Annotated in this window: 46 protein-coding genes and 3 tRNA genes (1 of these 49 only partly in view); 12 read left to right on the top strand and 37 right to left on the bottom strand. The window is 66.6% G+C overall.

What is annotated here, in order from left to right:
- Window positions 1-4,140: the 5' portion of an NAD-glutamate dehydrogenase gene (locus RTW82_RS11895; protein ID WP_316925185.1), read on the bottom strand. Its footprint begins 726 nt before the window's first position; only the first 4,140 of its 4,866 coding nucleotides appear in the window; its start codon is at window positions 4,138-4,140; its stop codon lies beyond the left edge, outside the window.
- Window positions 4,141-4,475: 335 nt separating this feature from the next.
- Here RTW82_RS11895 and RTW82_RS11890 point away from each other — a divergent pair, with 335 nt between their 5' ends.
- The 7 genes from RTW82_RS11890 to RTW82_RS11860 all read left to right on the top strand — a co-directional run bounded on the left by RTW82_RS11890 (window position 4,476) and on the right by RTW82_RS11860 (window position 12,157).
- The gene (locus tag RTW82_RS11890; RefSeq protein WP_265167968.1) at window positions 4,476-5,225 is read left to right on the top strand and encodes a carbonic anhydrase; all 750 of its coding nucleotides are present in this window, start codon (window positions 4,476-4,478) and stop codon (window positions 5,223-5,225) included.
- 151 nt (window positions 5,226-5,376) lie between these two features.
- Window positions 5,377-6,336: an AAA family ATPase gene (locus RTW82_RS11885; protein WP_021217378.1), complete on the top strand. Its 960-nt coding sequence runs from the start codon at window positions 5,377-5,379 to the stop codon at window positions 6,334-6,336.
- Between the two features lie 3 nt (window positions 6,337-6,339).
- Window positions 6,340-7,275, top strand: a complete 936-nt coding sequence (locus RTW82_RS11880; RefSeq protein ID WP_316925184.1) for a DUF58 domain-containing protein — start codon at window positions 6,340-6,342, stop codon at window positions 7,273-7,275.
- The gene (locus tag RTW82_RS11875; protein ID WP_021217380.1) at window positions 7,272-7,766 is read left to right on the top strand and encodes a DUF4381 domain-containing protein; all 495 of its coding nucleotides are present in this window, start codon (window positions 7,272-7,274) and stop codon (window positions 7,764-7,766) included. Before RTW82_RS11880 ends, RTW82_RS11875 begins: the two co-directional genes overlap by 4 nt.
- Entirely contained in the window at window positions 7,759-8,778 is a 1,020-nt protein-coding gene (locus RTW82_RS11870; protein ID WP_316925183.1) for a VWA domain-containing protein, read from the top strand. Before RTW82_RS11875 ends, RTW82_RS11870 begins: the two co-directional genes overlap by 8 nt.
- Window positions 8,775-10,520 carry a VWA domain-containing protein gene (locus RTW82_RS11865; RefSeq protein ID WP_316925182.1) on the top strand — a complete coding sequence of 582 codons (1,746 nt, stop codon included), beginning with the start codon at window positions 8,775-8,777 and terminating at the stop codon, window positions 10,518-10,520. Before RTW82_RS11870 ends, RTW82_RS11865 begins: the two co-directional genes overlap by 4 nt.
- A complete protein-coding gene (locus RTW82_RS11860; RefSeq protein ID WP_271660461.1) occupies window positions 10,517-12,157 on the top strand; it encodes a BatD family protein in 1,641 nt (546 codons plus the stop codon). The genes RTW82_RS11865 and RTW82_RS11860 overlap by 4 nt, the downstream gene beginning before the upstream one ends.
- A gap of 444 nt (window positions 12,158-12,601) precedes the next feature.
- Here the strand turns inward: RTW82_RS11860 and RTW82_RS11855 are convergent, their stop codons facing one another.
- The 12 genes from RTW82_RS11855 to RTW82_RS11800 all read right to left on the bottom strand — a co-directional run bounded on the left by RTW82_RS11855 (window position 12,602) and on the right by RTW82_RS11800 (window position 28,849).
- Window positions 12,602-14,977, bottom strand: coding sequence for an efflux RND transporter permease subunit (locus RTW82_RS11855; protein WP_316925181.1), 2,376 nt, complete (start codon window positions 14,975-14,977; stop codon window positions 12,602-12,604).
- A gap of 18 nt (window positions 14,978-14,995) precedes the next feature.
- Entirely contained in the window at window positions 14,996-16,081 is a 1,086-nt protein-coding gene (locus RTW82_RS11850) for a WD40/YVTN/BNR-like repeat-containing protein (RefSeq protein ID WP_021217385.1), read from the bottom strand.
- A gap of 200 nt (window positions 16,082-16,281) precedes the next feature.
- On the bottom strand, window positions 16,282-17,649 hold the full coding sequence (locus tag RTW82_RS11845) for a DUF1329 domain-containing protein (RefSeq protein ID WP_021217386.1): 1,368 nt from the start codon (window positions 17,647-17,649) through the stop codon (window positions 16,282-16,284).
- A gap of 58 nt (window positions 17,650-17,707) precedes the next feature.
- Window positions 17,708-19,711, bottom strand: a complete 2,004-nt coding sequence (locus RTW82_RS11840) for a DUF1302 domain-containing protein (RefSeq protein WP_043243341.1) — start codon at window positions 19,709-19,711, stop codon at window positions 17,708-17,710.
- A 525-nt stretch (window positions 19,712-20,236) separates the two neighbouring features.
- Window positions 20,237-22,897: an aminopeptidase N gene (gene pepN, locus RTW82_RS11835; RefSeq protein WP_316925180.1), complete on the bottom strand. Its 2,661-nt coding sequence runs from the start codon at window positions 22,895-22,897 to the stop codon at window positions 20,237-20,239.
- 76 nt (window positions 22,898-22,973) lie between these two features.
- Window positions 22,974-23,810 (bottom strand): DUF2797 domain-containing protein, encoded by an 837-nt coding sequence (locus RTW82_RS11830; protein WP_316925244.1) that lies wholly within the window; start codon window positions 23,808-23,810, stop codon window positions 22,974-22,976.
- A gap of 14 nt (window positions 23,811-23,824) precedes the next feature.
- On the bottom strand, window positions 23,825-24,085 hold the full coding sequence (locus RTW82_RS11825) for a YeaC family protein (RefSeq protein WP_021217390.1): 261 nt from the start codon (window positions 24,083-24,085) through the stop codon (window positions 23,825-23,827).
- Between the two features lie 105 nt (window positions 24,086-24,190).
- A complete protein-coding gene (locus RTW82_RS11820; RefSeq protein ID WP_021217391.1) occupies window positions 24,191-25,114 on the bottom strand; it encodes a tetratricopeptide repeat protein in 924 nt (307 codons plus the stop codon).
- The gene (locus RTW82_RS11815) at window positions 25,114-25,596 is read right to left on the bottom strand and encodes a hypothetical protein (RefSeq protein WP_316925179.1); all 483 of its coding nucleotides are present in this window, start codon (window positions 25,594-25,596) and stop codon (window positions 25,114-25,116) included. Before RTW82_RS11815 ends, RTW82_RS11820 begins: the two co-directional genes overlap by 1 nt.
- Window positions 25,596-26,945 carry an ATP-binding protein gene (locus RTW82_RS11810; protein WP_316925178.1) on the bottom strand — a complete coding sequence of 450 codons (1,350 nt, stop codon included), beginning with the start codon at window positions 26,943-26,945 and terminating at the stop codon, window positions 25,596-25,598. The genes RTW82_RS11815 and RTW82_RS11810 overlap by 1 nt, the downstream gene beginning before the upstream one ends.
- A 42-nt stretch (window positions 26,946-26,987) precedes the next feature.
- Window positions 26,988-27,962 (bottom strand): metallophosphoesterase, encoded by a 975-nt coding sequence (locus tag RTW82_RS11805; protein ID WP_316925177.1) that lies wholly within the window; start codon window positions 27,960-27,962, stop codon window positions 26,988-26,990.
- Window positions 27,962-28,849, bottom strand: coding sequence for an NAD(+) kinase (locus RTW82_RS11800; RefSeq protein ID WP_263403355.1), 888 nt, complete (start codon window positions 28,847-28,849; stop codon window positions 27,962-27,964). The genes RTW82_RS11805 and RTW82_RS11800 overlap by 1 nt, the downstream gene beginning before the upstream one ends.
- Before the next feature lie 94 nt (window positions 28,850-28,943).
- Between RTW82_RS11800 and RTW82_RS11795 the strand changes: the two genes are divergently transcribed.
- Window positions 28,944-29,888: a DUF1853 family protein gene (locus tag RTW82_RS11795; protein ID WP_316925176.1), complete on the top strand. Its 945-nt coding sequence runs from the start codon at window positions 28,944-28,946 to the stop codon at window positions 29,886-29,888.
- Between the two features lie 162 nt (window positions 29,889-30,050).
- On the opposite strand, the gene RTW82_RS11790 is transcribed toward RTW82_RS11795, so the two are convergent.
- The 5 genes from RTW82_RS11790 to RTW82_RS11770 all read right to left on the bottom strand — a co-directional run bounded on the left by RTW82_RS11790 (window position 30,051) and on the right by RTW82_RS11770 (window position 36,373).
- A complete protein-coding gene (locus tag RTW82_RS11790; RefSeq protein WP_316925175.1) occupies window positions 30,051-31,157 on the bottom strand; it encodes a cyclic nucleotide-binding domain-containing protein in 1,107 nt (368 codons plus the stop codon).
- A gap of 4 nt (window positions 31,158-31,161) precedes the next feature.
- Window positions 31,162-32,133: a 1-aminocyclopropane-1-carboxylate deaminase/D-cysteine desulfhydrase gene (locus RTW82_RS11785; protein WP_316925174.1), complete on the bottom strand. Its 972-nt coding sequence runs from the start codon at window positions 32,131-32,133 to the stop codon at window positions 31,162-31,164.
- A 65-nt stretch (window positions 32,134-32,198) separates the two neighbouring features.
- Window positions 32,199-33,569 (bottom strand): chromosome partitioning protein ParA, encoded by a 1,371-nt coding sequence (locus RTW82_RS11780; protein ID WP_316925173.1) that lies wholly within the window; start codon window positions 33,567-33,569, stop codon window positions 32,199-32,201.
- Window positions 33,570-33,780: 211 nt separating this feature from the next.
- The gene (locus RTW82_RS11775; RefSeq protein WP_021217400.1) at window positions 33,781-34,212 is read right to left on the bottom strand and encodes a nuclear transport factor 2 family protein; all 432 of its coding nucleotides are present in this window, start codon (window positions 34,210-34,212) and stop codon (window positions 33,781-33,783) included.
- A gap of 124 nt (window positions 34,213-34,336) precedes the next feature.
- Entirely contained in the window at window positions 34,337-36,373 is a 2,037-nt protein-coding gene (locus RTW82_RS11770) for an NADPH-dependent 2,4-dienoyl-CoA reductase (RefSeq protein ID WP_184490680.1), read from the bottom strand.
- Window positions 36,374-36,576: 203 nt separating this feature from the next.
- On the opposite strand from RTW82_RS11770, the gene RTW82_RS11765 reads away from it, so the two are divergent.
- Window positions 36,577-37,707, top strand: a complete 1,131-nt coding sequence (locus tag RTW82_RS11765) for a carbon-nitrogen hydrolase family protein (RefSeq protein WP_316925172.1) — start codon at window positions 36,577-36,579, stop codon at window positions 37,705-37,707.
- Complete coding sequence (locus RTW82_RS11760; RefSeq protein ID WP_184490678.1) at window positions 37,704-38,741, top strand: AraC family transcriptional regulator; 1,038 nt, start codon at window positions 37,704-37,706, stop codon at window positions 38,739-38,741. The genes RTW82_RS11765 and RTW82_RS11760 overlap by 4 nt, the downstream gene beginning before the upstream one ends.
- A 272-nt stretch (window positions 38,742-39,013) precedes the next feature.
- On the opposite strand, the gene RTW82_RS11755 is transcribed toward RTW82_RS11760, so the two are convergent.
- The 12 genes from RTW82_RS11755 to gspE form a co-directional block, all read right to left on the bottom strand.
- Window positions 39,014-39,090, bottom strand: a tRNA-Asp gene (locus RTW82_RS11755).
- 104 nt (window positions 39,091-39,194) lie between these two features.
- Window positions 39,195-39,271, bottom strand: a tRNA-Asp gene (locus RTW82_RS11750).
- A gap of 35 nt (window positions 39,272-39,306) precedes the next feature.
- A tRNA-Val gene (locus RTW82_RS11745) sits at window positions 39,307-39,382 on the bottom strand.
- 217 nt (window positions 39,383-39,599) lie between these two features.
- The gene (locus tag RTW82_RS11740) at window positions 39,600-40,112 is read right to left on the bottom strand and encodes a type II secretion system protein M (protein WP_410478790.1); all 513 of its coding nucleotides are present in this window, start codon (window positions 40,110-40,112) and stop codon (window positions 39,600-39,602) included.
- Window positions 40,113-40,120: 8 nt separating this feature from the next.
- Window positions 40,121-41,263: a type II secretion system protein GspL gene (gene gspL, locus RTW82_RS11735; RefSeq protein ID WP_316925170.1), complete on the bottom strand. Its 1,143-nt coding sequence runs from the start codon at window positions 41,261-41,263 to the stop codon at window positions 40,121-40,123.
- Window positions 41,260-42,234, bottom strand: a complete 975-nt coding sequence (gene gspK / locus RTW82_RS11730; RefSeq protein ID WP_021218557.1) for a type II secretion system minor pseudopilin GspK — start codon at window positions 42,232-42,234, stop codon at window positions 41,260-41,262. The genes gspL and gspK overlap by 4 nt, the downstream gene beginning before the upstream one ends.
- On the bottom strand, window positions 42,231-42,929 hold the full coding sequence (gspJ, locus tag RTW82_RS11725) for a type II secretion system minor pseudopilin GspJ (protein ID WP_184490675.1): 699 nt from the start codon (window positions 42,927-42,929) through the stop codon (window positions 42,231-42,233). The genes gspK and gspJ overlap by 4 nt, the downstream gene beginning before the upstream one ends.
- Window positions 42,926-43,315: a type II secretion system minor pseudopilin GspI gene (gene gspI, locus RTW82_RS11720; RefSeq protein ID WP_043243344.1), complete on the bottom strand. Its 390-nt coding sequence runs from the start codon at window positions 43,313-43,315 to the stop codon at window positions 42,926-42,928. Before gspI ends, gspJ begins: the two co-directional genes overlap by 4 nt.
- Complete coding sequence (gene gspH, locus RTW82_RS11715) at window positions 43,312-43,887, bottom strand: type II secretion system minor pseudopilin GspH (protein WP_316925169.1); 576 nt, start codon at window positions 43,885-43,887, stop codon at window positions 43,312-43,314. The genes gspI and gspH overlap by 4 nt, the downstream gene beginning before the upstream one ends.
- The gene (gspG, locus tag RTW82_RS11710; RefSeq protein WP_031287415.1) at window positions 43,887-44,318 is read right to left on the bottom strand and encodes a type II secretion system major pseudopilin GspG; all 432 of its coding nucleotides are present in this window, start codon (window positions 44,316-44,318) and stop codon (window positions 43,887-43,889) included. Before gspG ends, gspH begins: the two co-directional genes overlap by 1 nt.
- A gap of 4 nt (window positions 44,319-44,322) precedes the next feature.
- Window positions 44,323-45,540, bottom strand: coding sequence for a GspF family T2SS innner membrane protein variant XcpS (xcpS, locus tag RTW82_RS11705; RefSeq protein WP_184490672.1), 1,218 nt, complete (start codon window positions 45,538-45,540; stop codon window positions 44,323-44,325).
- The gene (gene gspE / locus RTW82_RS11700; protein WP_021218563.1) at window positions 45,540-47,024 is read right to left on the bottom strand and encodes a type II secretion system ATPase GspE; all 1,485 of its coding nucleotides are present in this window, start codon (window positions 47,022-47,024) and stop codon (window positions 45,540-45,542) included. The genes xcpS and gspE overlap by 1 nt, the downstream gene beginning before the upstream one ends.
- A 328-nt stretch (window positions 47,025-47,352) precedes the next feature.
- Here gspE and RTW82_RS11695 point away from each other — a divergent pair, with 328 nt between their 5' ends.
- Entirely contained in the window at window positions 47,353-47,919 is a 567-nt protein-coding gene (locus RTW82_RS11695) for a type II secretion system protein N (protein WP_316925168.1), read from the top strand.
- A 4-nt stretch (window positions 47,920-47,923) separates the two neighbouring features.
- The gene (gspD, locus tag RTW82_RS11690) at window positions 47,924-49,882 is read left to right on the top strand and encodes a type II secretion system secretin GspD (protein ID WP_316925167.1); all 1,959 of its coding nucleotides are present in this window, start codon (window positions 47,924-47,926) and stop codon (window positions 49,880-49,882) included.
- 226 nt (window positions 49,883-50,108) lie between these two features.
- Here the strand turns inward: gspD and RTW82_RS11685 are convergent, their stop codons facing one another.
- The 7 genes from RTW82_RS11685 to accD all read right to left on the bottom strand — a co-directional run bounded on the left by RTW82_RS11685 (window position 50,109) and on the right by accD (window position 57,176).
- The gene (locus tag RTW82_RS11685; protein WP_021218566.1) at window positions 50,109-50,873 is read right to left on the bottom strand and encodes an SDR family oxidoreductase; all 765 of its coding nucleotides are present in this window, start codon (window positions 50,871-50,873) and stop codon (window positions 50,109-50,111) included.
- An 11-nt stretch (window positions 50,874-50,884) separates the two neighbouring features.
- Window positions 50,885-52,096 carry an O-succinylhomoserine sulfhydrylase gene (locus RTW82_RS11680; protein ID WP_271660446.1) on the bottom strand — a complete coding sequence of 404 codons (1,212 nt, stop codon included), beginning with the start codon at window positions 52,094-52,096 and terminating at the stop codon, window positions 50,885-50,887.
- Between the two features lie 77 nt (window positions 52,097-52,173).
- Window positions 52,174-53,679 carry an amidophosphoribosyltransferase gene (gene purF / locus RTW82_RS11675; RefSeq protein WP_021218568.1) on the bottom strand — a complete coding sequence of 502 codons (1,506 nt, stop codon included), beginning with the start codon at window positions 53,677-53,679 and terminating at the stop codon, window positions 52,174-52,176.
- Window positions 53,680-53,770: 91 nt separating this feature from the next.
- On the bottom strand, window positions 53,771-54,283 hold the full coding sequence (locus tag RTW82_RS11670) for a CvpA family protein (protein WP_021218569.1): 513 nt from the start codon (window positions 54,281-54,283) through the stop codon (window positions 53,771-53,773).
- A gap of 95 nt (window positions 54,284-54,378) precedes the next feature.
- On the bottom strand, window positions 54,379-55,023 hold the full coding sequence (locus RTW82_RS11665; protein ID WP_316925166.1) for an SPOR domain-containing protein: 645 nt from the start codon (window positions 55,021-55,023) through the stop codon (window positions 54,379-54,381).
- A 6-nt stretch (window positions 55,024-55,029) separates the two neighbouring features.
- Window positions 55,030-56,307, bottom strand: coding sequence for a bifunctional tetrahydrofolate synthase/dihydrofolate synthase (folC, locus tag RTW82_RS11660; protein WP_316925165.1), 1,278 nt, complete (start codon window positions 56,305-56,307; stop codon window positions 55,030-55,032).
- Complete coding sequence (accD, locus tag RTW82_RS11655; protein ID WP_021218572.1) at window positions 56,304-57,176, bottom strand: acetyl-CoA carboxylase, carboxyltransferase subunit beta; 873 nt, start codon at window positions 57,174-57,176, stop codon at window positions 56,304-56,306. Before accD ends, folC begins: the two co-directional genes overlap by 4 nt.
- Window positions 57,177-57,325: the final 149 nt, after the last annotated feature.

The raw sequence follows: 57,325 nt of genomic DNA, 5'->3' as shown, positions 1-57,325 counted from the left end.
GGCCAGGCGGAACACATCGCGCACCACCACGTAGGCACCGGCGACGTTGGCCGCGCTCATGCCGGTGGACTCCTTCAGGCGCTGCACGAAGGTGATGCCCATGTGGTTGACCAGGTCGTTGGCGATCTGGGTGCTGATGATTTCGCGCTTCAGGCGATGGCGGCCCATGGAGTCGCCGAACTTCTTCGCCAGCAGCGGCGGGAAGGCGGTTTCCATCTCGCGAGCCAGGTAGTCGTCGTCCGGCACCAGGGATTTGAGCAGCGATTCCTTGAGGTCGATCTTGCTGTAGGAAATCAGCACCGACAGCTCCGGCCGGGTCAGGCCCTGGCCGTTGGCGGTGCGCTCGTTGAGTTCCTCGTCGCTGGGCAGGAACTCCAGCGCGCGGTCGAGCTTGCCGGCAGCCTCCAGGGCGGCGATCAGGCGCTTGTACTCGCCGATGCGCTCACGGGCACGGCGTTGCGCCAGGGACAGCGCCTGGGTCTGCTTGTAGTTGTTGCCCAGCACCAGGCTGCCCACCGCGTCGGTCATCTCGGCCAGCAGCTTGTTGCGCTGCTTGCCGGTCATGTCGCCGGCCGCAACGATTTCGCCCAGGAGGATCTTGATGTTCACCTCGTGGTCGGAGCAGTCCACGCCACCGGCGTTGTCGATGAAGTCGGTGTTGCTGGCGCCGCCGTTGAGGCCGTACTCGACGCGGCCGAGCTGGGTCATGCCCAGGTTGCCGCCCTCGCCCACCACCTTGGCGCGCAGTTCGCGACCGTCGACGCGCAGCGCGTCGTTGGCCTTGTCGCCGACGTCGGCGTGAGACTCCTTGCTGGATTTCACGTAGGTGCCGATGCCGCCGTTCCACAGCAGATCAACCGGCGCCTTGAGCAGCGCGTTGAGCAGCTCGGTGGGGGTCAGCTTGTCGGCGCGGATGTCGAAGCGTTCCTTCATCTCCGGGCTGATGGCAATGCTTTTCGCCGCCCGCAGGAAGATGCCGCCGCCGGCGGAAATCAGCTTGGCGTCGTAATCGGCCCAGGACGAGCGCGGCAGGTCGAACAGGCGCTTGCGCTCGACGAAGCTGCTGGCCGCATCCGGGTTCGGGTCGATGAAGATGTGCATGTGGTTGAAGGCCGCCACCAGCTGCAGCGTGTCCGACAGCAGCAGGCCGTTGCCGAACACGTCGCCGGCCATGTCGCCGATGCCGATCACGGTGACATTGTCCTTCTGCACGTCGATGCCGCGTTCGCGGAAGTGACGCTGCACCGAGACCCAACCGCCCTTGGCGGTGATGCCCATGCCCTTGTGGTCATAGCCGGCGGAGCCGCCGGAGGCGAAGGCGTCGCCCAGCCAGAAGCCGTAGTCCAGGGCGATGCCGTTGGCGATGTCGGAGAAGGTCGCGGTGCCCTTGTCGGCCGCCACCACCAGGTAGGGGTCGTCGGCGTCGTGACGGACCACGTTGGCCGGCGGTACCACCTGGCCTTCCTTGAGGTTGTCGGTGACGTCCAGCAGGCCGCTGATGAAGATGCGGTAGCAGGCGATGGCCTCGGCCTGGATGTCGTCACGGCTGCCACCCACCGGCAGGCGACGGGGGATGAAGCCGCCCTTGGCGCCCATGGGCACGATCACCGCGTTCTTCACCTGCTGCGCCTTGACCAGGCCCAGCACCTCGGTGCGGAAGTCTTCCTCGCGGTCGGACCAGCGCAGGCCGCCACGGGCCACGTCGCCGAAGCGCAGGTGCACGCCCTCGACGCGCGGGCAGTAGACGAAGATTTCGAACTTGGGCACCGGCCGCGGGATGTCCGGAATCAGGCGCGGGCTGAACTTGAAGCTGAAGTAACCCTTGTTCTGGCCGGCCGCGTCGGGCTGGTAGAAATTGGTGCGCAGGGTCGCCTTGATCAGGTCGAGGTAGCGCCGCAGGATGCGGTCCTCGTTGAGCACGGCGACGTTGTCCAGCTCGCCGAGGATGGCCTGCTCGAGCTTCTGCTGCTTGTCTTCCAGGTCCTCGGCGGTGAGCTTGCGGGCCAGGTAGAAGCGGGTCTTGAACAGGCGCACCAGTTCCTTGGCGATGTCCACATGGTTGAGCAGGGTGCTGGCGATGTAGGACAGGTCGAAGCCCAGGCGGATCTGCTTCAGGTAGCGGGCATAGGCACGCAGCAGCGCCACGTCGCGCCAGGGCATGGAGGCGGTCAGTACCAGGCGGTTGAAGGCGTCGTTCTCGGCGTCGCCGTTGACGATGTGGATGAAGGCGTCCTGCAGGGTGTCGTTGAGCTGCTGGATGTCGACTTCCTGGCCCGAGGCGCTGGTGAAGGCGAAGTCGTGGATCCAGAACTCGCGGCCATCCTGGCGGTGCAGGCGGTAGGGGAACTCGCCGAGCACGCGCAGGCCCAGGTTCTCCAGGATCGGCAACACGTCGGACAGCGGCAGCGGCGTGTCGGCGTGGTACAGCTTGCAATGCAGCAGCTGCTCACCCTGGGTCAGCGGCTGGTAGAAGCTCATCACCAGCTGGCGCTCGTCGGAGAGGCTGTTCAGGTGCTGCATGTCGACCACGGCCGAGTGCGGGGCGAAGCGCTCGCGGTAGCCGGCGGGGAAGCCTTTCGGGAAGTCGGCCAGCACACGGGTGCCCTGGGCCTCGCCGAAGCTTTCATTGACCAGGCTGGCGTAGTCGTCCTTCCAGGAGCGGCAGGCCTGGATCACTTCCTTCTCCAGGCGTACCGGGTCGACCACGGCCTTGTTCTTCGGGTCCAGGCGCAGGATGAACTGCACGCGCGCCAGCACGGACTCGGAGAAGAAGGTCCAGAACTCGCAATCGCTGGCCTGCAGGCGGTCCATGAGGATCTGCTGGATCTTCAGGCGCGTTTCGGTGGAGTAGACGTCGCGCGGCACATAGGCCAGCGCGTAGGCGAAGCGGCCATAGGGATCACGGCGCAGGAACAGGCGGATCTTGTTGCGCTCCTGCATCTGCACGATGGCCATGGCGGTGGAGAACAGATCATCCACCGGGGTCTGGAACAGGTCGTCGCGGGGCAGCACCTCGAGCACCTGGGCCAGTTCCTTGCCCAGGTGGGCGCGGGCGTCGAAGCCGGAGCGGCGCTGGATCTCGGCGACCTTGCCACGGATGAAGGGGATCTCCGACACGCTCTCGCCGTATACGGCGGAGGTGTACAGACCCATGAAGCGGCATTCCTTGACCACGCGGCCCTTGGCGTCCAGCTCGCGGATGGAGACGAAGTCCGGGTAGGCCGGGCGGTGCACGCGGCTCGGCTCGGCGGCCTTGGCGAAGGACAGCAGCACCGGGCCGCGCAGGTAGTCGACGGCGTCCTTCTCGATGTGCAGGTCGGCGGCGCTGAGGCCGATGCGGCGCAGGCGCGAGACACCGAGCAGGGATTTCTCGTCATAGACCAGGTGGCCGCCGGCCTCGCCCTCGTCTACCACGGTGAACTCCTCGTAGCCGAGGAAGGTGAAGTGGTTGTCCAGCAACCAGTTCATGAAGACCTTGATCTCGGCCAGCTCGGCCGGCTCGACCTTGAGCTTGGCCTTGTCCAGCCAGGCCAGCAGCTCGCGGGCCTTGGTGGTCATCGGCTGGAAGTCGGCGACGGTCACCCGCACTTCGCCGAGCATGTCCTCGATGGCCTTTTCCAGGGCCTTGAGAGCGGTCGGCGCGGCGATGCGGTCGATCTCCAGGAACATCAGCGATTCCTGCTGCACATCCTTGCCCTGGGCACCCTTGGGCAGCACCTCGACCAGCTCGCCCTTCTTGTTGCGGCGCACGCTGAGCACGCTGTTCTGCAGCGTGTGGATGTTGTAGCCGCGGCGGTTCAGCTCCATGCGCACCGAATCCACCAGGAAGGGGATGTCGGGGTGCAGCACTTCCACCGCGGTGTGGGTGGATTGCCAGCCGTGCTTCTCGTAATCGGGGTTGAAGGCGCGTACCTGCGGCTTGGCCGGGTCGAAGCGTTCCAGCAGGCGCCACGACGACAGGGTGCAGCCCACCAGGTCGGAGAGCCGGCGCTGGGTGAGTTCGTCGAGGGCGATGATGCCGAAGAATTGTTCGGCGAACAGGGCTACTTGTGGCAAGGCCTGCTCGCTGACGTGCTGCGCCAGGGCCGCTTGCAGTTGATGCTGGAAGTCGGCTTTGCTGGCCGCGGTGAAGAACGCCATGGTTGTGCTCCGCTTGGCTCTGTTGTTGGGGGTTAAGCGTAGAACGCTTATCGCGCGGTGATGGATCAGGAGGAGATTCAAGGCAGTGTGACGAGTCGGAGCCGCCTGGGACCGACCAGTCATCCTCGTGGACAGATTAAGGGCGGCACCCGGTGCGACGCTTTTAGCCCTGCGACATATTCGGTCAATCTCGGACAGCCGCCTTCAGCAAGCCGACATGGATCACGGAAAAAAGACGACACGAGCACTTCGGTAGCGCCTACAGCGCGCCCACAGCGGCAGACCCGGTGCGGCCCCTAGACTCGCCACTCCCCTTTCCCATCGGAGCACCCACCATGTGCACCTGCCACGAACCGCATACCCCTGACCGCCCGGAGCGCCGGCGTTTCCTGCGCCTGGCCGGAATGACCGCCGCAGCAGTGGCCGCTGCGCCCCTGCTGAGCAACACAGCCCTGGCCGCCACCCCGGCTGCGGCCCCCACGCCCAAGCCACAGAACCAGTTGGCCCCGGACGCTGCCCTGGAACGCCTGATGCAGGGCAACCAACGCTATGTGGATGGGCTGACCCGCCGCCACGACTTCCTCACCGAACGCGAGGCCCTGGTCTCCGCACAGAACCCCTATGCCGCCGTGCTGGGCTGCGCCGACTCGCGCATCGCCCCGGAATACGCTTTCGACACCGCCCGGGGCGACCTCTTCGCCGTCCGCGTGGCCGGCAACCTGGTGACCGACGACGGCCTGGCCAGCCTGGAATACGGCGTGGCCGTGCTCGGCATCCCGCTGCTGATGGTGCTTGGCCACGAGGGCTGCGGCGCGGTGGAGGCCGGCCTCAAGATGGCTCGCGACGGCGCCAGCTACCCCGGCCATATCCAGGGCCTGGCAGCAGCCATCGCGCCGTCGGCGCAGGCGGTGCTCGAACATAAGGGCGACGTTCTGGAAAACGCCATCGCACAGAACGTGCGGGACAACCTCAAGCAGCTCACCGAGCGCTCCAGCCTGCTGCGCGACGCCATTGCCGAAGGGCGCCTGAAGGTGGTGGGCGGCATCTACCGGCTGGCCAGCGGCAAGGTCGAGCTGATCGCCTGAGCCTTCGCGGGCCGGGCGAATAGCGCTCGGCCCGTCACGATTTCGCTGCGCGTCCACGCGCTCGCCTAGGCCGCAGGCCTCTGCTTGGATTAAAGTACTTCGCCTTCTCCGGGGGCCTGGCTGCCCCCGTCCAACCCGAGCGAGCCCAACGATGGAACACCGCGAAGCACTGATCGCCCTGCGCCAGTACCTGTCCACCCAGATCCTCGGTCAGGAAAAGCTCATCGACCGCCTGCTCATCGCCCTGCTCGCCGACGGCCACCTGCTGGTGGAAGGCGCGCCCGGGCTGGCCAAGACCAAGGCGATCAAGGACCTGGCCGAAGGGGTCGAAGCCGAGTTCCATCGCATCCAGTTCACCCCCGACCTGTTGCCGGCGGACATCACCGGCACCGAGATCTATCGCCCGGAAACCGGCAGCTTCGTGTTCCAGCAGGGGCCGATCTTCCACAACCTGGTGCTGGCCGACGAAATCAACCGCGCACCGGCCAAGGTGCAATCGGCGCTGCTGGAAGCCATGGCCGAGCGCCAGGTGTCCATCGGCCGCTCCACCTATGAACTGCCGCCGCTGTTCCTGGTGATGGCGACGCAGAACCCCATCGAGCAGGAAGGCACCTACCCGCTGCCCGAAGCCCAGCTCGACCGCTTCCTCATGCACGTGAAGATCGGTTTCCCCGAAGCCTCGGTGGAACGCAAGATCCTCCAGCAGGCCCGTGGCGTCGCCCTCAACGGCGAAACCCGTCCCGAGCACCAAGTCAGCCAGCAGGCGATCTTCGCCGCGCGCAAGGAAATCCTCGGCCTGTACATGGCCGACGCCGTGGAGGAGTACCTGGTGCAACTGGTGATGGCCACGCGCACCCCGGCCAAGTTCGACAGCGAGTTGGCCGAATGGCTGGCCTACGGCTCCAGCCCGCGCGGCTCCATCGCCCTGGACCGCTGCGCCCGCGCCCACGCGTGGATGGCCGGCCGCGACTTCGTCAGCCCCGAGGACATCCAGGCGGTGCTCTTCGACGCCCTGCGCCACCGCCTGATCCTATCCTTCGAGGCGGAAGCCGCCGGCATCGACCAGGACCGGGTGATCCAGCGCATCCTCGACGTGGTCGCCGTCGCCTGACCCATGGACAGCCCAGCCGCCCAGACCGGCATCAAGGTCAGCCTCGCCGAGCTGATCGACATGCGCCATCGCGTCCGCGAGGTGCAGCTGTTCTCCACGCCTTCGCGACGCAGCCCGCTGATCGGCCTGCACCACTCCAAGCTGCGTGGTCGCGGCGTCGACTTCGACCAGGTGCGGGTCTACCAGCCGGGCGATGACGTGCGCACCATCGACTGGCGCGTCACCGCACGCACCCAGGAGCCGCACACCAAGCTGTTCCACGAGGAGCGTGAGCGCCCGGTGTTCATCATGGTCGAGCAGAGCCAGCGGCTGTTCTTCGGCTCCGGGCAGATGTTCAAGTCGGTGCTCGCCGCCCACGCCGCCAGCCTCATCGGCTGGGCCGCCCTGGGCCACAACGACCGCATCGGCGGCCTGGTCTTCAGCGACAACGAGCACCACGAGATCAAGCCCCGGCGCAGCAAGCAGAGCCTGCTGCAACTGCTCAACCGCCTGGTGCGCACCAACCAGGCCCTGGGCACCCAGCAGACGACCACCCGCGAAGGCTTCAGCCTGGCCCTGCGCCGCGCCCGCGAGGTGCTGCGCCCCGGCAGCCTGGTGGTGATCCTCTGCGACGAGCGCACCCTGTCCGATACCTCGGAGCAGCAGCTCGCCCTGCTCGCCCGCCACACCGACCTGATCCTGCTGCCGCTGTCCGATCCGCTCGACCATGCCCTGCCCGCCGCCGGGCTGCTGCGCTTCACCGAGCTGGGCGCCAAGCTGGAACTGGACACCCACAACCCCGAGCTGCGCCAGGCCTACCGTGACCTGGGCGATGCGCGCAAGGCGCGCTGGCAACGCCTGGCCCAGCGCCTGGGGGTGCTGCTGCTGCCCCTGAGTACCCAGGCCGGCATGGTCGACCAGTTGCGTGACCACCTGCACCACCGGGGTGGCAAGCGATGAACCCGCTCGACCAGCTGGAGCCGCTGATCGCCCCCGACGCCGTGCCCTGGTGGCCGCCCGCGCCGGGCTGGTGGGTGCTTGCCGCCCTGCTGCCGCTGCTGCTCTGGGGCCTCTGGCGCCTGCGCCACCGCCTGCCCCGCCGGCAACGCGGCGAGCGCGCCGAACAACCCCTGGAGCCGATGCGCGAGGCGGCGCTCAAGGAGCTCGCGCAACTGCGCAAGCCCTATGACGGCGTACCTGCGGGCCTCTGGCTGCAGCAGCTCAACGGCCTGCTCAAGCGCCTGTGCCGCCTGCACTACCCCAACGACCAAAGCCTCACCCTCAGCGGCCGCGCCTGGCTGGCCTACCTGGACAACCGCTGCCCCGCCGCCGGCCTGACCCGCTGGATGGTGCTGGTGGAGGGCGCCTACCGCCCCGAGTGCAAGCTCGACGACAAGGCCATCGAAGGCCTGACCCAGGCGGTCGACACCTGGATTCGCAAGCATGTTTGAACTCGCCTGGCCGTGGATCTTCCTGTTCGCGCCGCTGCCCTGGCTGTTGCGCGTGCTGCTGCCCCCCGCCGACAGCGGCGAGGCTGCGCTCAAGGTGAGCTTCCTCGGCGAGCTGGAAGCCCTCGCCGGCCGCCGCGCCCGCGCCAACCTGCCGGCCTGGCGCCAGCAGGCCCCCTTCGCCCTGCTCTGGCTGCTGCTGCTGTGCGCCGCCGCGCGCCCGGAATGGGTGGGCGAGCCGCAACCCCTGCCGGCCAGCGGCCGCGACCTGCTGGTAGCGGTGGATGTCTCCGGCTCCATGGACTACGCGGACATGGAGCTGGACGGCAAGCAAGTCAGCCGCCTGACCCTGGTCCAGCACCTGATGGGCGAATTCATCGACGGCCGCATCGGCGACCGCATTGGCCTGATCCTCTTCGGCAGTCAGGCCTACCTGCAGGCGCCGCTGACCTTCGACCGCCAGACCGTGCACATCTGGCTCGACGAGGCGCTGATCGGCATCGCCGGCAAGAACACCGCCATCGGCGATGCCATCGGCCTGGCGGTCAAGCGCCTGCGCCAGCGCCCCGCCGATAGCCGCGTGCTGGTACTGGTCACCGATGGCGCCAACACCGGCGGCGAGATCGAACCGCTCACCGCCGCACGCCTCGCCGCCGAGGAGCAGGTGAAGATCTACACCATCGGCATCGGTGCCGACCCGGAACAGGGCGGCGTGCTCGGCATGTTCGGCCTCAACCCCGGCCTGGACCTGGACGAACCCACCCTGCGCAGCATCGCCGAGCAGACCGGCGGCCGTTATTTCTGCGCCCGCTCCAGCAAGGAGCTGGAAGAAATCGAACACGCCCTGGACCAGCTCGAGCCCGTTTCGCAACTGCCCAGCCAGGCCCGCCCGGCCCTGGCGCTGTATTCCTGGCCGCTGGCCGGCGCCATGCTGCTGAGCCTGCTGCTGATCAGCCGTGAGCTCTGGCCCCACGCCCTGCAGCAACGCCCGCAGTGGCTGCGGAGGCGCCCATGAGCGAACTCTGGCCGCACTGGCTGCGCCCCTTCTGGCTGCTCCTGTTGCCGCTGCTGGCCTGGCTGATCTGGCAGCTCTGGCACCGCGAGCGCCGCAGCGGTCGCTGGCAGCAACTGCTGCCCATCGCCTTCCAGCCCTGGTTGCTGGGCGGTGGCCGGGAACGCAGCAGCCGCCTGCCATGGATCGCTTTAGGCCTGGCCTGGAGCCTGGGCCTGCTGGCACTGATCGGCCCCAGCTGGCAACGGGTGGAGCAAAGCACGCAGAAGCGCGCCGACCCGCTGGTGGTCATCCTCGAGCTGACGCCTTCGATGCTCGCGTCCGATCTGCCGCCTACGCGCCTGGAGCAGGCCAAGCGCAAGCTGCGCGACCTGCTGGATGCCCGCCGCGATGCGCAGACCGCCATCGTCGTCTACGCCGGCAGCGCCCACAGCCTGGTACCCCTCTCCGACGACCTGATGACCACCGGCAACCTGCTGGAGGCGCTCAAGCCGTCGATCATGCCGGAGGCTGGCCAGCGCGCCGATCTCGCCGTGGAGAAAGCCCTGGCCCTGCTCAAGCAGGGTGCCCAGGGCCAGGGCCGCCTGCTGCTGATCACCAGCAGCCTGAGCGAGGCGGAGCGTGACGGCATCCGCCATGCCCTGGGTTCGAAGAGCGAGCGCCTGAGCATCCTCGGCATCGGCACCGCCGAAGGCGCGCCCATCGCCCAGGAAAACGGCGGCTTCATCAAGGACGCCCAGGGCGCCATCCTCCTGCCGCGCCTGGACGCCGCGAGCCTCAAGCGCTTCGCCAACCAGCTGGGCGGCAAGTACGCCAGCGCCCGTGTCGACGAACGCGACCTGCGTACCCTCGGCCTGCTGGGGGGCGCCCGTACCCTGCGCGAAAGCCGCGAAACCACGCGCCTGGAAGCCTGGGCCGACCAGGGCCACTGGCTGCTGCTGCCGCTGCTGCTGATCGCCGCCTGCGCCGGGCGCCGTGGCTGGATCTTCTGCCTGCCGCTGTTCTTCGTGCTACCCCGCCCGGCCTTGGCCTTCGAAATGGAAGACCTGTGGCTGCGCCCCGACCAACAGGGCCAGCGCCTGCTGGAGGCCCAGCAACCGGCAGAGGCCGCGCAGCATTTCCAGGACCCGCGCTGGCAGGGCTATGCGCTCTACCAGGCCGGCAAGCACGCCGAAGCCGCCGAACGCTTCGCTGGCGGTGACAGCGCCGCCGACCACTACAACCGCGGCAATGCCCTGGCCAAGGCCGGCCAGCTGGAAGCCGCGCTGGATGCCTACGAATCCGCCCTGGAGCGCGAGCCCGACCTGCAGCCGGCGCTGAACAACAAGGCCCTGGTGGAGCAGTTGCTGCAACAGCAAAAACAGCAACAGGCGCAACAGCAGCAGGACGATCAGCAGGGCCAGCAGCAACCCCAGGAACAGCCTTCTGCCGCCCAGGGTGGCGACCCGGAAAAAGGCGAGGACAAGGAGCAGCAGCAGCCTGCCGAAGGCGCCTCCACCACCCCGCCCGAAGAGAACAAGCAGCCGGGCCAACAGGCCGGCGCCGACGGCCAACCCGCCGAGCCCGGGCAGAAACCCGCCGGTGAGCAACAGCCCAGCGACGCGCCGGGCCAGGCCGAGCCCCTGGGCGACGAGCGCCGGCAGTCCCTGGAACAATGGCTGCGGCAGATTCCCGACGACCCCGCCGAACTGCTGCGCCGCAAGTTTTGGTACGAACAGCAACGCCGCCAGGAAAACCAAGAATGATGCGCCTTCTCTGCGCCCTCCTCCTCAGCCTGCTGGCCTGCACCGCCAGCGCGGCGGGCTTCACCGCCAGCGTCGACCGCGCACGCCTCAGCGAGGGCGAAACCGTGGAGCTGATCCTGGAGTCCTCCGACCCGACGCTGTTCGGCAAGCCCGACCTCAAGCCGCTGGAATCGCAGTTCGAGGTGCTGGGCACGCGCCAGATCAACCGCATCAGCACCCTGAACGGCCAGGACGATCGCGCCACGCGCTGGATCGTCACCCTGCAGCCGAAGCAGAACGGCTTCGTGGTCATCCCTCCGCTGCGCCTGGGCGAAGCCGAGACCAAGCCGATCACCCTGCACATCCAGAAAAGCGACAACGCCGCCGGCAACAGCAAGCTGGCGCCGGTGTTCATCGACGCCAGCCTGGACGAGGAAAGCGTCTACGTGCAGGCGCAGACCATCCTCACCCTGCGCATCTATCACTCGGTCTCGCTGTATGACGACAGCAGCCTGACGCCGCTGCAGATGGCCGACGCGCGGGTCGAGCAACTGGGCGAGCCGCGCACCTACGAGAAAGAAATCAATGGCGTGCGCCACGGTGTGATCGAGCTGCGCTACGCGATCTTCCCGCAGAAGAGCGGCCAGTTGAGCATCCCCGCCCAGGTGTTCAGCGCCACCCTGGTGGAGCGCTCGGGGCAGGACGACTACCAGCCCTTCGGCCCGCGTCCCGGGCGCCTGACCCGGGTCAGCTCGCCGCAGATCCCGCTGGTGGTGAAAGCCAAGCCCGCCGACTACCCAGCCAACGCGCCCTGGCTGCCAGCGCGCAACCTGACCCTGGCCGAAGCCTGGAGCCCGGAGCCGGATAAGGCCCAGGTGGGTGATTCGCTGACCCGCAGCCTGATGGTCAAGGTCGAAGGCCTGGCCAGCGCCCAGTTGCCCGCCCTGCCCGCCACCAACGTGACCAACCTGCGTCGCTACCCCGACCAGCCGCAACTGGCCAACCAGTCCAGCGAGCGCGGCCTGCTCGGCAGCCGCGAAGAGCGCGAGGCGCTGGTGCCGACCGCCGCCGGCCGCATCGAGCTGCCACCGGTGGAAGTGGTGTGGTGGAACACCCGCGAGGATCACCTGGAGCGCAGCCAGCTACCGGGCCGCACCCTGGAAGTCGCCGCCAATCCCACGCTGGAGCCGGAAGCGCCCGTGGAAAGCAGCAATGGCAACCCGCATGCCGTGGAAGGCCCGCCGCTCTGGCCGTGGAAGCTCGCCACCCTGCTGCTGGCGCTGACCACTCTGCTGGGCTTCGGCCTCTGGTGGCACGCCCGCCGCCAGCCGGCGATCCTGCCCACCGCGCAGACCGGCCCGAGCCCGCGCACCCTGCTGGACGACCTCAAGCGCGCCTGCCAGGCCAACGATCCCCACGCCACGCGCCAGGCCCTGGATGCCTGGGCCCGCCAGCAGCCGGAGACCCTGGCCGACATGGCCGCGCGCTTCGTGCCGCTGTCCGACGCCATGGACGGGCTCAACGGCGCCCTCTACAGCGAAAGCGGTCAGCACTGGCAGGGTGAGGAGCTGTGGAAAGCCATCCGCGCCCTGCCCACGCCGCAGGTGCAGCAACAGGCCGCTGGCGAGAGCGGGTTGCCGCCGCTCTATCCGCGCTGATCCGCTCCCAACCCAAACCCGGAGTGCCACTTCGTAGCCCGTGCTTCAGCGCGGGGAAGGCGTAGCCGGCACTCCCGGACTGAAGTCCGGGCTACAGATGTAGGCGGTGCTCGCTGTAGGGCGGGTGAAACCCGCCGGAGCCTCGTGCCGGGCCTGTCGGGTTGCACCCGACCTACCTAGGAAGGTGTGGGCGGTGCTCCCGGGCTGAAGCCCGGGCTACAGGGTGAGGATGTGCTCGCTGTAGGGCGGGTGGAACCCGCGTGTTGGGACGACCCCTTTCGGATTTGACCCGCCCCCAATGGAGCGGCAACCCTTTGGGTTGCTGGGCGACTGAAGTCGCCCCTACAGGCTCGCCCCTACAGGGTTGTACGCGTGGTTTGCGGGTAGTCGATCGCCCATAAAAAAACCGCGGCCTGGGCCGCGGTTCTTTCATTGCCTTGAGGCTTAGTGGGCCAGCAGCGAACCACCGGTCTTGCCCGCCAGCTTCTCGGGGCGGATCAGGAAGCGTGCCAGGGCAGGCAGCAGCCAGAGCGCACCGAACATGTTGACGATGAACATGAAGGTCAGCATCAGGCCCATGTCGGCCTGGAACTTGATCGCCGAGAACATCCAGGTCGCCACGCCGATGGCCAGGCACAGGCCGGTGAAGAGCACGGCCTTGCCGGTGGACTTCAGCGTCTGGTAATAGGCCTCTTGCAGCGGCAGGCCGGCACGCAGGAAGCTTTCCAGGCGGCTGTAGATGTAGATGCCGTAGTCGACACCGATACCCACACCCAGCGCCACCACCGGCAGGGTCGCCACCTTCACGCCGATGCCGAGGAAGGCCATCAGCGCGTTACCCAGCACCGAGGTGAGGATCAGCGGCAGCACGATGCAGATGGTCGCGGCGACGGAGCGGAAGGTGATCAGACACATCACCGCCACGCAGATGTACACCAGGATGAGGATGGTCAGCTCGGACTGGGCGATCACCTCGTTGGTGGCCGCTTCGATGCCGGCGTTACCGGCGGCGAGCATGAATTCCAGCCCTTCCTTGTTGTGGTCCTTGGCAAAGCCTTCCACCGCCTTGACCGCGCGTTGCAGGGTCTCGGCCTTGTGGTCGTTGAGGAACACCAGCACCGGCGCCAGGGAGCAGTCGGTGTTGTACAGGCCATCGGCACGGCTGATGGAGTTGTTCAGCACGTCCTGGTTGCGCGACAGGGTTTCCCACTTCAGGTTGCCTTCGTTCATCCCTTTGATCACCTGCTTGGAAACGGTGACCATCGAAATGGCGGATTGCACGCCCTGGGTGTTCTCCATCGTCCACATCAGCTCGTCGATCGGCGCCAGCGCTTCGTGCGTGGAGCAGCCTTCCGGCTTGGTCTTGACCATCACCACGAGCACGTCGGAGCTGGTGGAGTAGTTGCTGATGATGAAGTTGTTGTCCTTGTTGTAGCGCGAGTCAGGACGCAGTTCCGGCGCGCCCTGGTCGAGGTCGCCGATCTTCAGGTTCTGGCCGTACCAGAGGCCGCCACCGAAGGCGACCAGGGCGATGACCACCGAGATCGGAGCCACCACCGGATGGGCGAAGTTGGACAGCAGGCGCCAGAAGGGGTGTTCGCGGGTCGCGTCCTTCTTGCTGCGCTCGATGGCCTTCTTGCTGATGCCGACATAGGAGATGGCGACCGGCAGCAGGATGAGGTTGGTGAACACGATCACCGCCACACCGATGGAGGCGCCGATGGCCAGCTCGCGGATCACGCCGATGTCGATGATCAGCAGGGTGATGAAGCCCACTGCGTCGGCCAGGATGGCGATCATGCCCGGCAGGAACAGCTGGCGGAAGGTACGCCGCGCAGCGGTCAGGGCGTTGTCCGCATCACTGGACTGCAGAGCGATACCGTTGATCTTCTGCACCCCGTGGGAGATGCCGATGGCGAAGATCAGGAACGGCACCAGCATCGAGTAGGGGTCGAGACCGAAGCCTACCGAGTGCATCAGGCCCAGCTGCCAGATCACCGCCACCAGGGTGGTGGAGAGCACGGCGATGGTGCTGCGGATACACCAGGTGAACCAGTACAGCAGCACCAGGGTGGTGAGGAAGGCGATACCGAAGAAGGCCACGACCATGATCAGGCCGTCGATCAGGTCACCGACCTTCTTGGCGAAACCGACGATGTGCACCTGCACATTGGGGTTCTGGGCCTGGTACTTGTCGCGGATCTTGGCTTCCAGCTCATGGGAGAACTGGCGGTAGTCGAGCTTCAGCAGCTTGCCCTGGTCGTTCGGGTCCGGGTAGGACTCGAGCAGCGGCACGTCGACGATGCTGGATTTGAAGTTGTTGGCCACCAGGCGACCGATCTGGCCGGACTTGAGCACGTTGTTGCGCAGTTCGTCGAGGCTGTCGTCGGAACCGTCGTAGGTCTGCGGGATCACCTCGCCACCGGCGAAGCCTTCCTCGGTGACCTCGGTCCAGCGCACGCTGGGGCTCCACAGGGACTTCAGGCCGGAACGGTCGACGCCGGGAATGTAGAACACCTCGTCGTGGATCTGACGCAGGGTGTCCATGTACTCCTTGCTGAAGATGTCCCCGTCCTTGGCTTCCACCGAGATACGCACAGTGTTGCCCAGGTTCGCCAGGTCGTTGCGGTGCTCCATCATCTTCTGGATGAAGGGGTGGTGCAGCGGGATCATCTTCTCGAAGCTGGTGGACGGGCGCACCTGGGTGGCCTGCCAGAAGAGGAAGATGCTGACCAGCAGGCAGATGACGATCACGGCCGGCCGGTTGTTGAAGATCAGGCGTTCCAGGAAGGTCGCCTTGTCCTGGTGATGGTTACTCATCGAAACTCCCCCGGCTTGTTATTGTTGGCCCAGCTCGGCGCCAGTCGGCGAGGCGACGCGCGCTCCGCCCTGTCCCACCAGGATCAGGTTGCCTTTGGTATCTGCGGTGGCGCTGGCCAGCGACAGGCGATCGGAACGGTTGACCACGCTGAAGGTGCGACCGGTATCGGTGCTCTTCAGGACGCTGCCACCATGGCCGACCACCAGCAGGGTGCCGTCATCGAGCAGGGTGCCGCCGGAAAGACCGAACTCCAGGGTGCCGCCACGGGCGTTCTTCAGTTCGATGGTTTCCCAGGTCTTGCCGAAGTCGGCGGAACGGAACAGGTGGCCGCGCAGGCCATAGGCGACGACCACGCCCGGCTCGTTGGTGCCGGTGGCACCGAACAGGGAACCCTCGTAGGGGCCTTCGAGGCGCTCCCAGGTCTGGCCCCAGTCGGGCGAGCGGAACATGCTGCCCATTTCGCCGACGATGAACAGACCGGAGTCCTTCACTGCGGTGATGGCGTTGATGTGGTACTGGTCTTCGTTGTCCAGGCGGTCGCTGACGTCTTCCCAGTTCTTGCCACCGTCTTCGGTGGCCAGCAGGGCGCCGTAGGAGCCGACGGCGAAGCCGGTGTTGGCGTCCTTGAACCAGACATCGAGAAGAGGAGCCTCACGCTCCAGGTCTTCGAACTGCTGGGTCCAGGTGGCACCACCGTCTTCACTGGCGAGGATCTGCGCGTCATGGCCGACGGCCCAGCCCTTCTTGTCGTCGACGAAATAGACGGCGGTCAGCATCTGCCGGGTCGGCACCTTGGCCTGGGTCCAGCTTTTGCCGTCGTCGTCTGAGTAAAGGATGTGGCCACGGTCACCGACGGCGACCAGGCGTTTGCCCGCATGGGCGATATCCAGCAGCAGGCTGCTCGCCGCCTTGGGCGATTCGATGGAGAACACGGGTGCTGATTCGGCGGCTTGCGCGAGAGGCGCGGCACCGAGAGTCAGGACGGAGAGCACACTGAACAGCGAGAGCGCTTTGGCCAGCGGCGAGTGGAAGCGGAACGCCGGTTGCGCCAGGGACTGCACGTCATGACCGGACTGGGTGCGCCGCAGGACGGGCTCACTCATACACCTTTCCCCCTTATTGTTATAGGTGGACCTTGCCTTTTGGCAGGCCGCCTATGCTATCCAGCTTTGGAAAGCCCTGACAATCGGCTGGACGTTATGTTTTGTTAAGGCAAACCCGCGTGATTGAGGCCTTATCAGAACCCCTGATAGCAAAAAGGCCGCTACCTGGGTAGCGGCCTTTCGATCACGCTGCGAATCCCTTATCGGGTACCGCGGCGACGCAGTGCCGAAGGCTTGAAGTAACCGTCGTCCGGGATGGCCTGGGTGAAGTCGATGGTGGTCGGTTCTTCGTTGTCCAGGTTCTGCACGTGGTAGCGACGGGCCTGAAGGTCATGGAACACGTCCAGCGCGGACCAGGTGGTCGGCAGGTCGTAGTAGTTCTTCAGGTAGGCCATCGATACGCGCCACAGCTCGCCACGACCGTCGTACTGGTCGACCACGGCAGCTTGCCAGCTGTCCTCGTCGAGGAACAGGGTGCGCTTGGAGTAGATGTGGCGGGCGCCGGACTTCAGCGTACCCTCGACGACCCACACGCGGTGCAGTTCGTTGCGGGTCACGGCCGGGTTCAGGTGGCCGGGCTGCAGCAGGTCCTTGTACTTAACTTCAGGGCTGGAGACCTTGTAGTTGTTGTACGGGATGTAGATTTCCTTCTTGCCCACCAGTTTCCAGTCGTAGCGATCCGGAGCACCGTTGAACATGTCGGTGTCGTCGGCGGTACGCAGGCCGTCGGCGGCAGCGATCGGGGTGTCGTAGGCCAGGTTAGGCGCACGGCGAACGCGGCGCTGGCCGGCGTTGTAGCCCCAGGCCTGACGCGGCTCCTTCACCTGGTCCAGGGTCTCGTGTACCAGTACCGCACCACCGGCCAGGCGTGCCGGGCTCTTGGTGAAGGACAGGTAGTAGAACAGGATGTTGTTCAAGTCGGCGTACGAACCTTTCGGGTTGTAGTACTTGAACAGGGCTTCCTGCTGCGAGGTGACCAGGGAGTAGTCGCCGTTACGCTGCACGGCCACTTCGGAGGCGCGACGCACGATGTAGGAACCGCGGTAGCGAACGATGTGGTTCCACAGCGCCTCGACACCGTTCTGCGGGATCGGGAACGGGATGCCGCCGTAGGCGTCGGCGAAACCGTTGCCGCCATCCAGCAGCTTGGCGGTGGTGGCGTTCTTGACGGTGTTGTCATACACCCACTGCGGCGCCGAACCGGAACGACGGGTCGGGTAGATCGGCATCTGGAAGGTGGTCGGGTAGGCGTTGAACAGGGCGATCTGACCGGGGGTCAGGTTGGCCTTGTACTGGTCCAGGTTGGCCTTGGTGATGGTGAAGAGCGGCTTGTCTTCCGGGAACGGATCGACATGGTGCTGGCCTGCCTTGTAACCGGCCGGGGCCTGGGTGATGCCACCGGTCCAGGCCGGAATGGTGCCGGCGGCGTTGCCGGCCTTCTCGGCACCGAAGGGGGTCAGGCTAGTGCCCAGCTTGGCGGCTTCCTGAGCCGACACCGCGGCCAGTGCGCTACCGGCGGACAGTGCGAACGCGACTGCCGCGCCAACCAGCGAAAGCTTTTTCAGCATGTTGGTTCTCCGTGAGGGTTCAGCGGCGGGCACCCGCAGGTGCCCGCATTCTTTCTAGTTAGAAGGAGTACTTGACGTTGACGCCGATGTTGTCGCGATCGCGGCTGGAGTTGTTCTGGCCAGCACCATAGAACTCGGTGTACTGGATCTCGCCTTCCAGACTGTTCAGGTAGCTCGCCTTGAGGCCGACGGTGTAGGCCTTGCGACCTTCGATGAAATTGCCGGTCTGGTGGGAGTTGCCTTGGAAGTCATCCTTGTAGACGACGAACGGGGATACGTTCACGCCGGCATACACGTCGTTCCAGGTACCGGACAGAACGAGGGTATAGCCGTAGGCGTCCTTGTTGACCTGATCGCCACGATCACCGCCGGACACGTAGGAGCTGTTGCCGCGACCGGAGTAGTAGCGATTGACGCCGTTGTAACCGGTGTATTGCAGGTCGCTGCCACGCAGATGCTCGGACGCCAGTTCGGCCACGCCGATCAGCGAGTCGAAGCTCAGGCTGGGTCCGAAGTTGTGAATGGCGCCCAAGGAGGTGTTGAAGACCTCGACGCGCTCGTAGTTGTGGATCGAGTCACCCAGGCGAACAGTGTTGCCCGCGATTTGTGCCGAGCCGTTCAGGCCACCGAGTGCGCTGGAAATCGGACCGGTATTGACCAGCTTGGCCGCTTGACCGATCAGGTCACCCAGCAGGTCGTTGGTGGTGGCGATGCCGATCGGCATGTTCGGGCGGTAGGCCAGCTCACCGAATACCGAGGTTTCCTGGATGGTGGTGTTGAAGCTCAGGCCGAACATGCGGATGTCTTCAGCATATTCACGACGGGCCTGGACGTTCGCCAGGGTGTCAAGCGTCGCCAGACCACCTGCCGCCTGGATGTTGGCCGGGGTCAGGCCGCCCGGCAGAAGACCGGCGACGGTATCCAGGTTGACGCCCTGGTAGTTGCCCAGGTCGGCGTAGATGCTCGGCTCTTTCGCGTGATAGTTCACGTAGTAGAAGCCGAACTCGGTCGAATTGAGTTCTTCGGCGATATAGCGGAATGCAACGCCGTACTGGCCGTCGTTCTTCGCATTCAGGTCAGTGCCGATATTGGCGACCTTGACGATCTGGTTACCTGGATAAACGAAGTTCTTCCCACCAGCGCACAGGCCACCCACCTGACCGGCACACAGGCCGCCAGCACCCGCGTTATAGAACTGCACGAGAGAGGCTCCGCCCAAGGCGGCCTGAGGAGCGGTCAGTGCACTACCAGCCAGGCTGGTGTAGGCGGTGTTGCCGCCATCCGCGAAGAGGTCGGTTTCGGAGAAGAAGGTGCCGCTCGGGTCAATGGCGCTTTCCTTCCAGTTGAACTGGTAGAAGGTTTCCATGGACAGGTTGTCAGTCAAGCCGACGTTGAAGCTCAGAGCCTCGACCGGAACCAGAACCTCCTTCAACTCAGAACCTGGCAAGCGGAACTTGGCAGCGTCCAGCGGGTTCGTGGTGTTGATGCCACCACGGTAGAAGATGCCCTCGCCCCAGTTGAACACCTGCTTGCCGATACGACCGGTGACTGGCATGTCGGCGATATCCCAGTTGCCATAGAGGTAGGCGTCGAGGATCTGCGCATCACGCCCCGCCTTGTGGCGGGTGTCGTGGGTGAAGCGGTCGTCCTTCGGATAACTCTGGCTGGGCTGACTCGGGCTGTTGTTGTCGTAGTAGTCGTTGCGCTTGTCCATGATCTGGGTGTCATAGAAAGCGGTGCCGCGGACGAACAGACCGTAGTTCTTGTAGGTCGCTTCCAGGTCGGAGGTGATCTTGTACACCTCGGAAACCAGGCCGGTGTCGAAGTTGCGGTTGCCGTCGTTGGTGTTGATGTCGTTGTTGGTCTTGTCCTGGCCCTGGACGCGCCACAGTTGGCCGTAGGAGACGGTGGTGTCGATGGAACCGCTGATCTCATCGTCGGCGAAGCTGAATTCGACCGCCTGGGCCTGGACGGCGCACATCAGGGGCAGGAGGCCGGCGAGGGCGAAACCGGCCTTGGCCGGCGCGAAGCGCAACAGGGGCTTGCGGGACTTGAGTTCCATCGAGACTTTACTCCGTGGACAGATCATTCATTTGTTATTACGGCCCCGTCTGGCAGGGACGCTGTTCAGCCGCTCGAGCGACCTTGTTAGTGGCGTGGGGCTGGCCCCAACGCGTCTGAACCGCGCCCTCCAGCGATTGCTCGCATTGAAAGGGCCTGGAACGGCGTCGAGACGTGCAACCATGGTGCCAAGTGCACATTTCCGGGGCGTTATATTTTTCTGAACGAAGGGCCAGATAATTTTCAAACGAGTGACTGATCATCCACTGATCAAATCCGACGAATCGGCCGATTTTGTCCTACAAGCTGGCTCGATTTGTCACTCAAAACCACACCTATAGCGCTTGCGCGCTCATACCTCGATCACCCCGTCAAGCAGGAAATGCCACGGAACAGGCCATTTACGCCTCAACGTTCGAGGGGATATTCCTTTGAGTAACAAAAAAGTGTTACCGGCAGATTGCCAGTAACACTTGTTGACGCCAGGGAAACGGCAGCGGAACCGCGAGCGCAGTTCCGGGAGGGGTCAGGCCAGGCTCTTGCTCAACACTTCGTAGACATCGCTGGACAGTTCGCCGGAGGCGAGGATGCGTTCCAGCTCGGCACGCATCAGCTTTTGCCGCGCCTCGTCGTACTTGCGCCAGCGGGTCAGCGGCGCCAGCTGGCGCGAGGCGATCTGGGGGTTCAGCGCGTTGAGGGTGATGACGTGGTCGGCGAGGAAGCGATAGCCGGCACCATCGGCCCGGTGGAAGTTCACCAGGTTCTGGTTGGCGAAGGCACCGATCAGCGCACGCACCTTGTTGGGGTTCTTCAGGGTGAAGGCCTTGTGGCCCATCAGCGCCTGCACCCGCTCCAGGCCACCTGGCAGGGTGCTGCCGGCCTGGACGCTGAACCACTGGTCCATCACCAGCGGGTTGTCCTTGAAGTGCTCGGCGAAGCTCGCCAGGGCCTTAGCCTTCTCCTCCTCGAAGCTGGAATTGACCAGTACCGAGAGCGCGGTGAGGCGTTCGGTCATGTTGTCGCAGGCTTCGAACTGCTCCAGGCAGGCATCGAGGATCTCGGCCTTGCCGCTGAGCATCAGGTAGGACAGCGCGATGTTCTGCAGGGTGCGCCGGGCGAAATGCTCGGCGGAGGCGACATAGGGCGTCTCCCGCGAGAGGGCGCGATTGGCTTGGTAACGCGCCAGCAGTTGCGGGAACAGCGCGTCACTGATCGAACGACGGGTGAACTCGCGGGCGGCGTGGATGGCATCGACATCGGCCACCTCGCTGATCTCGGTCAGGTACGCCTCGCTGGGCAGAGAGAGCATCTCGGCGACCATCGCCTGGTCCAGCGACTCGTCCTCCAGCAGGGTGCGGAAGGCATGCAGCAGGCGGGTGTCCAGCGCCAGGGCCTCGCCACGCTGGTGCTGGCCGATCAGCTCCTGCAACACCTGCACAGAGAGCTGCTGGCCCGCATCCCAGCGGTTGAACCCGTCGCTGTCGTGCTGCATGAGGAACATCAGTTGGTCGCGGCCATAGGGGAAGCTCATCTTCACCGGGGCGGACAGCCCGCGCAGCAGCGAGGGCAGCGGCTTCTCGGCGATATCGACGAAGGTGAAGGTCTGCTCGGCCTCGGTCACCGAGAGCACGCGGTTGCCGCCCTGGGCCTTGTCTTCGCCGGCGAGGCGCAGCGGCAGGTCGTTGCCCGTAGCGTCCAGCAGGCCCAGTTCCACGGGGATGACGAAAGGCAGCTTCTCGGCCTGGCCGGGGGTGGCCGGGCAGCTCTGGCGGAAGGTCAGGCTGTAGGTCTTGGCGGTGGCGTCGAAGGCTTCCTCGACGGCGAGGCGCGGGGTGCCGGCCTGGCTATACCAGCGCTTGAACTGGGTGAGGTCGACGCCGTTGGCGTCCTCCATGGCCTTGATGAAGTCATCGCAGGTCACGGCCTGGCCGTCGTGGCGCTCGAAGTACAGGTCGGAGCCCTTGCGGAAGCCTGCGGCGCCCAGCAGGGTGTGGATCATGCGTACCACTTCAGAACCCTTCTCGTAGACGGTCAGGGTGTAGAAGTTGGAAATCTCGATGAACGAGTCCGGGCGCACCGGGTGGGCCATGGGGCCGGCGTCCTCGGCGAACTGGTGGGTGCGAAGGAAAGCTACGTCCTCGACACGCTTGACCGTGCGCGAGTTCATGTCGGCGGAGAACTCCGCGTCGCGGAACACGGTGAAACCTTCCTTCAGCGACAGCTGGAACCAGTCGCGGCAGGTGACGCGGTTGCCCGACCAGTTGTGGAAGTACTCGTGGGCCACGACGGCCTCGACCCGCTGATGGGCGGCGTCGGTGGCGGTTTCCGCCCTGGCCAGCACGCAGCTGGAGTTGAAGATGTTGAGCCCCTTGTTCTCCATGGCGCCCATGTTGAAGTCGTTGACCGCGACGATCATGAAGATGTCCAGGTCGTACTCGCGGCCGTAGACCTCCTCGTCCCAGCGCATGGACTTCTTCAGGCTGTCCATGGCGTGCTGCACCTTGTCGACGTTCTCCGGCTCGACGTAGATGCGCAGGGTGACTTCACGCTGGCTCATGGTGGTGAAGACGTCTTCCACGCACCAGAGGTCGCCCGCCACCAGGGCGAACAGGTAGGCCGGCTTCTTGAACGGGTCTTCCCAGGTCGCCCAGTGGCGACCGCCCTCCTCCGCTCCGCTGGCCACCGGGTTGCCGTTGGACAGCAGCACCGGGTAGCGATGCTGTTCGGCGCTCAGGGTGGTGGTGAACGTGCTCATCACGTCCGGGCGGTCGAGGTAGTAGGTGATCTTGCGGAAGCCTTCGGCTTCGCACTGGGTGCAGAACATGCTGCCGGACTTGTACAGGCCTTCCAGCGCGGTATTGCTCTCGGGGTGGATGCGCACCGTGCTGTCGAGGGTGAAGGCGTCGGCGACGGGCTGCAGGGTCAGGTGGCTGTCGGTCAGCTGGTAGTCGGCGGCGCCGAGCTCGCGGTCGTCCATGGACAGCGCCAGCAGCTCCAGCTGCTGGCCGTCCAGCACCAGCGTGGGCAGGCTGCCGTTGGCGCGCTCCGGGTTGCGGCGCATCACCAACTGGGCGTGGACCAGGGTGTGGTCCTCGTGCAGCTCGAAGGTCAGGGTGGTCTCGTCGATCAGGTAGTCCGGCGCCTGATAGTCCTTGAGGTGAATGACTTTCGGTTGTTCGGTTCGCATGCTTGCCTCTCCGAGGCAGCCCGGGCGCCATGCCCCGGCTGCAGTGTGTGACCCTGCCGGGCGGGGCGGTGCAGCCTTACGGCTCGCTGCTCGCCACCACCTGATAGGCCGTGAACTTGCGGATGTTGATGACCCCGGTGTCGAGGATCAGGTACTGGCCCTTGATACCGCGCAGGGTACCCTCCACCACCGGCGTCTTGTCCAGATCGAGACTCACCACCTTGGTCGGGTAGGCCTCGACGGGGTAGCTGATCTCCAGCGGCTCGATGTCCTCGATCTTCTGCACCGCCTGCAGGCCGAAGCGCTGCTGCAGCGCCTGGATGCCGGCGTCGCAGGCCTCGAAGATGGCCTCGCGCACGGCGGGCAGGTCCAGCGCCTCGGCCTCGCCCTTGAGCAAGGCGCGCCAGTTGGTGCGATCGGCCACCTGGCTGCGCAGCAGGTCCTCCACCAGGCCGGACTGCTGGCGGGTGGCGACGCGCATGATCGGCAAGGCCTGGCGCGCGCCCTGGTCGATCCAGCGGGTCGGCACCTGGGTGGCACGGGTGATCCCCACCTTGATGCCCGACGAGTTGGCCAGGTAGACCACGTGGTCGGTCATGCAGAACGACTCGCCCCACGCCGGCTCGCGGCAGGTGCCGGCGTCGTAGTGGCAGCGCTCCGGGCTCATGATGCAGCTGTCGCACTGCGCCAGCTTGGTGAAGCAGGGGTAGCAATAGCCCTGGGCGAAGCTCTTCTTGGTCTTGCGCCCGCAATGGGAGCAATGGATGGCGCCGAGGAACTCCAGGCGGATGCGCCGGCCCAGCAGCGGGTTGACCGCCACCTGTTCATCGCCCAGGCGGAAGGCGTACTGCACGACCGGGGCCCCCAGTTGCGCCGACATCTTGCTCAGCGCACCGCGCCCCAGTTCCTGCATGGTGGACTCGCTCATCAGTGGATCGAGTCGGATTTGAACAGGATGTTCTCGATCTTCTCGGACTTGGAGCCGCACTCCTGCGGGCCCATGTAGCCGGTGCGCTCTTCCTCCGGCAGGTTCTTCAGCTCCCAGGCGATGACCGCCTGCAGGCTGAGCTCCTTCTGCTCTTGGGTCAGCTTGCGGCCGTCGGACCACTTGCCGATCTCCACGGCGAGCTTGAGGCTCTGGTAGACATCCTCGGTGATGTTGCTGATCAGCTTGGCGAAATCGGACACGGCGGTTTCCTGAAGGGCGGCGAAAACGAGCGCACATTCTAGCGACACCGCCGGTGTTGCGCATCGACGCCGGTCAGAGCGCCGATGCCTGCAGGGGCAGGCAATCTAGAAATCCCGTGACAGCTTCACCTGCTCCAACTCCTTCTCCAGCGAGCGGCGGAAGATCTGCGGCCCGGCGAAGCTGTACACCACGAAGCCCAGCCAGGCCCATTCGATGGCCTGGGCCAGCGTCTCGTGGCCATGCTGGTTGCTGGCGATCACCACCACCCGGTAGAGCACGAACATGCCCAGCAGCACGATGATCGAGCGGGTCGGCCCCAGCTCGGACATCCACGAGTTGTAGCGCCACCAGAGCCCCATGAAGGGGTTGCTGCGCGCCTTGACGGCGGACATCAGGTAGAGCGCGGCAACGTCGTTGGCGTTCTCGCGCAGGGCCCAGATCGCATGCTCGCGCGCGCCTTGCAGGTCACCCCGACGCAGCAGCAGGTGGCCCATGGTGACGATGGCGCCAGGGTGGTCGGCGCGCAGTTGCAGCGCCTCGCGGGCGTAGCGCTCCGCCGGTTCCACCTCGCCGCGCAGGCGATGGTAGTGGGCCAGGGCGGCCAGGCAGTCAGGGTTGTCCGGCGCCAGCTCCAGGGCCCGCTGCAGGCTCGGCAACTGCTGGGCGCGACGGCCCATCAGGTCGGCGAGTTCGGCGCGGGCCAGGTGGTAGCCGGCTTCCTGGGGGTTCATCTCCAGCACCTGGTCCAGGTGCTTCTCGGCCAGCTTGAAGCGCCGCCGCGCCATGGCCACGCGGGCCGCGACGTAATGGGCGAATTCCAGTTGCGGGTCGGCCGCCAGGGCCAGCCCGGCTTCGCGCTCGGCGGCGTAGGCGCGGCGCATCAGCAGCAGGCACAGGGCGAGCAACGCATGGGCCTCGGCGTGCTCCGGGTCATCGCTGAGCAGTTGTCGCAGGCTGTTGATCGCACCCTCGGCATGGCCACTTTGCAGGCGCTGATAAGCCAGGTGCAGCAGGTTGGTTTCATTCATCAGCTGAGCACCAGGAACCAGAGGGTGAAGGGCAGCAGGTTGAGCACCAGCCCACGCAGGAAGAAGGCACCCAAGAGCACCACCGGCAGGCCGAAGCGATTGAGCACGCCGCCGTAGTACTGGTAGAGCTCGATGGTGGAGGCCTGCATGACGACCAGCGCGTAGCCGATGGCCAGCTTCCACACCACCAGCACCAGCATCGCGTACTGCAGGCTGCCCTTGTCGAGGATGCCGCCCTGCCACAGGTAGAGCAGGCCGAAGGCCAGGCCCAGGCTGCCCAGCAGGCCGATGGCCGCCAGTACCGCCTCACGGACGCGTGTCGGGCTGCCCACGGCCATGCCGTTGAGCACGAACCAGGGCAAGCCCAGCCACGCACCGCCCAGCATCAGGCCCAGCAGCGGCCACAGCGGCTCCACTGCCAGGCGCGCCAGGGCGCCGGGGCGGGGTTCGTCATCCAGCCGATAGAGGTTGCGGTTGTCCATCAGCGCCCCTTGCCGTGCTTGTCGAGGAAGGCCAGCACCTCGTCATACTGGCCGCCCTCGTTGGAATAGCGCGCGTAGTTGCGCGCGGTGGTCAGCCATTCCAGGGTGGTGGCGCGCACCTCCTTGAGGGCCGCTTTGAGGTGGCGGTCGGTCACCGGCTGCTCGCGGCCTTCGGCAATGGACTCCTCGATGGCCTCGTCCACCGCCGTCTCCACCAGCTCGCGCAGGTCGGCACCGGAGAAGCCCGAGGTACTGCGGGCGAGGAACTCGTAGTCGATCTCCCCTTCGCTGGGCCGATCAGCCATCAGCATGCGCAGCAGGCTGGCACGCGCGGGGCGGTCCGGCGGCGGCACGAACAGCACCCGATCGAAACGACCGGGACGGCGGAAGGCGGCATCCACCGACCAGGGTACGTTGGTGGCGGCAAGAATCAGCACTCCGTGGTTGGACTGGGCGAAGCCGTCCATCTCGGTGAGGAACTGGCTCACCAGCTTCGACGAAGTGGCTTCGCGGGTGTTGGTACGGCGCCCGCCCAGGGCCTCCACCTCATCGAAGAACAGCACCGCCGGCGCCTTGGCCCGGGCTTCCTCGAACAGGGCGTGGAGCTTGCGCTCGGACTCGCCGATGTACATGTCCAGCACGTCGGAAATGGCGACGTTGAGGAAGGTGGCCTTGCACTCCCCCGCCGTGGCGCGGGCCAGCATGGTCTTGCCGCAGCCCGGCGGACCGTAGAGCAGGATGCCGCCGCCGACACGCTTGCGGAAGCGCTGGAACAGCCCCGGCTTCTGGTACGGCAGGATGATCTTCTTGTGGATGGTCTTCTTCAGCTCGTCGAGGCCGCCGACATCGTCGAAGGTCAGGGTCTCGGCGTTCGGCGTCAGCAGGCGGGTGGTCTCGGCCTTGTCGGTGTCGTCGTTGGAGATGACCCGCAGGCGCGGGCGCCCCTCGCCGCCACGGAAGTCCACCACCGAGGCACTGAGGCGGCGCTGCAGGGCGACGTCCTCCAGCGCCGGGCTGGCCTCGACCGCAGCACGGTACTCGCGCAAGCCTTCCTCGCGGCGCTCCAGATCGGCCAGGGCACGGGCACGCAGCAGGCGCTCGGCCGGCTCGTCACCGCCCAGCAGGGCCAACGCCCGCTCAGCCTCACCGGCCCCCAGGCACAGGCGCGCGGCTTGCTGGCGCAGCGCCGGGGCATCGAGCCGTGAGGCGAGCCCCTCGGGCAGGAAGGCCAGGCCCCGGGCGCATTCGTTGCGCTCGATCCACGCCGGCAGCAGCAGCCCCAGCAGTGCGTCGTTGTCGGGCGAGGCGGACAGCGCCGCCTCCAGTTGAACCAGTGTCGCGTCATCCATAGTGCGCGAGGACTCCATTGAACGATTCAGGACGGGCGCCGCTCAATGCGGCGCTTCCGGGCGCTCCACCTCGACCCAGACGAACTTGTCCGGATCCAGCCGGGCTTCGGCATCCAGCCGGTAGGCCACCAGCTTGCCGTACATCACCGCGCTGTAGTCGAGGCAGGCGAGATTGGGGCGGATCGGTGCCGGGCGGCCCCGACGCCAGTAATGGCCGACGAACAGCAGCGGCTCGTCGGCGCCGTAGCTGAGCAGCGCGGACTTCTGCGCCGCCGAGAGCGGTTGGCGGGCCACCTGCTCGGGCAACGCATCGGGCTGGAAGACCACGTCGCCGTAGGTCTGCGGGTCTTCCTCCCAGAACTTGGTGCGGAACACCGAGCGGGTGAAGCCGTCGCTGCCGGTCAGGGTCATGCCGCTGGGCAACGGCATATCGGTGCCGCGCAGCAGCCGGTTGAACACGCGGAAGGCGAAGCTGCCGCGTTCGGCGGCAGCCTTGATGAAGGCTTCGTCGACCCGGCCATCGGGGTGCAGGGTGCGCAGCGGCTCGATCAGTTCGTTGTCCCAGCAGGCGTGGACCATGCGGAAGTGGCCGCCGTCGATGAACAGCGGCAGTTCCTGGAACCAGCCGAGGAAATCACGCCAGTCGCCCGGGTGGCCCTCGAACTGCTCCAGGGTTTCCTTGAGCAGGCGTGCGTGGCGCGGCGTGTGCTCATGGACGAACTGGCGCCCGCTGCCAGGCGCCGCCGGGGTGCTCCAGCCGATGGCATTGAACTCGTGGTTGCCCATGATGCAGCGCGCCTGCCCGGCCTCGACCATGGCGTGGACCAGGTGCAGCGCCTCGCGGATGCGCGGGCCGCGGTCGATGATGTCGCCGAGGAACAGCGCCATGCGCCGGGGGTGCTGCCAGACGCCGCCGTGCTTGCGGTAACCGAGGCGATCGAGCAAACGCTCCAGGGTGCGCGCGCAGCCGTGCACATCGCCGATCAGGTCGTAGCCGCGCACGGCGTCGAGGTTCATCAGTCGCCACCACCCAGGCGGCTGCCCCAACCCAGCTTGGTGCGGCAGACCTCGTAGTAGTTGTGGTCCAGCGGGTGGATCAGGCGCAGCTTCTGCGGCTTCTTGGCCACCGTGATGGTGTCGCCGGGGGCGCAGGTGAAGTGGTTCTGGCCGTCACAGGACACCAGCGGGTAGATCTGCATGTCCGGCGAGACCACGATCTTCAGTTCGCTGTTGCTGTCGACCACGATCGGGCGGCTGGACAGGGTGTGCGGGTACATGGGCACCACGCCGATGGCGTCCAGCTTCGGGTGCATGATCGGCCCGCCGGCGGACAGCGCGTAGGCGGTGGAGCCGGTGGGCGTGGCGACGATCAGGCCGTCGGCCTTCTGGCTGCAGACGAACTGGCCGTCGATGTGCAGCTCGAACTCGATCATTTTGGTCGACTTGCCGGGGTGCAGCACCACGTCGTTGAGCGCGTCGCCCTGGCCGATGGCCTCGCCGTGGCGGCGTACTTCGGCCTCCAGCAGGAAGCGGCTCTCCACCAGGTACTGGCCGTCGAGCACCTCGGCGACCTTGATCTCCAGTTCGTCCGGCTTGATGTCGGTGAGGAAGCCCAGGCTGCCACGGTTGATGCCCAGCACCGGCACGTTGTGGCGGGCCAGGGCGCGGGCGGCGCCGAGCATGCTGCCGTCGCCGCCGACCACGATGACCATATCGCAGACCTCGCCGAGGATCTTTCGCGAGGAGGTCTGCAGGCCGTGGCCTGGCAGGACTTCGGCGATGGTGTCTTCGAGGATCACATGCAGGTGGCGGTCCAGCAGGAATCGTTTCAGGCGGCGGATGGTATCGAGCACATGGGGGCTGCCCAGGCGACCGATGATGCCGATATTGCGGAATTGCTCCATGGGGCTCCAGCAGGGCTCTGCAACGGGGTGGAATGCTCGGATTATGGGCGAAAGCCCGCGACAGCGGCAAACCAGCCTCGACTATGCTCGCAGCATGCATCCCTTCGCCGCCCTCGCCGCCCTGCCCCGCCATTTGCGCCAGAACGTCGTGCGTGACCTGGCCTGGGTGCTGCTGTCGCCGCCGCTGCTGGCCCAGGCGCCCTGGTGCCAGCGCCACCCGCTCAGCGCCAGCACCTGGGCCGCCGAACCGGCGCGCCTGGCGGCCTGGCTGGAACAGCAGGACGCCGCGCCCGCCGAGCTGGAACACTGGCTGAGCCTGGGCTCCAGCCGGCGCCTCGGCCTCTACTACGAACGCCTCTGGCAATTCGCCCTGGCCCGGGCACCAGGCATCCGCCTGCTGGGTGCCAACCTGCCGGTGCGGGTGGCCGGCCAGACCCTCGGCGAGCTGGACCTGTTGCTGCAGGATGAGGAAGGCGTCCATCACCTGGAACTGGCCATCAAGCTCTACCTGGGGCCACGCCACGGCCAGGGCGAGGACGCCGCGCAGTGGCTCGGGCCGGGCAGCCTGGACCGCCTCGACCTCAAGCTGGAACACCTCGCCCAGCACCAGCTGCCACTCTCCTCCCACCCGGAATGCCGCCCACTGCTGGAGGAGCTCGGTGCCTGGCCGGCCAGCGCCGAACTGTGGCTGGGCGGCTACCTCTTCTACCCCTGGCCCGGTGACTGCACCGCCCCCCTGGGCGCCCACGGCGAGCACTTGCGCGGACGCTGGCTGCGACGCAGCGACATCACCGACTTTCTCGCGCAAAGCCCCGAGGCCGTCTGGCAACCCCTGGAGCGCCACTCCTGGCTGGCACCCGCGCGGTGCGAACCTGCGGACCTCTGGCCTCGCGAGCGGTTGGAGCACTGGCTGCTGGAACTCCCTGCAGAGGCCCCAGCACGCATGCTGGTACGCCTGGAGGATGCGGGGGATCGATGGGAAGAGCGGGAGCGGGTGTTCCTGGTCAGCGATCGTTGGCCGCAGACGATGGGAGGCTGAGAGCTGGGAGCTGGAAGCTGGAAGCTGGAAGCTGGAAGCTGGAAGCTGGACAGTATGTAGGTCGGGTGCAACCCGGCAGCCTTTCGCGGGTTTCACCCGCCCTACAGGGGCTATCCCAGTGGGAGCGAATTCATTCGCGAAAACGGTAAGCCCACTCGGGGCTTACCGGCTGCGTTCGGTCCGTCCGCCGGAACGGGCCAGGTAGCCGGCGCCGTCTTCACAGAGCAAGGCATCGCGCTGCACGGCGGGCAGTGCATCCAGGCCATCGCGCAGGGCGTAGGCCTTGAAGCCCAGCTGGGAGAGGAGGAACACCGCGCTGGCGCTGCGCTTGCCGCTGTCGCAGTAGCACAGGTAGGCCTTCTCGCGGTCGAGCAGGCGCGCCTTCAGGCGCAGCAGGTGCAGGGGCATGTTCAGCGCCTGGGGGGCATGGGCGCGCTCGTATTCGTCCTGCAGGCGCACGTCCAGCCATTGGCCGCCAGCGGCCAGCAGACGCGACGCCTCGCCGAGGGAGACTTCGTCCACCACCGGGGCCTTGAGCAGGGCGAAGAAGTCCTGGCGATCCAGGCGCAGCACCACGCCCTCTTCCAGCAGGGTGACGGTGGCGTTGCGCGGCCGGTCGGAGAGCAACGCCTCCTCGCCGAAGCAGGCACCCACGTCCAGCTCGGCGAGCACCTGATGCTCGCTGCCGGCACCGCGGATCACCTCGGCGCGACCCGATTGCAGGAAGTAGCAGCAATCCCCCGCCTCGCCCTCGCGCAGCACTTCGCTGCCGGCGGGCAGTTCGACGCGCTGCAGGCGCGCCACCATCTCCTGCACGTTGGCCGGCGGCACCTTGGCGAACAGCGGGTTCTCCAGCAGGCGTTCCAGCCATTCCTGGTCGCCGTCCGGGTCCAGTTGCAGGAGCAGGTCCTGGTAGGCGGAGCGCCAGGTGATCAGACGCGCCAGGGTGGCACTGTCGATGGCCAGCACGCTGACTTCGGTCAGCGCCAGGGCCTCCTGCAGGCGCGGCAGGCTGGGGGACAACGGATGGCAGCTGGCCTCGCTGCCGGCGACCAGGCGCTGCTCGCTGCCATCGGCGTCGCGCAGCTGCAGTTCACCGGCCAGCAGGTAATAGGTCAGCCGCGCCTGGTCGCCCCGGCGGAACAGGGCCTGGCCGGCGAGCAGCGGCTGCGGTACCAGCTGGCTGCGCAGTTCGCGCCACTGCTGCTCGGACAAGGCATTGAGCGGCGTCAGGCTGCGCAGTTGGTCCGGATTGAGCGGTTCGGTCATCCCATCATCCTGAGGAATCAGCTGAGTTGGCAGTGTAGCCAGCCAGTTGCAACAGGCGCGGCAACATGGCTCGACGGCCTTGCAGGCCACCGGTATGCAACATGATCACGCGACTGCCGGCGGCAAGGTAACCGGCCTCCACGTACTGGCGCAACGCTATTAACGCCTTGGCGGTGTAGAGCGGGTCCAGCTCGATGCCGGTGCGGGCCTCGAAGTCGAACAGCGCCGTCGCCAATTCGGCATCCACCCGGGCGAAGCCGCCACGGCTGGCGTCCATCAACCGATAGCCGGTATCGGCGGCGCCGGCCTCCGCCAGCAACGCCCGCACCTGCTCGGCGACGCCATGGTCAGGCGGCACCGCCAGGGCACCGAACACCGGGTGGCGCCCGCTCTCCCCCAGCACCAGGCCGGCCAGGGTTGTGCCGGTGCCGGCCGCCAGCCAGAGCGCGTCGTAGTCATCCCAGCCGAGGCTCGGCAATTGTTGGTTGATCATCGCCACCAGCGGTGCGCAGCCCAGGGCGCCCGGCAGGCCGCCGCCGCCTTCGGGCACCTGGACGAAGCCCGGATAGCGCGCCGCCCAGGGCTCCCAGAACCCCGGCAGGTGGCGTGCGCGGTAGCCGCCATAGCCGAGCCAGTGCAACTCCATGCCCAGCTCGCGCAGGTCGACCACCGTCGGCGTCTCCACGGGTTCCCCACGCAGCAGGCCGACACAGGGGAAACCGAAACGCCGCCCCGCCGCCGCCAGGGCATGCAGGTGGTTGGAATGGGCGCCGCCCAGGCTGATCACACCCTCGGCGCCCTGTTCGGCGGCCCGCGCCAGGTGCGGCGCCAGCTTGAACCACTTGTTGCCGCTCACCAGCGGGTCGATGCGTTCCAGGCGCAACAGGGCGAGGCTCACCGACGCGCGGTCGAGCCAATCGAGACGGATAGGGTCGAGGCTGGCGCTGGGCGTCCAGTCGGGCAAGCGAAGGGGCAAGGCGGAGTCCGGCAACGGAGCGGTGACGAGCGGCAGGATACGGCAGGCGCCGCCCCGCCGCGAGATCAGCTGACGGTGCGCAGGCGGCTGCTGGCCTTGTGGCGGGCGCAGCAGTTGGAATCACCGGCGACGAAGCGGCTGGGCGAATCCACCCGGTCGATGGGCATGGAGCAACGCTCGCCGCTGGGCAGGGGCGCTTCGCAGGTGGGTTGCTGGTAGTGGGTCAGCCACTGGCGGTACTGGGCCTCGGAGACGAAGCACTTGGACGCCGCGTAGGCCAGCGGGTTGTCCTGGTAGCGGGCGACATCCTGCAGCGGGATGGTCAGGTGCCCGGCACCCGGGTGATAGACCACGAAGACCACGCCGAGACGGGCCAGGCGCTCGAGGATCTGGTCGCCCCCCTGGTTCACCAGTTGCTCGCGTTCCTGCTTGAGGCGGTCGATCTCCTGCTGCAGCTGGGCGTCCAGCTCGTTGCGGTAGGCGAGCTCGACGTCGCGGATGGCGATCTGCTCCTTGTAGTCCATCACCGCGGCGGCGATCTTGGCCTGCATCTCGCTGTCGAACTGCGAGCGCAGGATGTCCACCTCGGTGCGGCCATGACGCTCCAGCGCACGCAGCTGCTGGCTCATCTCCTCGCGGGACTTCTGGAAGCCGTCGGTCTGGGTAAGCAACTGGCGCTTGAGGTCGGCGTTGAGTTCTTCCTGCTGACGCAGGTTCTGCTGCAGGCCCTGGATCTGCTCCTGCAGGCTGCGCGCCTGTTCTTCGGCGGACAGGCGGTATTTGGCCAGGGCCTCTTCGTTCTGCTGGCCGAGGCTGGCGATGCGCAGGCGCTGCTGCTTGATCAGCTGCGCGGTCTTCAGGCGGTGTTCCTGCTCGAGCTTCTGCGCCAGTTGCTCGGCCACTTCGGCGGACGCGTCCGGCGGCGCATACCACTTGTCTTCGGGTGCCATCTGCAGGCGCTGGGGCTCGACCGCCTGGGGCTGGTCGTCCTCCACCATCAGGCCGAGGCCATTGCGCTTGACCGTATCCCGGACCAGGGCCAGGTCATTGCTGCCCGGGGCCAGATTCGGGTCCCACATGTGCATCTGGTGCCAGGACACCGGGCACTGGCTGCGACAGGCGAGGCGGATCGGCCCGGCACCCAGGTCGGGGCCACGGCCAGCACGTTCGGCGAGGTGACGCAGGGGCATGTTCCAGCCGGTGTCGGCCTGGCCCTTCTCGTCGAAGTCCAGGTAGAAGAACACCAGGGAACGGACCAGCAAACGGGGGTTGATCAGCACATACGCCAGGCGCATCTGCTCATCGGCGTACTCGGGCATGTTCACCACACCGTCGAGCATCGCCTCGAATTCGGGGAAGAGCATTTCCTTGCAGACGCCACGCTCATTGAAGAACAGCACGGCTTCAACCATCTGCGGCTTGTTCTGCATGCTCATCGGTTTCCCTCTAGGCCAACGCGGTGAGTCCCTGGGCGGGACGGGTGACATTCCTGTCGGTGGTGCTACGCCTGGGAGACAGGCGTACATCCTGATTCACGGAGTCTAGGGGAAAAAGCGCAACGGGCAATGTGACTGGGTTGGCACTCGACCCGCCCCCATCGGGGAGCGGACCGGGCGCACAGTGAAAATGTGATGGGGTTGGAGACTTTCAGCTTTTCATCGCGGCGAGATAGGGCGCCAGACGCCTTCCCATCTCCTCGCCGAGGGCGGCGAGACCGCTCATCGGGCGGATCATCACCTCGAAATCGACGATCTTGCCCTGTTCGTCGAAGCGGATCATGTCGATGCCCTTCAGCTCGCGCTCACCGACTCGGGCACTGAACTCCAGCACCACGCTGAGGCCATCGGCGCTAGCCAGTTCGCGGTGGTAGGCGAAGTCCTCGAACACCTTGATCACGGTGTTGAGGATCAGGTTCACCGCCTGCGCGCCCGGGTAAGGCGTGTGCGCCATGGGCGAGCGGAACACCGCCTGCGGGTGCAGCAGCTCGGGCAGCTGGCTCAGGTCCTGGCTGGCGATGAACTGGTGCCAGCGTTGCAGGCTGGCGGCCACGGCGGGATTCAATCGGGCTTCGAGGGACATCGGCTACTCCTTGTTTTTATCAGCCTATAAAGGGCACCTCAAAAAACTACCTGCGTTGTCATCGCCTACGTTTTTAGAGATGCCCTTAAAGAGAACGCCCCGCACGAGGCGGGGCGTCTTTCCATCAGAGCTCGGCAGCGAGGCGCGAGCCCTGGTTGATGGCGCGCTTGGCGTCCAGTTCCGCCGCCACATCGGCACCGCCAATCAAGTGCACGCTCTGGCCGGCGGCGACCAGGCCGTCGTGCAGCTCGCGCAGCGGGTCCTGGCCGGCGCAGATGACCACGGTGTCCACCGGCAGCACCTGCGGCTCGCCTTCGGCGATGCGGATGTGCAGGCCGGCGTCGTCGATCTTCAGGTACTCGACCGCGTTGAGCATCTGCACGTTCTTGTTCTTCAGGCCGGTGCGGTGGATCCAGCCGGTGGTCTTGCCCAGGCCGTCGCCGACCTTGGATTTCTTGCGCTGCAGCAGGAACACCTGGCGTGCCGCCGGGTGCGGCTGGGCCTTGATCCCGGCAACGCCGCCACGGGCTTCCAGGTCGCCGTCGATGCCCCACTCCTTCCAGAACGCGTCGCGGTTCTGGCTGGTGGCCTCGCCTTCATGGGTGATGAACTCGGAGACGTCGAAGCCGATGCCGCCGGCGCCGATCACCGCGACCTTCTGGCCCACCGGCTTGCGCTGCAGGATGGCGTCCAGGTAGCTGATCACCTTGGGGTTGTCGACGCCGGGGATTTCCGGGGTGCGCGGGGCGATGCCGGTGGCGAGGAGCACCTCGTCGTAGCCGCCCTTGACCAGGTCATCGACGCTGACGCGGGTGTTCAGGCGCAGGTCGACACCGGTGGTTTCCAGCTTGCGCTTGAAGTAGCGCAGGGTCTCGTAGAACTCTTCCTTGCCCGGCACGCGCTTGGCGACGTTGAACTGGCCACCGATCTCGGCGGCGGCGTCGAACAGGGTCACCTGGTGGCCACGCTCGGCGGCCACGGTGGCGGCGGACAGGCCCGCCGGGCCGGCACCTACCACGGCGATCTTCCTGGCCTGGGTGACCGGGATGTAATTGAGCTCGGTCTCGTGGCAGGCGCGCGGGTTGACCAGGCAGCTGGTCAGCTTGCCGCCAAAGGTGTGGTCCAGGCAGGCCTGGTTGCAGCCGATGCAGGTGTTGATCTCGTCGGCACGGCCTTCGGCGGCCTTGTTGACGAAGTCCGGGTCGGCGAGGAACGGGCGGGCCATGGAAACCATGTCGGCGTCGCCTTCGGCGAGCACCTGCTCGGCCACTTCCGGGGTGTTGATGCGGTTGGTGGTGATCAGCGGGATCGACACCTCGCCCTTGAGCTTGGCGGTGACCTTGGTGAAGGCCGCGCGCGGCACCTTGGTGGCGATGGTGGGGATGCGCGCCTCGTGCCAGCCGATACCGGTGTTGATAAGGGTGGCGCCCGCGGCTTCGATGGCCTTGGCCAGGATGACGATCTCTTCCCAGGTGCTGCCGCCTTCCACCAGGTCGAGCATCGACAGGCGGTAGATGATGATGAAGTTCGGGCCCACGGCCTCACGCACGCGGCGGACGATCTCCACTGGCAGGCGCATGCGGTTCTCGTAGCTGCCACCCCAGCGGTCGTTGCGCTGGTTGGTGTGGGCGGCGAGGAACTGGTTGATGAAGTAGCCCTCGGAACCCATGATCTCGACGCCGTCGTATTCGGCCTTCTGCGCCAGTACCGAGCAGGTGACGAAGTCCTGGATCTGCTTCTCGATGCCTTCCTCGTCCAGCTCGCGGGGCTTGAACGGGTTGATCGGTGCCTGGATGGCGGACGGCGCGACGGATTTGGGGCTATAGGCATAGCGGCCGGCGTGAAGGATCTGCATGCAGATCTTGCCACCCGCCTCGTGCACCGCCTGGGTGACGACGCGGTGCTTCTCGGCCTCTTCCTCGGTGGTCAGCTTGGCCGCACCGGAGTAGACGCCACCTTCCTCGTTCGGGCCGATGCCGCCGGTGACCATCAGGCCGACGCCGCCACGGGCACGTTCGGCGAAGTAGGCGGCCATGCGCTCGAAGCCGTTGGGCTTCTCTTCCAGGCCGGTGTGCATGGAGCCCATCAGGGTACGGTTGCGCAGGGTGGTGAAGCCCAGGTCGAGGGGCGCGAGCAGGTTCGGGTAGGCGGAAGCGGTCATGGATGTCTCCACAGCGGGCGTTGCATTCACGGAATGCCGCAGCGTCTTGGGCCACGGTCGGTTTATGGGGCAGACGATAGTCAGCCAGCCGGGCGCGCTCAATGATCGAAAGTGACAACTTATTGATCCAAACGCACAGGGCGACTTGGCAAGCGCCATGCGCTCCCCTACCCTGACCGGCACATTCCTCGATGCCGAATCCCATGCGCAAACTGCTGATTGTCCTGGCCTCCGCCCTGTTCGCCGGCGTGCTGGTCAGCTATGCGATCTGGACCGACGAGCGCCCGGTCGGCCACTACCTCTCCGACCTGCGCAGCGAGGTCGCCCTCAACCTCGGCGAGCCCGGCGACCGCGGTAACCTGCTGGGCATCCAGCCCGAACTCTTCGCCGCCGACTACCAGAGTGTGGACCGCCTGCGCCTGAAGCTCGCCGCCTACCTGGAGAAGGCCCGCAGCGAAGGGCTGCTCAACGAACGGACCATCGTCGTGCTGCCCGAGCATATCGGCACCTGGCTGGTGGCCGCCGGCGAGAAGAACCAGGTCTACAGCGCCCACAGCCTCGACGACGCCATGCTCTGGCTGGCGGCCGCCAACCCGATGAAACTGGCCCGCGCGCTGGTCGCGGCCGAAGGTGAGCAACGCCTGGTCGATGCACTGTTCCGCATGAAGGCGACGCGCATGGCAGGCGACTACCAGGCCCTGTTCGGTGGCCTCGCCCGGGACTTCGGCATCACCCTGGTGGCGGGCTCCATCCTCCTGCCCGAACCACGTATCGAAGGTGGCAACCTGCTGGCCGAAAGCGGCCCGCTGTACAACGTCAGCCTGGTGTTCGACCACAAGGGCCTGCCCATCGGCCAACCCCAACGCAAGCTCTACCCGATCCGCGACGAACAGGGCTTCACCGCCGCCGCAGGCGCCGAGCAACTCAAGGTGCTCGACACCCCGGCCGGGCGCCTGGGCGTGCTGATCTGCGCCGACAGCTGGTACCCGGCGGGCTACGCGGCACTGCGCGAGCAAGGTGTGGAGCTGCTGGCGGTGCCGGCCTTCCTCAGCGGCAACGGCAGCTGGAGCAAGCCCTGGAACGGCTATAACGGTGCGCCGACACCGGCAGACGTGAAACTGCGCGCCGGCGAACTCAGCGAAGGCGAAGCCTGGCAGCGCCTGGCCATGGCCGGACGCTTGCCGAACAGCGGTGCCCGTGCCGGGCTGACGGTGTTCCTGCGCGGCCAGCTGTGGGACCTGGGCAGCGACGGCCCCGGCCTGGGTACCGATGCCAACGGCACCCGCGTGGCCGATGCCGGGCGTGGCGCCCGGCTGTTGAACATCTGGCTATGAAGCCGACACGGGTTCGCCTCGGCGACCTCTCGGTGGGCTTCGTGCAGAACCTCGCCGACGCGGTGCGCGAGGCCGGCCAGGACCCGAGCCCCCTGCTCGCCCAATACGGCCTGGATGCCGCGCGCCTGGCCGAGCCGCGCGGGCGCCTGTCGATCCCCCGCTACATGCGCCTGGGCCATGCTGCCATGCAACTGATCGGCGACCCGGCCCTGGGCCTGCTCATGGGACGCATCAGCCGCCTCAGCCAGGTCGGCCTCACCGGCGTCACCGCCATGCAGGCGCCCAGCGTGCGCGAGGCAGCGCGCACGCTGATCCGCTTCGAACCGCTCTATGCCCACAACTACCGGGGCCAGTCGAGCTTCCACGAGGACGCTGGCGGGGCCTGGCTGCGCTTCTATTCCATCAGCCCGTACAACGCCTACAACCGCTTCGTGGTGGACTCCGTGCTGGCCAGCTGGGCTTGCCAGTTCGGCGCCCTGGTGGGCCAGCCGCTGGCGGTGGAGAAGGTGGAGATCGAGTTTCCCGCCCCCGACTACGCCGAGCGCTACACGGAGCTGTTCGGCTGCCCGGTGGAGTTCGGCGCCAGCGCCAATCAGCTGCGCCTGTCGCAACCGACCCTGGCCCTGCGTGGGCGCGAGCATTGCCCCAGCACCTGGCGGCAGTTGCTGGAGCTCTGTGAACAGGATCTGGAGCAGCGCACCCGCACCCGCAGCCTGCGCGAGCGCATCACCCAGTTGCTGGGGCCGCTGCTGCACGGGCGCGAGCCCGATCTCGAAGAAGTGGCCGCACGCCTGCAACTGCCGACCTGGACCCTGCGGCGCAAGCTGGCCGAGGAAGGCACGCAGTTCCGCAGCATCCTCAATGACACCCGCCGCGACCTGGCCATGGCCTATATCCGCGACACCGAGCTGGCCTTCGGGGAAATCGCCTACCTGCTGGGCTTCGCCTCGGCCGAGGCCTTCCAGCGTGCGTTCAAGCGCTGGAGCGGCAGCACCCCCGGGGAATTCCGCCGCGCCCAACGCCAGGCGGGCTGATCACATCTCGGTGGCGTCGTCCGCCGGCTCCACCGCGTCTTGCTCGCTGGCGTGGAAGTCGAGAATCTCTTCCTGATAGTCATCCATCGTCGCTCTCCTTTTTCTGTCGTCCCCTGAATGAAACAAGGAACGTGCCAATAGGGTAACGAGTGCGGGTGACCGAAAAATTAACCCAGGGCAATGCCCGGTACGATGAGCAGGCGCAAGGCGCACTTTTTTTCCAGGCAAAGAAAAAACCCCCAGGTATTTCTACCTGAGGGCTTTCCTTTATATGGCGCAGCGGACGGGACTCGAACCCGCGACCCCCGGCGTGACAGGCCGGTATTCTAACCGACTGAACTACCGCTGCGTGTCGGTTGGACTTTCGTCCGGTGGAACCTTTGCTTCGTCTGGCAGCGAGCGTTTCGAGCTACTCGTTACCTCATGCCTGGCCTGAACCTGACATGGAAAATATGGCGCAGCGGACGGGACTCGAACCCGCGACCCCCGGCGTGACAGGCCGGTATTCTAACCGACTGAACTACCGCTGCGCGTCGGCCGGACTTTCGTCCGAATTCACAAGGGATGGTGGGTGATGACGGGATCGAACCGCCGACCCTCTGCTTGTAAGGCAGATGCTCTCCCGGCTGAGCTAATCACCCATCGCCTTGCGAGGCGCGCAATTTACGCAGAGGGCTTACCTAAGTCAACACCCTGCTTGAAGTTTTTTCTAAAAAGCTGATTTTCGTGCCCTTTCGCCAATGCTCCGTTGGCAGCGTTCCGCACTGGCGACGCATGGCCCTGGGGAGACGGGTGAAGGGGCGCCGCCCACCAAGCTGGTGCACAGCCGGGGGCAGCGAGCCTCAACAGGGTGCAGGCTCAGCCGCCGACGCGCAGGGTCAGCCGTGCAGCGACCCGGCCATCCTCACCACGGTCCAGCCCGGCCTCTTCGATGCGCACACCCTGCGCTTCGAGGCCGGCAAACCAGCGCAGCAGCTTGGCGAACGCGGTGGGCTCCAGGCTGACCTGCACCTGCCCGGGGGCATCGCTGTCCATGCGCTCCACCGACAGGCCCTGCTCGGCAGCGCTGGCGGTCACCAGCCCTTGCAGGCGCTCCGGCTCGACAGTGGCCTGTGGCGCTTCCTCGGCCGCACGGGCACGGGGCGCCTGCTGCTGCATGTACTGATGCAACGCACGCTGTTGCTCGTAATGGTTGCGGGCACTGATCACCCCCAACTGGGCCGGGCGCCAGAGGGCGAGGTAGAGCAGCACCAGCAGCAGGAAGCCCCCCAGCAGTGCCAGCGCCAGGCGATCCCGGGGCGGCATCGCCTTCCAGCGGGTGGCCAGGGCCGACCCTTGCCATTGCGTCTGCAGACGATCCTTGAAAGCCATGGTCATGCTCATCCCCCGATCACCAGTCGCGCACTCACGGCAGTGCCTTCACGGCTGGCCGACCCCAGTTGCACCGCGAGCCCGGCGGCGATCAATCGCTCGCGCAGGCGCTCCAGGGCATCGAACCCCGGCGCCTGCACCTGCATCGACAGGTCGCCCCGTGTGTTGCTGAAATCCAGTTGCTGCACCCGCACCTGCGCCCCTTCGGCGAGCAGAGCGTCGGCCGCCTGGTCGAGCAGGCCGAGCAAACGCCCCTGCCCCGTCGCAGTTCCGGCGGCGAGATGCTGGTCGAACTGCGCGCGCAGGTTGATCAGCTTGCTGTCCTGGGGGAACAGCTCCCGGTACAGCGCCTCGTTGGCCGCCGCATAGTTGTCGCCCTCATGGCGCAGGTGCCAGCCCTGGGCCAGGTAGAAGCCCCACTGCAGCACCACCCAAAGCCCCACCAGGGCCAGCACCGGACGCAGGAAGCGCTGGTGGCGATGTTCCTGGCGCACCTGGAATTCCGCCTGGGCCAACTCGCTGCCAAGGTGCGAGGCGAGCCATTGATAGGGTTGCGCCTGCTCCTGCCACTGGTCGATGCCTTCCAGCACCTGGCGTTCACGCGGCGCTCGGCCATGCAGCGGCAAGGCACAGGCCTCGCGCAGGTGCGGCCAATCCTCGTCCTGCAGACCGAGGCGGGCGCTTTGTTCGCCGCCCAGCAGCCAGCGGCCGTCCAGCCAGAACAGCTGGGTGCCCTCCTCCGGCAACAAGTCGGCATCCACCTGCAGGCTGGTGGGCACCGAGCCCAGCTCCGCGGCCAGGTCGACCCAGGCGCTCAGCCAGCTGCGGCGCACGGCGAAAATACGGTGCAGGCCATCCGGCAGCTCCCCCCCCAGTGCCAGGTGCAGGCTGTCGACGTCCTCGGCCAACAACTCTTCTACGGCGAAGGGAAGGGCCTGGCGCAACCAGCGCGCCTTTTGCGTGGGCAGGCGCGCGGCGCAGGCGGTCACCGCCTCCACCGGCAACACCAGGCGCCAATCACCGGAGAGCGCCGTTACCGCAGCGGCGAACGGCAGTTGCCGGGCATCACCGCCCTGCACCAGCCAGACCTCCAGTTCGCCATCGACGCGAGTAACCGCCGCCGCCGGCAGGAAAATACTTGCCTGCTTCATTCTTCGTCCTTTTCCTTGAGAAGGGCCGGCGGCAAGCCGCCCTGCCCCATGTCGCGGGAAAGCACCCGCACGCGGCCGTCGTTGCCACGCTGCAGGGTGCTGACCAGTACCTGGCGCCTTCCGCCAAGGTGCACTTCGCTGGTCACCCGGAAATATTCGCTGCCCACCGCCAGCCCTTGTGCCTCCATGCCCATGCCGGCCAGGGCGGATTGCCCCAGGAAAGCATCCAGGGTCTGGAAGCCAGCCTTGCCGCGGGCCGCCACCAGCGCCTCACCCACGCTGGGCGTCAGGGTGTCGGCCAGGCTGGAAAGCACTATCGCGCCCGCGGTGTTGACGTTGAGCGTGGCGTTGTCCGGCAGCGCTGCGACGTAAGGCAGCAGGCGACGATAGTCCGCCTCGGTCATGCCTGCCAGCAGGCGCAGTTCGGAGACATCCGCCATGGCTCGGTTGGCTGCCCGGTAGGGCGGCTGGTTGAGCAGGTATTCGTTGTCTTCGGCGCCGTTGGCACCGGTGGGCTCCTGGTCCTTGTCGAGCCAATCCACCAGACGCTCGGCATAGGGCGCCTCGATCTGCAGGCGCAGCAGCAGGCGGCGGAACTGCAGCAGCGACTGCTCGTTGACCTTGCCCTGGCGCACCACGGAATTGAGGTTGAAGCGCGCGGTGGCGTCATCGATGCGCACCAGCAGTTCGCCGCCATCATCCAGGGGGAAGTTGTTCAGCGGCCGGGCCCAGGCTTCACCCAGGTGATCCACCGGCGTGCGCGGGTCACCGGCGCGCAGGTCGCGGAGCAGCATGCCACGGGCCAGCGCCTCGCCGCCCAAGGCGTACTGCAGGGCCTGGCGCGCATGCAGCTGGTTGGCGCTGGAACGGATCGCCAGCTGCTGCCGGGCGATCATCCCGGCGCAGACGACGGTCACCACGGCCACCACCAGCAGCACCGTGATCATGGCCATGCCCCGTTGCCGCATCATGGCGTACCGCCTTCGTCAGCCGGCACGTCGCCGCCGCCGTCATCATTGTTGTCGTCGCCATTGGGCACCTGGGGCTGTTGCTGCGGTGGCTCGTCCACCAGGCGCAGCACCCGGCGCAGCTCGCCGTAGCGGCGATGCTCGAGGGTCAGTTCGATGGCCCGGGGCAACTTCTCCAGACTCTTGTCGCCGGTCTCGCCGTCGGCGGGCCAGACCTCCACCCAGTTGTCGGACTTGTCCAGGTAACGCAGCTTCAGGCGGGTCACCCCGTCCAATGCCTGCTGCACCTGCGGCTGGCTGTCCTGGGCCTGGTCGAGCACCGTCCAGTAGCGCCGCTCGAGCTTCTCCCCGGAGAGCTGCCAGCGCACCCGCTGCATGCGTGAGCGCGGCGCGCCAAGGGGGTTACGCCAGCCGCCACGGCTCAGTTCGACGCTGTCGTTGTCGCCGCTCTCGCCCACCAGTGCGCCGCGCCATTCGCCATAGGCGTCACGCACCGGTCGCGGGTTCACCTGCTGCAGGTCGCGCTCGATGGCGGCCATGGCCCGCACCAGCTCACGCAGTTGCTGCTCCTGGGCGCGGGTGGCGCGGTCGCTGGCGAGCACGCTGTCGAGCATGCGGTAGGTGCCCAGGGCCAGCAGCGCGAAGATGGCGATGGCGATCAGCAGCTCCAGCAGGGTGAAGCCGGCGCTGCGCTTCATTGCTGGGTCTCGATGAAGCCGACCAAGCGCGCGGCGGCGCGGTCTTCCAGCTTGCCCCGGGGGCCGCGGTCGTTGCGCTGGGCGACCCACAGGGTGGCACGGCGCAAGGCCGGGTCGGAGGTGGCGTCGACCTGGCTCTGCCATTCCCAGCGGCGCCCGGCGAAATCCAGCTCGCCCTGGTCGCGCCCTTCGCTCGGCGGCGTGGCGGCGAGCTGCATCTCGGCCAGGCGGTTGTCGGCGATCCACATCGCCAGGGTCTTGTCTTCCAGGCGCGCGGCGTTCTGCAGGCTGCGCGCACTGGTGGCCAGCACCGAGGCGGCGACCACGGCGAAGATCGCCAGGGCCACCAGCACTTCGAGCAGGGTGAAACCGCGCTGGGCCTTCATCCTGCCCGCCCCTTGCCGGCCAAGGCTTCGACCTTGGGCAGGCGGAAGCCATCGCTGCTCATCTGCAGGCGCACACCGTCCTTGCGACGCTCCCCCAGCTCCAGGCGGAAGGGGCTGAGCTCGCCACTGGAGAGGATCAGCAATTGCGGTGCACGGGGTTGTTCCTTGGGTTTCTCGTCGTCATCGGCCACCGGGCTGGGCAATGCCAGCGCGGCGCCTTCCAGCTCGAACTTGAGCTCGGCCCAGGTCGGCAGCTTGTGGCTTTCTTCCCCCACTTCCTGCCAGCGCGCCTTGGCTTCGTCGAAGCGCAACACGCGGTAGCCATCGGCGTCCAGGCGCAGGCCGTATTCGCGGTTGTCGAGCACGGCTTCGTCCACCAGTACGCCGATCAGCCCGGCCAGGCGCTCGGCTTCATTGTTCAACTCACGGGAGGGGCCGGCCACGCCGGTGCTGAGCACCGCCAGCCCGACCAGGCAGCCGATGATCACCAGGACCACCAGCAGCTCGATCAGGGTGAAGCCGCCCTGCCCCTTGGCGGGCGGGCAGCCTGGGCAGCGCGACCGTGGGGGCATCAGTTTTCCCAGTTACCGATATCGGCATCGGCGTCGGTGCCGCCTTCCTTGCCATCGGCGCCGAAGGAGTACAGGTCATAGGGGCCCTTGGTCCCGGGGGCCAGGTACTGGTAGGGGTTGCCCCAGGCGTCGACTGGCAGGCGCTTGAGGTAGCCGTCCTTGTTCCAGTTCTTCGGCTGCGGGTTGCCACTGGGCTTCTTCACCAGCGCCTCCAGGCCCTGCTGGGTGCTGGGGTAGGCGAAGTTGTCGAGCTTGTACATGTCCAGCGCGGCGCCGATGGCCTTGATGTCGCCCTTGGCGACCGTGACCTTGGCCTGGTCCGGGCGGTTCATCACCTGGGGCACCACCAGCGCGGCGAGGATGCCGAGGATGACCACCACCACCATGATTTCAATGAGCGTAAAGCCCGACTGTTTGCGGCGCAGTTTCACGCGATTACCCCACGAGTTGGTTGAGAGAAAGGATCGGCAGGAGGATGGCGAGGACGATGACCAGCACCACCGCGCCCATGAACACCAGCATGAAGGGCTCGAACAGCCCCACCAGCAGCGCGATCTGCGCGCCCAGGTCGTTCTCCTGGTTGCGCGCGGTACGGGCCAGCATCTGGTCCAGCTCGCCGGAGCGTTCACCGCTGGCGATCATGTGCAGCATCATCGGCGGGAACTGACCGCTGGCCTCCAGCGCGCGAGTCAGGCTGCCGCCTTCGCGGACCTTCTGCGCGGCCAGTACCACGTCGGCGCGGATCACCCGGTTGGCGATGACCTCGGCACCGATGCCCAGCGCCTCCACCAGCGGCACGCCGCTCTGGGTGAGGATCGCCAGGGTGGAGGCGAAGCGCGCGGTGTCGGTGGCGCGAACCAGGCCGCCCACCAGCGGAATGCGCAGCACCAGGCCATGCCAACGGGCGCGTATCGCCTCCTCGCGCAGCGCCATGCGGGCACCGATGAAGGCGGCGATGGCGAGCAGGGCCGCCAGCCAGCCCCAGTGCTTGACCAGGTCGCTGAGGGCGATGAGGCCACGGGTGAGCAGCGGCAGGGTCTGCCCGGAATCGATGAACACGCGCACCACGTCCGGGACCACGTAGCCCAGGAGGAAGGAGACGATGCCGAGGGAGGCGCACATCAGGATCACCGGGTAGAGCAGCGCGAGCTGGATCTTCTGCCGCGACTGCTGGCGCTGCTCGGTGTAGTCGGCCAGTTGTTCCAGCACCGGGCCGAGGTGGCCGGCGTGCTCCCCCGCCGCGACTGTGGCGCGGTACAGCTCGGGGAAGGCCGCGGGAAACTCCCTCAGGCTGCCGGCCAGGCTATGGCCTTCGAGCACCCGGGCACGCACCGCCAGCAGCATGGACTGGATGCGCGGCGAGGTGGATTGGGCCGCGGCGGCGCGCAGCGCTTCCTCAATGGGCAACGCGGCCTGCACCAGGGTCGCCAGCTGTCGGGTGACCAGCGCCAGGTCGCGGGCGGACAGGCCCCGAGCGAAGCCGAGACGACCGCCACCGGCAGCCTGTTCGCGGGTGCGGGTGGCCTTGACCTCCAGCGGTGCCAGCTGTTTTTCACGCAGCAACTGGCGCACCTGGCGGGCACTGTCGGCTTCCAGCACACCCTTCTGCGGACGCCCACGGGCGTCGAGGGCGAGGTATTCGAAGGCGGCCATTATTCTTCCTGGGTCACACGCAGGACCTCTTCCACCGTGGTCACGCCTTCAAGCACCTTGCGCTTGCCGTCATCGCGGATGCTGGGGCCGAAACGGCGGGCGTGGCGGGTCATCTCCTGCTCCGCCGCGGAGTTGTGGATCAGGCTGCGCATGTGGTCGTCGAAGACCACCAGTTCGTAGATACCGGTACGGCCGCGGTAGCCCTGCTGATGGCATTCGGGGCAACCACGGGCGTGGTAGAGGGTCGGCGGGGCCGCCGGGTCGACGCCCAGCAGCGTGCACTCGGCGGCATCGGCGCTGTAGGGCACCTTGCAGTGGTTGCAGAGCACGCGCACCAGGCGCTGGGCGAGCACGCCGAGCAAGGAGGACGACAGCAGGAAGGGCTCGACGCCCATGTCCACCAAACGGGTGATGGCGCCGATGGCACTGTTGGTGTGCAGGGTGGAGAGCACCAGGTGACCGGTGAGGGACGCCTGCACGGCGATCTCGGCGGTTTCGTGGTCGCGGATCTCACCCACCATCACCACGTCCGGGTCCTGGCGCAGGATGGCGCGCAGGCCACGGGCGAAGGTCATCTCCACCTTGGCGTTGACCTGGGTCTGGCCGATGCCTTCCAGGTGATATTCGATGGGGTCTTCCACCGTGAGGATGTTGCGGGTGCGGTCGTTGAGGGTGACCAGGCTGGCGTAGAGCGTGGTGGTCTTGCCCGAGCCGGTGGGGCCGGTGACCAGCAGGATGCCGTGGGGCTTGCGCACCGTGGCCTCCATCAGGTCGCGGTCACGCGCGCTCATGCCCAGGTGCTGCAGGGTCAGGCGCCCGGCCTGCTTGTCCAGCAGGCGGAGTACCACGCGCTCGCCGTTGGCGGAGGGCAGCGTGGAGACGCGGATATCCACCTCGCGGCCAGCGACGCGCAGGGAAATACGGCCGTCCTGGGGCACGCGCTTTTCGGCGATGTCCAGCTTGGCCATGACCTTGATGCGCGACACCAGCAGCGCCGCCAGCTCACGCTTGGGTTCGAGCACCTCACGCAGGATGCCGTCGACGCGGAAGCGCACCACCAGGCGTTTTTCAAAGGTCTCCAGGTGGATGTCCGAGGCGTTCTCGCGGATCGCCTCGCCGAGGATGGCGTTGATCAGGCGGATGATCGGCGCGTCGTCCTCCTGCTCCATCAGGTCGGTGGTCTCGGGCATCTGCTCGGCCAGCGCGGCCAGGTCGAGGCTGCCGCCGAGGTCTTCGGCCAGTTGCATGGTGGCGGAGGAGTCGTGCTGGTAAGCCTGGGCCAACGCCTGGTCGAACGATTCGACCGGCAACGGCCGGAATGGCAGCGAGCGGCCGACGAAGCGACGCGCCTCGGCCAGGGCCACCAGTTCGGCGCCTTGGCGATGGGCCAGGCAGGGCTCGACGCCATCCTGCAGGAAGACGCCGTGACGCTTGGCAAAGCCGAACGGCAGGCGCCGCAGAGGCGCCTCGATCGAAGAGTTCATCCGTGTAATGCCTTCATGAATTCACCGGGGCAATTATCACAACGCTGTCTGACCGTTGTGCAGCAGATCCCTGCCATTTTCTTGTCGTTGTGATCGGGCACGCACGCAAACCCGTAAAAAAACCGGAATATCTTTAGCACATAGACCTCCGCGATACACCTGCTGTCGGGTTGTAGCGTGAATGCGTCGTACTGCTATGATTCAGAGCTTTCGCCGAATCAGAAAATCAAGAACAACTCGCGGAGACCCCCACTTGCCCACAACTGGTGCTCGACACTGGCTGCAACAGCATTCGCCCGCGCTTCTGGGCGCGGGCTTGGTGATTGCCATGAGCCTGAGCCTCGCCTGGCAATCCGCCGACTGGATCAGATTGCTCCGCAATTCCCCCGATACCAGCAGTGACCCCACCAGCACGGCGGTGGTTCCAGCCAGCCTGGAACGCCTCGAACCGCTGTTCGGTCCGAACCGCGCGCAGAGCGATGCGCCACCACCGGCGACCAACCTGCGCCTGACTCTGCTGGGCAGCTTCATCAACGCCGATGAGGCACGCTCCAGCGTGATCATCCGCAGCGAGGGCGACAAACCCAAGCGCCTGCACAGCGGTGAGGAACTTAGCCCCGGCGTGAAGCTCCATGCCATCTACCGTGATCGCGTGGAAATCGACCGGGGCGGCCGCCTCGAGACCCTGACCTTCCCCCGGGCACGCCTCGCCGTGCCCAACTCGCCCGCCATGGAGGCGGAGCCGGCAAATGATGCTGTCAACGACCTCGGCGGCCTCCAGGAGGACAACGCCGCCGAACTGCGCGAACGCATGGAAGCACTGAGAAAACAGATGGAAGAATCCGGCGGCCTCTCGCCGGAATCACCGCCCGAACAGCCCCTGGAAAGCGAATGAATCAATGCCCACACTCCTCTCGCGCCTGAGTATCGCCCTGCTGGCTGCCGGCCTCGCTGCCGCGCCGTTGCCCTTGCTGGCCGCCGATCCGCAACCCCAGGCCGAAAACAGCCAGCAGGAAGGCTGGACCATCAACCTCAAGGACGCGGACATTCGCGAATTCGTCGACCAGGTGGCCGACATCACAGGCGAGACCTTCATCGTCGATCCCCGGGTCAAGGGCCAGGTCAGCGTGGTGTCCAAGGCGCCGCTGAACCTGTCCGAGGTCTATCAACTGTTCCTTTCGGTGATGGCCACCCACGGCTTCACCGTGGTCACCCAGGGTGACCAGGCCCGCATCATCCCCAACGCCGAAGCCAAGGCCGAAGCCGAAGGCGGGCCGGCAGCGCCGGACAAGCTGGAGACCCGGGTGATCCAGGTGCAGCACACGCCGGTGACCGAGCTGATCCCGCTGATCCGCCCGCTGGTGCCGCAATACGGCCACCTGGCGGCGGTGACCTCGTCCAACGCCCTGATCATCAGCGACCGCAGCGCCAACATCGCGCGCATCGAAAGCCTGATGCGCCAGCTGGACCAGAAGGGCGACCGCGACTACACCGTGCTCAACCTGCAGAACGCCTGGGTGATGGACGCCGCCGAGGTGCTCAACAGCGCCGTCAGCCGTGGCCAGGCCAAGGGCACCAACGCCGCCCAGGTGATCGCCGATGCCCGCACCAACCGCCTGATCATCGTCGGCCCGCCCTCGGCGCGGGCCAAGCTGGTGGCGCTGGCGCAGTCCCTCGACACCCCGACCTCGCGCTCGGCCAATACCCGCGTCATCCGCCTGCGCCATAACGACGCCAAGGCCCTGGCCACCACCCTGGGCGAGATTTCCGAAGGCCTGAAGACCCCGGAAGGCGGCGGTGAGCAGCAAGGCAAGCCGCAGAACATCCTGATCCGCGCCGATGAGAGCCTCAACGCCCTGGTGCTGCTGGCCGAGCCGGACACGGTCAACGCGCTGGAAGACATCGTCCGCCAGCTCGACGTACCCCGCGCCCAGGTGATGGTGGAAGCCGCCATCGTGGAAATCTCCGGCGACATCACCGACGCCCTCGGCGTGCAGTGGGCCGTGGATGCCCGCGGCAAGACCGGCGGCCTCGGTGGGGTCAACTTCGGCAACACCGGGCTCTCGGTGGGCACCGTGCTCAACGCCATCAAGGACGAAAAGCTGCCCACCACCCTGCCCGACGGCGCCATCATCGGCATCGGTACCGACCACTTCGCCGCGCTGGTCACCGCGCTCTCCGCCAACAGCAAGAGCAACCTCCTGTCCACGCCGAGCCTGCTGACCCTGGACAACCAGAAGGCGGAGATCCTCGTCGGCCAGAACGTGCCCTTCCAGACCGGCTCCTACACCACCGATGCGGCCGGGGCCAACAACCCCTTCACCACCATCGAGCGCAAGGACATCGGCGTCACCCTCAAGGTCACCCCGCACATCAACGAGGGCGCCACCCTGCGCCTGGAGATCGAGCAGGAAATCTCCTCCATCGCCCCCAGCGCCACGCTCACCGCCCAGGCGGTGGACCTGATCACCAACAAGCGCTCGATCAAGAGCACCATCCTCGCCGAGGACGGCCAGGTGATCGTGCTCGGCGGCCTGATCCAGGACGACGTCACCACCACCGACTCCAAGGTGCCGCTGCTGGGCGACATCCCCCTGCTCGGTCGCCTGTTCCGCTCCACCAAGGACAGCCACGTGAAGCGCAACCTGATGGTGTTCCTGCGCCCGACCGTGGTCCGCGACCGCGCCGGGCTGGCCGCACTCTCGGGCAAGAAGTACAGCGACATCCGCGTGCTCGGCGACCAGACCGACAAGGAAAGCCGCCCAAGCATCCTGCCGCGCACGCCGGCGCAGCTGTTCGACGGCGGCCAGGGCACCCCGGCCATCGATGTGCGCCCGCCGGAAAGCCCGGCGCCCTGATACCCGAGCCTTCGGAAAAACCAACGGGTGGCAGTGCGAAGGCACTGCCACCCGTTTTTTGTTTGTACCGGAAGCCTGTGGAACGATCAGGAGCGGTGCGTACCGGGAGCTCCGCACGGTGGAGGTAAAGAGCGACCTCCACCCTACTTCTGCCAGAGCGATGTGCCCGGCTGGTAGGTCGGGTGAAACCCGACGCCCGCGCACGAGAGCCCCGGGAAGATCGGGATCAGTCCAGGTAGATCATCTTGCGGGTCATGCCGCCGTCCACCAGGAACTCCTGGCCGGTGACGAAGCCACAGCCGTCCGAGAGCAGCCAGGCGACCATGGAGGCAACGTCCTCCACCTTGCCGACACGGCCGGCCGGGTGCTGGTCGTGATCCCATTCCGACAACGGCGCCTCTTCGCGGGCGGCGCGGTCGCGGGAGTCGATCCAGCCGGGACTCACCACATTGACGCGGATGTCCGGCCCCAGGCTGATGGCCAGCGCGTGGGTCAGCGCCACCAGCCCGCCCTTGCTCGCGGCATAGGCTTCGGTATCGGCTTCGGACTGATGGGCACGGGTCGATGCGATGTTGACGATGGCCCCGCGATGCCCACGCAGGTAGGGCGCGCAGTGCTTGGCCAACAGCATCGGACCGGTGAGGTTGACCGACAGGGTGCGGTTCCACTGCATCAGTTCGAGGCTTTCCAGCGGCGCACCATGGGCTTCGGCGACGCCGGCGTTGCACACCAGCGCATCGAGCCGGCCGAACTGGCCGAGCACTTCGGCAACGCCCACGGCGACCTGGCTTTCATGGGCCACGTCCATGCCGACGAACCAGGCGTTGCCGCCCAGTGCCTTGGCCACCTTGCTGCCTCGGGCGCGGTCGATATCCGCGAGCACCACCTGCCAGCCTTCGGCGATCAGCCAAGCGGCGATGCCCAGGCCGATGCCACGGGCCGCGCCGGTGACCAGCGCGACCTTGCCGTTATGGGCAGGCGCCGATTCCATGGACCAGTCGATCACAACGCGGCAAGGCCACGCGCGAGGTCGGCCTTGAGGTCGGCGATGTCTTCCAGGCCCACGGCGACGCGGATCAGGTTGTCAGCGATGCCGGCGTTGGCACGCTCCTGCGGCGACAGGCGCCCGTGGGACGTGGTGGCCGGGTGGGCGATGGTGGTCTTGGTGTCGCCCAGGTTGGTGGTGATGGAGATCACCCGGGTGGCGTCGATGAAACGCCACGCCGCTTCCTTGCCGCCGGCCACTTCGAAGCTGACCACGGCGCCGAAGGCGCTCTGCTGACGCTTGGCCAGTTCGTGCTGCGGGTGGCTTTCCAGGCCGGCGTAGTAGACACGCTCGATGCCAGGCTGCTGCTCCAGCCAACGGGCCAGTTCCAGGGCGCTGGCGCAATGGGCCTGCATGCGCACACGCAGGGTTTCCAGGCCCTTGAGGAAGATCCAGGCGTTGAACGGGCTGAGGGTCGGCCCGGCGGTACGCAGGAAGCCGACCACGCCTTCCATCTGTGCTTTGCGACCGGCGACCACGCCGCCCATGCTGCGGCCCTGGCCATCGATGTACTTGGTGGCCGAGTGCATGACGATGTCGGCACCGAGCTTCAGCGGCTGCTGCAGCGCGGGGGTGCAGAAGCAGTTGTCCACCGCCAGCAGCGCACCACGGGCATGGGCGATCTCGGCCAGGGCGGTGATGTCCACCAGCTCGGCCAGGGGGTTGGACGGCGACTCGACGAAGAGCAGCTTGGTGTTGGGCTTGAAGGCCGCTTCCCAGCCGGCCAGGTCGGCCAGCGGCGGGTAGTCGACTTCGACACCGAAGCGCTTGAGGTACTTCTCGAACAGGCTGATGGTCGAACCGAACACGCTGCGCGACACCAGCACATGGTCGCCGGCGCTGCACAGGCTCATGACGATGGAGAGGATCGCCGACATGCCCGAGGCGGTGGCCACGGCCTGCTCGGCACCTTCCAGGGCGGCAATGCGCTCCTCGAAGGCCCGTACGGTGGGGTTGGTATAGCGCGAATAGACGTTGCCCGGCACCTCGCCGGCGAAACGCGCGGCGGCGTCGGCGGCGGTGCGGAACACGTAGCTGGAGGTGAGGAACATCGCCTCGCCGTGCTCGCCTTCCGGCGTGCGGTGCTGCCCGGCGCGTACCGCCAGGGTGTCGAAGGCCGCGCCTTCGAGGTCACTGTCCAGCCGGCCGGCTTCCCATTCCTGCGTCATATCCCCACCTCTTGGAAACGAAGCCCGGGACAGGGCCCGGGCTGGCAACGTTCAGCGTGCGGCACGAGGCCGCGAACTCAATTGTTGTACAGGTCGATGATCGCGCTGACCACGTTGACCTTGGCCTTGCTGGCGTCATTGCGCGCCTGCTCGATCTTGTTCAGGTAGTGCTCGTCGACATCGCCGGTGATGTACTTGCCGTCGAATACCGCGCAGTCGAACTGGTCGATCTTCACCTTGCCACCACCGACCGCCTCGATCAGGTCCGGCAGGTCCTGGTAGAGCAGCCAGTCGGCGCCGATCAGCTCGGCCACTTCCTCGGTGGTGCGGTTGTGGGCGATCAGCTCGTGGGCGCTGGGCATGTCGATGCCGTACACGTTCGGGTAGCGCACCGCCGGGGCGGCCGAGCAGAAGTAGACGTTCTTGGCACCGGCCTCGCGGGCCATCTGGATGATCTGCTTGCAGGTGGTGCCGCGAACGATGGAGTCGTCCACCAGCATCACGTTCTTGCCGCGGAACTCCAGCTCGATGGCGTTGAGCTTCTGGCGTACCGATTTCTTGCGCGCGGCCTGGCCCGGCATGATGAAGGTACGGCCGATGTAGCGGTTCTTGACGAAGCCCTCGCGGAACTTCACGCCCAGGTGGTTGGCCAGCTCCAAGGCCGCGGTGCGACTGGTGTCCGGAATCGGGATGACCACGTCGATGTCGTGGTCCGGGCGCTCGCGCTGGATCTTCTCGGCGAGCTTCTCGCCCATGCGCAGGCGTGCCTTGTAGACCGAGACGCCGTCCATGATCGAGTCCGGGCGCGCCAGATAGACGTGCTCGAAGATGCACGGGGCGAGCTTCGGCGCCTTGGCGCACTGGCGGGTGTAGAGCTTGCCGTCTTCGGTGATGTACACCGCTTCGCCCGGCGCCAGGTCGCGGATCAGGGTGAAGCCGAGCACATCGAGGGAGACGCTTTCGGAGGCGATCATGTACTCCACGCCTTCGTCGGTGTGACGCTGGCCGAAGACGATCGGGCGGATGGCATTGGGGTCGCGGAAGCCGACGATGCCGTAGCCAGTGATCATCGCCACCACGGCGTAGCCACCACGGCAGCGGTCATGCACACCGGAGACCGCGGCGAACACGTCTTCCTCGGTGGGCTGCAGCTTGCCGCGATGGGCCAGCTCATGGGCGAACACGTTGAGCAGCACTTCCGAGTCGGAACTGGTGTTCACGTGGCGCAGGTCGGATTCGTAGATTTCCTTGGCCAGCTGCTCGACGTTGGTCAGGTTGCCGTTGTGCGCCAGGGTGATGCCGTAGGGCGAGTTGACGTAGAACGGCTGCGCCTCGGCGGAGGTGGAGCTGCCCGCAGTGGGGTAGCGCACGTGGCCGATGCCCATGTGGCCTACCAGGCGCTGCATGTGGCGTTGCTGGAAGACGTCACGGACCAGGCCGTTGTCCTTGCGCAGGAACAACCGGCCGTCATGGCTGGTGACGATGCCGGCAGCGTCCTGGCCGCGATGCTGGAGAACGGTGAGCGCGTCATACAGCGCCTGATTGACGTTCGACTTACCGACGATACCGACGATGCCACACATGCGGTGCAACCCCTGCTGCTAGTAGTTCAGGCTAATACCGGGCGACGGGCCGGGCAGTTGGTGCCCCGCTCGCCACCCTTTGTTTGGCGGCTCAGCTTGGTGCGCTGACGCTGCCGGCGAGCCACTGGCTGGTGAAACCCAGAATCAGGTTCTTCGACCAGTCGGCGACCATCAGAAAATGCGGTAGCAACGTTGACTGCTGCCACCATGGATCCTGTTGCACCGGCGCCAGGCTCAGCAGGCCGACCAGCACCACCACCAGCAGAGCCCCGCGCGCCGCGCCGAAGACCATGCCGAGGAAGCGGTCGGTGCCGTCCATGCCGGTGACCCTGATCAGCTCACCGATCAGGAAATTGACCAACGCCCCCACCAGCAGGGTGGCGATGAAGAGAATGGCGCAGGCCGCGATCACGCGCGCCGACGGCATTTCGATGAACTCGGTGAGGTGCTGTGACAAGGCCCCGCCAAACATCCAGGCGACTATGCCGGCGATGATCCAGGTGAGCAGCGAAAGCGCTTCCTTGACGAAGCCGCGTTTCAGACTGATCAGGCTGGAAATGGCGATGATGGCGATGATCGACCAATCGACCCAGGTGAATGCCACGTATGCAGCTCACGAACAGAAAAGGCGCTGCATTTTAGCAGAGCCCCGTCGCTCCGGTAACCCGCGGATCAGATTGCTCCGATAGAGAGAGCGAATCAGCCCTTTTCAGGCTGGAAACGCACGATGAAGCCATTGAGCTTCTGTTGGCGGCTCAGGGAATCCCGCAGCCGGTCGGCCTCAGCGCGCTCGATCACCGGGCCGACGAACACCCGGTTCATGCCTTCGGCACTGCGGATGTAGGCGTTGTAACCCTGGCTGCGCAGGGTCTGCTGCAGCTTCTCGGCGCCGGCGCGGCTGGACAGGCTGGCGAGCTGGATCGACCAGCTGACCGGCAGGCCATTCGGGTCGAGGCGCTTTTCATCGGCCTTGGGCGGCGTGGCGGCCGGCGGCACGGCCTGGGCCTGCTGCTGGGCCGGCGGCTGTGCGGGAGCCTGGGGCTGGGCCGGCTGCGCGGATGCCGCAGGCTGTTCGGTGGGAGCAATGGGCAGGGCGCTGGCCTGGCCGTTGGCATCCAGCGACGGGACGGGCTCTTCCGGCAGCACCTGGGGCTCTGGCACCTCGACGGTTTCCATTTCCACCGGCGGCATCTCCGGGGTTTGCGGCATGGCCGGCGCGTCGATGCGCACCTGGCGCAACTCGTCCTCGCGGGTGAACAGCATCGGCAGGAAGATCACCGCCAGCGCCAGCAGCACCAGGGCACCGACGATGCGTTGCTTGAGTCCCTTGTCCAGCACAGCCACTCCCCCTTAAACCTGATGCGCGAGCCAGGCCAGCGCCTCGGCCACGCAATAGAAAGATCCGAACGCCAGGATTTCATCGCCCTCCCCGGCTTTCTCGCACTGTGCCTCCAGCGCCGCGGCGATATCGCCATGGCTGCTGGCGGTAACGCCCAGCGCGAGCAACGCGGCCTGCAGTTCGGCCGCCGGCCGGCTGCGCGTGGACGGCAGCGTGGCCACGGCCCAGTCCGGCAGCACGTCCTTGAGCGGCGCGAGCACACCGGCCAGGTCCTTGTCGGCCAACAAGCCGAACACTGCCAGGCGCCGACCGGCGACCGGGCGGCTGCGCAAGCGCTCGGCCAGGTAGCTGGCCGCGTGGGGATTATGCCCAACATCCAGCAGCAGCGTGAGTGACTTGCCGCGCCAATTCAGCGCGCGGCGATCCAGGCGCCCGGTGACCCGGGTGGCTTGCAGCGCCTGGGTGATAACGGCTTCGTCCCAGGGCTGGTCGAGCAGCGCATAGGCTTGCAGGGCCAGCGCTGCATTTTCCAGGGGCAGGTCGAGCAGCGGCAAATCATGGAGCTGGCGACCCTGGCCATTCCGATCCAGGCCACGCCAGTGCCAGGCACCCTCCCCCACCGCCAGGTCGTAGTCACGACCACGGAGGATGAAGGGGGCGCTGAGGGCAGCAGCCCGCTCGGCGAGCGGTGCAGGCGGGTCGAGATCGCCACAGAGCGCCGGCTTGCCGGCACGGAAGATGCCGGCTTTCTCGAACGCCACGCTTTCGCGGGTATCGCCGAGCCAGTCGGCGTGGTCGATGCCGATGCTGGTGACCAGCGCCAGGTCGGCGTCGACCAGGTTGACCGCATCCAGCCGGCCACCCAGGCCGACCTCGAGCACCACGGCATCGAGGCCGCTGCGCTCGAACAGCCAGAAGGCCGCAAGGGTGCCCATTTCGAAATAGGTCAGGGAGGTTTCGCCACGGGCCGCTTCCACGGCCACGAATGCCTCGCAGAGCGCTTCGTCGCTGGCATCGACGCCATCGATCTGCACGCGCTCGTTATAGGCCAGTAGGTGCGGCGAGCTGTACACGCCGACCTTGAGGCCCTGCGCCCTCAGCAGTGAAGCGAGGAAGGCGCAGGTCGAACCCTTGCCGTTGGTCCCGGTGACCGTGACCACCAGCGGCGCCGGCCTGTGCAGGCCAAGTCGCTGGGCGACCTGGTGACTGCGTTCCAGCCCCATGTCGATGGCTGTGGGGTGGAGTTGCTCGAGGTAGGCGAGCCAGTCGGCGAGGGTTCGTTGGGTCATGCAGTGGCCGGTGAGGGTAGATGCATGAACTGCGCGAGCAGCCGCGACAGGCGGGCACGCAGTTCATCGCGGGGAATGATCATGTCGATGGCGCCGTGCTCCAGCAGGAACTCGCTGCGCTGGAAGCCTTCAGGTAGCTTCTCGCGAACGGTCTGTTCGATCACGCGAGGGCCGGCAAAGCCGATCAGCGCCTTGGGTTCGGCGACGATTACATCACCGAGCATGGCCAGGCTGGCGGACACGCCACCGTAGACCGGGTCGGTGAGCACGGAGATGAAGGGCAGGCCCTCTTCGCGCAGGCGCGCCAGCACGGCGGAGGTCTTGGCCATCTGCATCAGCGAGATCAGCGCTTCCTGCATGCGCGCACCGCCCGAGGCGGAGAAGCACACCAGCGGGCAACGCTTCTCCAGCGCCACGTTGGCAGCGCGTACGAAACGCTCGCCGACTACAGCGCCCATGGAGCCGCCCATGAAGGAGAACTCGAAGGCGCAGGCGACGATGGGCATGCCTTCCAGGCTGCCGCTCATGGCGATCAGTGCATCCTTCTCGCCGGTGTCCTTCTGGGCCGCGGTGATGCGGTCCTTGTACTTCTTGCTGTCACGGAACTTCAGGCGGTCCACCGGCTCCAGCTCGGCACCCAGCTCCTCGCGGCCGTCGGCGTCGAGGAAGATGTCCAGGCGAGCACGCGCGTCGATGCGCATGTGGTGGTTGCACTTGGGACAGACGTCGAGGGTCTTCTCCAGTTCGGGCTTGTACAGCACGGCCTCGCAGGACGGGCACTTGTGCCAGAGGCCTTCAGGAACCGAGCTCTTCTTCACCTCGGAACGCATGATCGAAGGGATCAGCTTGTCTACCAGCCAGTTGCTCATGCTCTCGTTCTCCATAGCTTCAGGCCCGAACACGCGCTAGCGGCCCGGAGCCCTGCGCATGTTCTTGAGCGAATTCACGATTGCGGACGGGGTTGGCGGCATCGGCGGGATGGCGACGGTACGCCCGGCCCCGCACGGTGACGCCGGGA

Source organism: Pseudomonas sp. zfem005 (genome assembly GCF_032621735.1).
In the GTDB taxonomy this organism is placed as follows: Bacteria; Pseudomonadota; Gammaproteobacteria; order Pseudomonadales; family Pseudomonadaceae; genus Metapseudomonas; species Metapseudomonas solani.
Note: the sequence above shows the minus strand (reverse complement) of the source record. Positions and strands in the feature narration are given on the sequence as shown.

Excerpts from the sequence above, each read along its gene's own strand:
- RTW82_RS11890 (WP_265167968.1), top strand. The coding sequence starts at position 4,476 with ATGTGCACCTGCCACGAACCGCATACCCCTGACCGCCCGGAGCGCCGG.
- RTW82_RS11885 (WP_021217378.1), top strand. The coding sequence starts at position 5,377 with ATGGAACACCGCGAAGCACTGATCGCCCTGCGCCAGTACCTGTCCACC.
- RTW82_RS11880 (WP_316925184.1), top strand. The coding sequence starts at position 6,340 with ATGGACAGCCCAGCCGCCCAGACCGGCATCAAGGTCAGCCTCGCCGAG.
- RTW82_RS11875 (WP_021217380.1), top strand. The coding sequence starts at position 7,272 with ATGAACCCGCTCGACCAGCTGGAGCCGCTGATCGCCCCCGACGCCGTG.
- RTW82_RS11870 (WP_316925183.1), top strand. The coding sequence starts at position 7,759 with ATGTTTGAACTCGCCTGGCCGTGGATCTTCCTGTTCGCGCCGCTGCCC.
- RTW82_RS11865 (WP_316925182.1), top strand. The coding sequence starts at position 8,775 with ATGAGCGAACTCTGGCCGCACTGGCTGCGCCCCTTCTGGCTGCTCCTG.
- RTW82_RS11860 (WP_271660461.1), top strand. The coding sequence starts at position 10,517 with ATGATGCGCCTTCTCTGCGCCCTCCTCCTCAGCCTGCTGGCCTGCACC.
- RTW82_RS11855 (WP_316925181.1), bottom strand. The coding sequence starts at position 14,977 with ATGAGTAACCATCACCAGGACAAGGCGACCTTCCTGGAACGCCTGATC.
- RTW82_RS11850 (WP_021217385.1), bottom strand. The coding sequence starts at position 16,081 with ATGAGTGAGCCCGTCCTGCGGCGCACCCAGTCCGGTCATGACGTGCAG.
- RTW82_RS11845 (WP_021217386.1), bottom strand. The coding sequence starts at position 17,649 with ATGCTGAAAAAGCTTTCGCTGGTTGGCGCGGCAGTCGCGTTCGCACTG.
- RTW82_RS11840 (WP_043243341.1), bottom strand. The coding sequence starts at position 19,711 with ATGGAACTCAAGTCCCGCAAGCCCCTGTTGCGCTTCGCGCCGGCCAAG.
- pepN (WP_316925180.1), bottom strand. The coding sequence starts at position 22,897 with ATGCGAACCGAACAACCGAAAGTCATTCACCTCAAGGACTATCAGGCG.
- RTW82_RS11830 (WP_316925244.1), bottom strand. The coding sequence starts at position 23,810 with ATGCAGGAACTGGGGCGCGGTGCGCTGAGCAAGATGTCGGCGCAACTG.
- RTW82_RS11820 (WP_021217391.1), bottom strand. The coding sequence starts at position 25,114 with ATGAATGAAACCAACCTGCTGCACCTGGCTTATCAGCGCCTGCAAAGT.
- RTW82_RS11815 (WP_316925179.1), bottom strand. The coding sequence starts at position 25,596 with ATGGACAACCGCAACCTCTATCGGCTGGATGACGAACCCCGCCCCGGC.
- RTW82_RS11810 (WP_316925178.1), bottom strand. The coding sequence starts at position 26,945 with ATGGATGACGCGACACTGGTTCAACTGGAGGCGGCGCTGTCCGCCTCG.
- RTW82_RS11805 (WP_316925177.1), bottom strand. The coding sequence starts at position 27,962 with ATGAACCTCGACGCCGTGCGCGGCTACGACCTGATCGGCGATGTGCAC.
- RTW82_RS11800 (WP_263403355.1), bottom strand. The coding sequence starts at position 28,849 with ATGGAGCAATTCCGCAATATCGGCATCATCGGTCGCCTGGGCAGCCCC.
- RTW82_RS11795 (WP_316925176.1), top strand. The coding sequence starts at position 28,944 with ATGCATCCCTTCGCCGCCCTCGCCGCCCTGCCCCGCCATTTGCGCCAG.
- RTW82_RS11790 (WP_316925175.1), bottom strand. The coding sequence starts at position 31,157 with ATGACCGAACCGCTCAATCCGGACCAACTGCGCAGCCTGACGCCGCTC.
- RTW82_RS11780 (WP_316925173.1), bottom strand. The coding sequence starts at position 33,569 with ATGAGCATGCAGAACAAGCCGCAGATGGTTGAAGCCGTGCTGTTCTTC.
- RTW82_RS11775 (WP_021217400.1), bottom strand. The coding sequence starts at position 34,212 with ATGTCCCTCGAAGCCCGATTGAATCCCGCCGTGGCCGCCAGCCTGCAA.
- RTW82_RS11770 (WP_184490680.1), bottom strand. The coding sequence starts at position 36,373 with ATGACCGCTTCCGCCTACCCGAACCTGCTCGCGCCCCTCGACCTGGGC.
- RTW82_RS11765 (WP_316925172.1), top strand. The coding sequence starts at position 36,577 with ATGCGCAAACTGCTGATTGTCCTGGCCTCCGCCCTGTTCGCCGGCGTG.
- RTW82_RS11760 (WP_184490678.1), top strand. The coding sequence starts at position 37,704 with ATGAAGCCGACACGGGTTCGCCTCGGCGACCTCTCGGTGGGCTTCGTG.
- RTW82_RS11740 (WP_410478790.1), bottom strand. The coding sequence starts at position 40,112 with ATGGCTTTCAAGGATCGTCTGCAGACGCAATGGCAAGGGTCGGCCCTG.
- gspL (WP_316925170.1), bottom strand. The coding sequence starts at position 41,263 with ATGAAGCAGGCAAGTATTTTCCTGCCGGCGGCGGCGGTTACTCGCGTC.
- gspK (WP_021218557.1), bottom strand. The coding sequence starts at position 42,234 with ATGATGCGGCAACGGGGCATGGCCATGATCACGGTGCTGCTGGTGGTG.
- gspJ (WP_184490675.1), bottom strand. The coding sequence starts at position 42,929 with ATGAAGCGCAGCGCCGGCTTCACCCTGCTGGAGCTGCTGATCGCCATC.
- gspI (WP_043243344.1), bottom strand. The coding sequence starts at position 43,315 with ATGAAGGCCCAGCGCGGTTTCACCCTGCTCGAAGTGCTGGTGGCCCTG.
- gspH (WP_316925169.1), bottom strand. The coding sequence starts at position 43,887 with ATGCCCCCACGGTCGCGCTGCCCAGGCTGCCCGCCCGCCAAGGGGCAG.
- xcpS (WP_184490672.1), bottom strand. The coding sequence starts at position 45,540 with ATGGCCGCCTTCGAATACCTCGCCCTCGACGCCCGTGGGCGTCCGCAG.
- gspE (WP_021218563.1), bottom strand. The coding sequence starts at position 47,024 with ATGAACTCTTCGATCGAGGCGCCTCTGCGGCGCCTGCCGTTCGGCTTT.
- RTW82_RS11695 (WP_316925168.1), top strand. The coding sequence starts at position 47,353 with ATGAGCCTGAGCCTCGCCTGGCAATCCGCCGACTGGATCAGATTGCTC.
- gspD (WP_316925167.1), top strand. The coding sequence starts at position 47,924 with ATGCCCACACTCCTCTCGCGCCTGAGTATCGCCCTGCTGGCTGCCGGC.
- RTW82_RS11685 (WP_021218566.1), bottom strand. The coding sequence starts at position 50,873 with ATGGAATCGGCGCCTGCCCATAACGGCAAGGTCGCGCTGGTCACCGGC.
- RTW82_RS11680 (WP_271660446.1), bottom strand. The coding sequence starts at position 52,096 with ATGACGCAGGAATGGGAAGCCGGCCGGCTGGACAGTGACCTCGAAGGC.
- purF (WP_021218568.1), bottom strand. The coding sequence starts at position 53,679 with ATGTGTGGCATCGTCGGTATCGTCGGTAAGTCGAACGTCAATCAGGCG.
- folC (WP_316925165.1), bottom strand. The coding sequence starts at position 56,307 with ATGACCCAACGAACCCTCGCCGACTGGCTCGCCTACCTCGAGCAACTC.
- accD (WP_021218572.1), bottom strand. The coding sequence starts at position 57,176 with ATGAGCAACTGGCTGGTAGACAAGCTGATCCCTTCGATCATGCGTTCC.